Source organism: Streptomyces atroolivaceus (assembly GCF_000717025.1).
In the GTDB taxonomy this organism is placed as follows: Bacteria; Actinomycetota; Actinomycetes; order Streptomycetales; family Streptomycetaceae; genus Streptomyces; species Streptomyces atroolivaceus.
Genome location: NZ_JNXG01000020.1, coordinates 115344 through 161304, shown reverse-complemented (window position 1 = coordinate 161304; position 45961 = coordinate 115344). Strand labels below are relative to the sequence as shown.

17 protein-coding genes and 1 pseudogene (1 of these 18 running past the window's edge) are annotated in these 45961 nt (G+C 72.4%); 6 read left to right on the top strand and 12 right to left on the bottom strand.

Features of this window, described 5'->3' with window-relative positions; translation table 11 throughout:
* A partial coding sequence (locus OO67_RS31670) for a type I polyketide synthase (protein WP_033305252.1) occupies window positions 1-1815 on the bottom strand: 1815 nt, incomplete at its 3' end.
* Between the two features lie 386 nt (window positions 1816-2201).
* Between OO67_RS31670 and OO67_RS31665 the strand changes: the two genes are divergently transcribed.
* Window positions 2202-2978, top strand: a complete 777-nt coding sequence (locus OO67_RS31665; RefSeq protein WP_033305243.1) for a thioesterase II family protein — start codon at window positions 2202-2204, stop codon at window positions 2976-2978.
* Window positions 2979-3149: 171 nt separating this feature from the next.
* Here the strand turns inward: OO67_RS31665 and OO67_RS31660 are convergent, their stop codons facing one another.
* Together OO67_RS31660 and OO67_RS31655 are read right to left on the bottom strand one after the other, a co-directional pair.
* Window positions 3150-3947: an ABC transporter permease gene (locus OO67_RS31660; protein WP_033305242.1), complete on the bottom strand. Its 798-nt coding sequence runs from the start codon at window positions 3945-3947 to the stop codon at window positions 3150-3152.
* Window positions 3944-4954: a daunorubicin resistance protein DrrA family ABC transporter ATP-binding protein gene (locus OO67_RS31655; protein WP_033305241.1), complete on the bottom strand. Its 1011-nt coding sequence runs from the start codon at window positions 4952-4954 to the stop codon at window positions 3944-3946. The genes OO67_RS31660 and OO67_RS31655 overlap by 4 nt, the downstream gene beginning before the upstream one ends.
* Before the next feature lie 97 nt (window positions 4955-5051).
* On the opposite strand from OO67_RS31655, the gene OO67_RS31650 reads away from it, so the two are divergent.
* The gene (locus OO67_RS31650) at window positions 5052-5819 is read left to right on the top strand and encodes a TetR/AcrR family transcriptional regulator (protein WP_033305240.1); all 768 of its coding nucleotides are present in this window, start codon (window positions 5052-5054) and stop codon (window positions 5817-5819) included.
* Between the two features lie 20 nt (window positions 5820-5839).
* Here OO67_RS31650 and OO67_RS31645 read toward each other — a convergent pair whose 3' ends face one another.
* The 7 genes and pseudogenes from OO67_RS31645 to OO67_RS31615 all read right to left on the bottom strand — a co-directional run.
* A complete protein-coding gene (locus OO67_RS31645) occupies window positions 5840-16582 on the bottom strand; it encodes a type I polyketide synthase (RefSeq protein ID WP_033305239.1) in 10743 nt (3580 codons plus the stop codon).
* Between the two features lie 53 nt (window positions 16583-16635).
* Window positions 16636-21540, bottom strand: a complete 4905-nt coding sequence (locus OO67_RS31640; protein WP_359416465.1) for a type I polyketide synthase — start codon at window positions 21538-21540, stop codon at window positions 16636-16638.
* Window positions 21541-21574: 34 nt separating this feature from the next.
* A complete protein-coding gene (locus OO67_RS31635; protein WP_033305237.1) occupies window positions 21575-22597 on the bottom strand; it encodes a nucleotide disphospho-sugar-binding domain-containing protein in 1023 nt (340 codons plus the stop codon).
* 64 nt (window positions 22598-22661) lie between these two features.
* Window positions 22662-23522, bottom strand: a complete 861-nt coding sequence (locus tag OO67_RS31630; protein WP_033305236.1) for a 3-hydroxybutyryl-CoA dehydrogenase — start codon at window positions 23520-23522, stop codon at window positions 22662-22664.
* Entirely contained in the window at window positions 23519-24529 is a 1011-nt protein-coding gene (locus tag OO67_RS31625; protein ID WP_033305235.1) for a 3-oxoacyl-ACP synthase III family protein, read from the bottom strand. Before OO67_RS31625 ends, OO67_RS31630 begins: the two co-directional genes overlap by 4 nt.
* Complete coding sequence (gene ccrA / locus OO67_RS31620) at window positions 24526-25860, bottom strand: crotonyl-CoA carboxylase/reductase (RefSeq protein WP_033305234.1); 1335 nt, start codon at window positions 25858-25860, stop codon at window positions 24526-24528. Before ccrA ends, OO67_RS31625 begins: the two co-directional genes overlap by 4 nt.
* Before the next feature lie 33 nt (window positions 25861-25893).
* Window positions 25894-37383, bottom strand: a pseudogene (locus OO67_RS31615) (type I polyketide synthase); the annotation flags it as partial.
* Between the two features lie 299 nt (window positions 37384-37682).
* Between OO67_RS31615 and OO67_RS31610 the strand changes: the two are divergent.
* The 4 genes from OO67_RS31610 to OO67_RS31595 all read left to right on the top strand — a co-directional run bounded on the left by OO67_RS31610 (window position 37683) and on the right by OO67_RS31595 (window position 44354).
* Window positions 37683-38363 carry a PIG-L deacetylase family protein gene (locus tag OO67_RS31610; protein WP_244300373.1) on the top strand — a complete coding sequence of 227 codons (681 nt, stop codon included), beginning with the start codon at window positions 37683-37685 and terminating at the stop codon, window positions 38361-38363.
* A gap of 109 nt (window positions 38364-38472) precedes the next feature.
* Window positions 38473-39768 carry a nucleotide sugar dehydrogenase gene (locus OO67_RS31605; RefSeq protein WP_051710059.1) on the top strand — a complete coding sequence of 432 codons (1296 nt, stop codon included), beginning with the start codon at window positions 38473-38475 and terminating at the stop codon, window positions 39766-39768.
* A gap of 22 nt (window positions 39769-39790) precedes the next feature.
* Entirely contained in the window at window positions 39791-40777 is a 987-nt protein-coding gene (locus tag OO67_RS31600; protein WP_033305232.1) for an NAD-dependent epimerase/dehydratase family protein, read from the top strand.
* A gap of 673 nt (window positions 40778-41450) precedes the next feature.
* Entirely contained in the window at window positions 41451-44354 is a 2904-nt protein-coding gene (locus tag OO67_RS31595) for a helix-turn-helix transcriptional regulator (protein ID WP_033305231.1), read from the top strand.
* A gap of 398 nt (window positions 44355-44752) precedes the next feature.
* On the opposite strand, the gene OO67_RS31590 is transcribed toward OO67_RS31595, so the two are convergent.
* A complete protein-coding gene (locus tag OO67_RS31590; protein WP_033305230.1) occupies window positions 44753-45403 on the bottom strand; it encodes a thymidine kinase in 651 nt (216 codons plus the stop codon).
* A 42-nt stretch (window positions 45404-45445) separates the two neighbouring features.
* A protein-coding gene (locus tag OO67_RS31585; protein ID WP_033305229.1) for an alkaline phosphatase family protein crosses the window boundary here: on the bottom strand, window positions 45446-45961 show its end. 672 nt of this gene lie beyond the right edge of the window; only the last 516 of its 1188 coding nucleotides appear in the window; its start codon lies off the right edge, out of view; its stop codon occupies window positions 45446-45448.

Sequence of the window (45961 nt, the reverse complement as noted above, 5' to 3'; positions counted from 1 at the left end):
CAAAGGCGCCAACGCCTCCGCACACTCCCCCAACCGCGCCGCGAAAACAGAACTCTCCCGCGCCAACCGCGCACCCATCCCCACCCACTGCGTCCCCTGCCCAGGAAACACGAACGCGACCTTGCCCCCGGCCGTCGACGCGTTCCGCGCCGGCGACTCACCGCGGGCGAGTGCGGCCAGCCCGTCGCACAGCTCCTCCCGGTCGCGGCCCACCACGACGGCACGGCGGCTGAGCGCGGTGCGTCCCTGGGCGAGGGAGAGCCCGATGTCGGCCGGGTCCGGGGCTGCGCCGTCCTGCGCCAGCAGGCGGAGCGCCGCGGCGTGGTCGCGCAGCGCGCCGTCGGTGGCGGCCGACACGGGCCACGCCATGGCGCTCCACGTGCCGCGTTCCGGCGCGGCGTCACCGGCGGAGTCGTCCGCCGCCGGAGCGGGGGCCTGTTCGAGGATCAGGTGGGCGTTGGTTCCGCTGAGGCCGAAGGAGGAGACGCCGGCGCGCCGCGGCCGTCCGTCAGGGGTGTCCCAGGTCTGCGTCCCGGTGAGCAGCTCGACGGCGCCCGCGTTCCAGTCGACGTGCGTCGAGGGGGCGTCGACGTGCAGGGTCTTCGGCAGCACGCCGTGCCTCATGGCCTGCACCATCTTGATCACACCGGCGACACCGGCCGCAGCCTGCGTGTGACCGATGTTCGACTTGACGGAGCCGAGCCACAACGGCCGTTCCTCCGTGCGCTCCTCGCCGTACGTCGCGAGCAGTGCCTGCGCCTCGATCGGGTCGCCGAGCCTCGTCCCCGTACCGTGCGCCTCGACCGCGTCGACCTCGGCGGCCGACAGCCCGGCGTCCGCCAGCGCGGCCCTGATGACCCGCTGCTGCGAGGGGCCGCTGGGTGCCGTCATGCCGCTGGACGCGCCGTCCTGGTTGACGGCGGAGCCGCGGATCACGCCGAGCACCTGGTGTCCGTTGCTCCGTGCGTCGTCCAGCCGCTCCAGCAGGAGCATGGCGGCGCCCTCGCCCCAGCCGGTGCCGTCGGCGGACGCGGAGAACGCCTTGCACCGGCCGTCGGAGGCGAGGCCGCGCTGGAGGCTGAACTCGACGAAGGTGTCAGGGGTCGACATCACGGTCACGCCGCCCGCCAGGGCCAGCGAGCACTCGCCGGAGCGCAGGGCGCGCATCGCGGAGTGCATGGCGACCAGGGAGGAGGAGCAGGCCGTGTCGATGGTCATGGCGGGCCCCTCGAGGCCCAGCGTGTAGGCGATGCGTCCGGAGAGGATGCTGCCGGCGGTGCCGTTGCCGAGGTATCCCGCGAGCTCCTCGGGGATGTCGCGCACCCAGGACCCGTAGTCGTGGTACATGACTCCGGCGAAGACGCCGGTCGGTGTGCCGCGTACCGACGTCAGGTCGATGCCCGCACGCTCGAACGCCTCCCAGGACACCTCCAGCAGCAGCCGCTGCTGGGGGTCCATGGCGAGCGCCTCGCGCGGTGAGATCCCGAAGAAGCCGGCGTCGAAGTCGGCCGCGTCGTAGAGGAATCCGCCTTCACGCACGTACGACTTGCCCGGCTTGCCGGGCTCGGGATCGTAGAGCCCGTCGACGTCCCAGTCCCGGTCCGTGGGAAACCCGGAGATGCCGTCGACGCCCTCGGAGACGAGCTGCCACAGGTCTTCCGGCGACCGCACCCCGCCCGGATAGCGGCAGGCCATCCCCACGATGGCCACCGGAGCGTGCTGTTGCGCCTCCACCTCGCTCAGCTTCCGCCGCGCCTCGCGGAGGTCAGCGGTCGCGCGCTTGAGGTAGTTGAGCAGCTTCTCTTCGTTCCCCACCGACGTCACCCATCGCTCCGGTCGATCCCGGCCCGGGGTGGTGTCGCGGACTTTCGCTCAGCGCCGGAATTCGTCTGTCACAAAGGAATTCGAAGGCACATCACTGCTTTCCATGCACGGCCGGCCCCGGGCTTTCGCTTCCTCTAGATCCTTCTGCACGCTACCGGCGGGATATCGGACGAACCACCCCTAGCCTGCCGCGGTGCGGCTCCCCGGGCCGGAGGGGGGCGCCGGAGCTTAGGGGGTGCCCTCGGCGTCGCGCCCGCAGGGCGGCGCACGCAACCCCTAGGGGTTGCGCGGCCCGCGGGACGCTGACACATTCGCGGGATAATTAACTGACCGTTGTGTGTTCAGGGGAACGCGCGAGAATAGGGTTGCATCTACAGATGACTTCTGCATCCGGTGAACCGAGCCCGTGGATACGTCGCTTTCACGCTGCCGACTCCGCACGGACACGTCTGGTGTGTCTGCCGCACGCGGGAGGTTCCGCCTCCTACTTCTTCCCCGTGTCCAGGGCGCTGACGCCCGGCATCGAGGTACTGGCCGTCCAGTATCCCGGGCGGCAGGACCGGCGTGCGGAGAAGTGCATCGAGGACGTGCACGAACTGGCCGACCACGTGGCGCGTGAGCTCGAGGTGTGGGCGGACAAGCCGTTGACGCTCTTCGGGCACAGCATGGGCTCGGTGCTCGCCTACGAGGTGGCGCGACGGCTGCGGGGTACGGAGATCGAACTGCTGGGGGTGCTCGCCTCGGGCCGGGGCGCGCCCTCCCGCGCTCGCGTCCACGACGTGCACCTGATGCACGACGACAACCTCCTCCGCGAAGTCCGTGCGCTGAGCGGAACGGAGGACAAGGTCTTCGAGGACGACGACATCGTGCGTATGGTGCTCCCGGCGCTCCGCAGCGACTACAAGGCCGTGGAGACCTACCGCTACGACCCGGACGACAGGCTCTCCTGCCCGGTGGTCGCCCTGCTGGGCGACGACGACCCGCGGGTCACCGAGGACGAGGCGCGGGCCTGGGGCGAGCACACCGACGGGGAGTTCGGGATGCGCGTCTTCCCCGGCGGTCACTTCTATCTGAACGAGCAGGCGGGCGCGGTCCTGTCCGCCGTCACCGAGCACGTCGCGAAGTGGTCGGCGGTCGGAGGGCGGGCCCGCTGAAAAGCGGCCGGCACCGCGACGGCCTCGACCGTGTGGCCCGCGTACCGCTTTCGCGATCGTGAGGGACGGGTGCGGAGCGACCGGCCGGTCTGCACCGTGAGGGACGGGTGCAGAACGACCGGCCGGTCTGCACCCTGACGTCGGGCGTCCGGTGGGTGCCGGACGCCGCCCTCACTTACCCGTGTGCCGCCGGAAGTACCTGACCGTGAAGGCCATGGTGAGCACGAGCACCGGCACCCACCAGACGACGGACAGCCAGACACTGTTGCCGGTCGGCGTGCCGATCAGCAGCCCGCGGACCGCGTTGACGATGGGCGTGAACGGCTGGTTCTCCACGAAGGCGCGCAGGACCGAGGGCATGCTCTCGGAGGGCACCAGGGCGCTGCTCGCGTAGGGGAAGAAGACGAGGATCATCGCGTATCCGCTCGCGGCCTCGACACCGCCCGCCAGCAGGCCGAGCAGGGTGGCCAGCCACGAGATCGCGGTGATGAACAGCAGCAGGAGGCCGCACGCGACGAGCCAGTCGCCGAGGCTCGCCGAGGGGCGGAAGCCGACGAGAAGGCCGACGAGGACGACCAGCGTCACCGCGAGAACGTTCCGCAGCACGGCGGAGACGACGTGCCCGACGAGCATGGCCGAGCTGAACATCGGCATGGTCCGGAACCGTTCGACGATCCCGTTCTGGAGGTCGTTGGCCACGCCGACCGCCGTGGCGGAGGCGCTGAAGGCGATGCTGACGACGAGGACGCCGGCGATCACGTAGTTCACGTAGCTGGGCCCTCCCGTCTGGATCGCGCCGCCGAAGAGGTAGCGGAACAGCAGCAGGAGCATGATCGGCAGGACTACGGACTGGATGACCTCGTCCATGTTCCTGGTGAGGTGCCGCAAGCTCCTGCGGATGAGCACGAGGCAGTCGCCGGCGGCGAGGACGAACTCCGGGCGGGCCTTGGGTGCGACGGCCTGGTTCATGCGGTTTCTCCCGTGGTGGCACCGGCTCCTACGGCGGCCCCGGCTCCGGTGGCGGCGCCATCGGTGTCGGCGGCGGTGGTGGCTCCCGTCCGGGGACCGGCGCCGGTCAGCGTGCGGAACACGTCGTCGAGGGTGGGCTCGTGCAGCGCGAAGCCCTTCACGTCCAGATTCTGGGAGGCGGCGCGGTTCAGCAGGTCGCGCACGTCCGAGGGGCCTTCGATCGGCATGCTGAGGGTCTGCATGCCGACGTGCTCGCCGTCGAACAGCGCGCGGGCCCTGGCCAGGTCCGCCTCGCCGAACGTCAGCTCGACCCGCTCGGAGCCGACCTTGCGCTTCAGCTCGTCGGCCGTGCCCTCCGCGACGACACGGCCGCCGTCGATGACGGCGACGCGGTCGGCCAGCTGGTCGGCCTCCTCCAGGTACTGCGTGGTCAGCAGCACCGTGGTCCCCGCTGCCATCAGCCTGCGGATGGTCTCCCACATGGCCATGCGGCTCGTGGGGTCCAGGCCCGTCGTCGGCTCGTCGAGGAAGAGCACGGGCGGCGAGTTGATCAGGCTGACGGCGAGGTCGAGCCTGCGTCGCATGCCGCCGGAGTAGGTCTTCACGGGTCGGCGGGCAGCGTCGGTGAGGCCGAACTGGTCGAGCAGCTCGACCGCGCGCTTCTGCGAGGCGGAGCGCCCCAGGCGGTAGAGCTGGCCCATCATCACCAGGTTCTCCTCCCCGGTGAGCAGCTCGTCCACGGCGGTGTCCTGCCCGGTGAGACCGATCACCCTGCGCACGGCGCGGGGCTCCTTCATCACGTCGTGGCCGGCGATCGTGGCGGTGCCGCCGTCGGCACCGAGCAGGGTGCTGAGAATGCGGACGCACGTGGTCTTCCCCGCGCCGTTCGGACCCAGCACACCGAGCATGGTGCCGCTTTCGACCCGCAGGTCGACCGAGTCGAGAACGGTCAGGTCGCCGAACGCTTTACGGAGTCCGCGAGCCTCAATCGCATAGTTACCCGTCACCAACCACACTTCCCTTAACAAATTGTGTACCTTATATACTTGGCTTAAGTCATACACAGTTTTAGGGTGGGCGTCAAGCGCCGAACATTGGAGACACATGACGCCTGAGCGAAAGGCGAGAGCACCCCAGCCGACCAGCGTCGAGCTGCTCTGGGGGGCCAAGAACAAACCGACCCGGGGCCCGCGGCCGGGACTGTCGCTCGAGATCATCGCCGCGACCGCCATCGAGATCGCCGACGAGGTGGGCCTCGAAGGCCTCTCGATGCAAGCCGTCGCCAGCAGGCTCGACTACACGGCGATGTCGCTGTACCGCTATGTACCGGGCAAGGAACAGCTCGTCGACGTCATCTACGACACCGCACTCGGCCTGCCGCGCCCCGCCACCGGCTCGGAGGACTGGCGCGCGGGTGTCCACGGCTGGGTGTGGGCGATGCTCGGTGTCTACAAGGAACACCCGTGGCTGCTGCGGATCACCACGAACTCGCCTCCCCTCGGGCCCAACCAGCTCGCCTGGTTCGAGGCCCTGCTGCACCACGTCTCCGGTATCGGTCTGGACGAGGAGGAGGTGGTCCACCTCGTCATCTTCGTGACCTGTGCCGTACGGGATCTCGCCAGGACCTCCAGCGACCTGGCGCAGGGCCCGCAGCAGTCGGGCGTGCCCGTCGAGGAGATGGCGCAGGAATACGCCCTGGCGATGAAGCACCTCGTGGGCGAGGACCATTTCCCCGCCCTGTCCAAGATGGTCGCGGCCGGCACGTTCGAGCCCGACGAGACGCAGTACAACGACATCATGCCCAGCCTCGAGTTCGGCCTGCAGCGCCTGCTCGACGGGGTCGACGGTTACATCAGCGCCCGCGGGCGCTGATGTGACCGCCGCCCCTCCGTTCAGTCCCCGGCACCGCCGATCGCCATGTTGATCAGCGCCTCGCTGTCCATCGTGTCGATCGACGGCGTGCCGCCGTCCCCTTCCGTGGCGCCCTCCGCCGCCCGTCCGGACCCGGTGTCCGCGAGTTCCAGCAGGCTCGCCAGCAGTCCCGCCTCGCGCAGCCGGGACACGGGGATCGACGCGAGCAGGTCGCGCACCTCGTGTTCGGCGAAGCCCCCGGTACCCTCGGCGCCGCCCGACGGGGCCCCGGCCTCCGGCTCGGGAGCCAGGGACTCACCGAGGTACGCCGCGAGGGCGCGCGGGTTCGGGTAGTCGAAGATCATCCCGGCCGGGAGCTTCAGCCCGGTGACGAGGGTGAGCTTGTTCCGGAAGCCCATCGCGGACAACGAGTCGAAGCCCGCCTCGTTGAACGGTCTGTCCAGATCGATCTCCTCGACCCCGGAGTAGCCCAGGATCCCGGCGGCGTGGGTGCGTACGAGTTTCAGCAGTGCGGGCATCCTCTGGTGCTCGGGCATCCCGGCGAGACGCTCGCGCAGCGTGCCGGTCTCCAGCGGCGACTCCTGGGCGGTACGCCGGGCAGGGGCCCCGACCAGGCCGCGGAAGAGCGGGGGCAGTTCGTCCGCGTCCGTCTCCGCCAGCACCTCCGTGTCCACCCGGATCGGCAGGAGCAGCGCGTCGTCGAGCAGCCGGGAGGCGTCGAGCAGGGCGAGGCCCTCCTCGGTGGAGAGCGAGCCGATCCCGCTGCCGGCGAGGCGTGCCTCGTCGGCGGCGCTCAGCGTGTCCGCCATGCCGTCGTGCGTCCCGGTCACCCACCTGCCCCACGCCAGGGAGGTGCCCGCGAGCCCGGCGGCCCGGCGGCGTGCCGCCAGCGCGTCGAGGAACGCGTTGCCCGCCGCGTAGCTCCCCTGTCCCGGCGAGCCGAGCACACCGGCGGCCGAGGAGAACAGCACGAACGCCGCAAGGTCCATGCCCTCGGTCAGCTCGTGCAGGTGCAGTGCCCCCTCGACCTTCGGGCGCAGCACGGCGTCCACACGTTCCGGTGTGAGCGCGGAGAGCACGCCGTCGTCGAGCACGCCGGCGGTGTGCACGACACCCCGCAGCGGCCTGTCCTCCGGGACGGCCGCCAGCAGCTCCGCCACGGCCTCCCTGTCGGCGACGTCGCAGGCGACCACCGAGACCTCGGCTCCGAGTGCCTCCAGGTCGCTCCGCAGCTCGTCGGAGCCCGGTGCGTCCGCGCCCCGCCTGCCGGCCAGCAGAAGGTGCCTGACGCCGTGCTCGCCCGCCAGGTGCCGGGCGACGGCGCCGCCGAGCGCGCCGCCGGCTCCCGTGATCAGGACGGTCCCCTCGGAGTCCCACATGACGTCGCCCGTGGACGCTCCCGCGACGCGGGCCATCCGGGGCGCGAGGACCGCACCGCGGCGCAGCGCCACCTGCGGCTCGCCGGACGCCACCGCGGCGGGCAGTGCCCGCAGGGACGCCTCGTCGCCCTCGCCGGCCGGGAGGTCCACGAGGAGGATGCGGTCCGGATGTTCCGCCTGCGCCGAACGCACCAGTCCGGACACCGCGGCGCCCGCCAGGTCGCACGGCGCCTCCCCGCTCTCGCAGGAGATGGCTCCCCTGGTGACGACGACGAGTCTGCCGTCCGCGAACCGCTCGTCGGCCAGCCATGCCTGGAGCACCCCGAGCACGCGGCCCACCTCACGGTGCGTCGCCCCGGGGGTCCCGTCCTCGCCCCCGGAGGGCACGAGCAGCACCCCGCCGTCGCCGGCCGCGGCCAGGCCGTCCACGGGGGCGGCCCCGAAGGCCTCCGCCAGTTCCGGGTGCCCGTCCCCGAGCACGCTCCATCCCTTGGTGTCCTCGGCCGGTTCCGCCGGGGTCCGCCGCCACTCGATCCTGAACAGCGCGTCGGCCGCCCGCGGTGGCGCCGCGGCCCGCGCGGTCGCCGCCGACAACGGGCGCAGCAGCAGCGTTCCGACCGACAGCACCGGCTGCCCGGAGGTGTCGGCCACGTCGAGGGAGACGGAACCGCTGCCCACGGGCCGTACGTGGACGCGTACGGACGTGGTCCCGACCGCGTACAGGTCGACGGCGTCCCAGGCGAACGGCAGCACCGGCTCGTCACTGGCCGCGCCGCTGAACCCGATCGCGTGCAGCACGGCGTCGAGCAGCGCGGGGTGGACGCCGAACCGGTCGACGTCGGACTGCTCCCCGTGCGCCAGGCTCACCTCGGCGAACGCCTCGTCGCCCCGCTTCCAGACGGCGCGCAGCCCCTGGAAGGCGGGGCCGTACGCCATGCCCTGCTCCGCGAGGTCCGCGTACAGCCCGTCGAGCGGCACCTGTTCGGCGCGCGCGGGCGGCCACGCCGTGAGGTCGAAGGCGGCCCGCGGGCTGCCCGGCATCAGCGCGCCGGTGGCGTGCCGGGTCCACGGTGCGCTGCCGTCGGCGTCCTCGGGGCGCGCGTGCACGGTGAACCGCCGGGTTCCGGTGCCGTCGGGCGCCGCCACGGACAGCTGGACGCGGACCCCTGCCTTCCCGGGCACCACGAGCGGTGCCTCGATGGTCAGTTCGTCCAGTCGCCGGCAGCCGGTCCGGTCGCCCGCGTGGATCGCCATCTCCACGAAGCCGGTGCCGGGGAACAGCACGGCTCCGCCGACGACGTGATCGGCGAGCCACGGATGCGTGCCCAGCGATACGCGCCCGGTGAGCAGCAACCCCTCGGTGTCGGCGAGTTCCGTCGCCGCACCGAGCAGCGGGTGTTCCTCGGGGCCCGAGCCGGCGGCCGTCTCCACCCAGTACCGCTGCCGCTGGAAGGGGTACGTGGGCAGCTCGACGAGGTTCCGGCGGCCGAAGACCGCATGCCAGTCGACGGCCGCACCGCTGTTGTGCAGTGTCCCCAGCGCGGTCAGCACCGCCGTGGGCTCCGCCTGGTCCTTCCGCAGCAGCGGGGTCACCACGGCGTCCTCGACCCGCTCGTCCAGCGTCTCCCGGGCGAGCGCGGCGAGCGTGCCTCCCGGGCCCAGCTCCACGAAACGGGTCACGCCCAGTGACTCCATGCCGAGCACGGCGTCGTGGAAGCGGACGGGGCTGCGCACCTGCCGCACCCAGTAGTCCGGGGAGCGCAGCTCGTCACCGGCACGTTCGCCCGTCACCGTCGACACGACAGGGATGCGCGCCTCCCCGTACGTCAGCTCCCGCGCGACCGCGGCGAACTCCTCCAGCATCGGCTCCATGAGGGCCGAGTGGAACGCGTGCGACACCCGCAGCCGTTTCGTCCGGCCGAAACGCGCGGCGACGGCGGCCACCTCGGTGGAGCCGCCGGAGATCACCACGGCTTCCGGTCCGTTCACGGCGGCGATGTCCACGCCGTCCACCAGTGCCGCGCGCACCCGCTCCTCGGAGGCGGCGACCGCGATCATGCTGCCGCCCTCGGGGAGCGCCTGCATGAGCCTGCCCCGCGCGACGACGAGGGCGCACGCGTCGACCAGGGTCAGCACCCCGGCGACGTGCGCGGCGGCCAGCTCGCCGACGGAGTGCCCGGCGACGAAGTCGGGGCCGACACCCCAGGACTCCAGCAGCCGGAACAGGGCCACGCCGACGGCGAAGAGTCCCGGCTGTGTGTAGCCCGTGCCGTCCAGCAGCTCCGCCTCCGGCGTACCCGGCTCCGCCCACATCACTTCGTACAGCGGCCGGTCGAGTCCCTTGTCCAGCTCCGCGCACACGGCGTCCAGCGCGTTCGCGAACGCCGGGAAGGCGTCGTGGAGTTCACGGCCCATGCCCGCCCACTGCGAGCCCTGGCCCGAGAAGAGGAACCCGGTACGCCCGCGGCTGCGCGTGAGGCCCTCGGTCACACCCGGCGCTTCCTCGCCGTCGACCAGCGCCATCAGGCCGCGCAGGAATTCGGGGTGGCGACGGCCCACGACCACCGCGCGGCACTCCAGCGCGGCACGCGAGGTCGCGAGCGAGAAACCGATGTCGGCGAGGTCACGGTCGGGGTCGTCGTCGAGGTACGACAGCAGCCGCTCGGCCTGTGCCCCGAGCGCCGCCCGGTTCCGTCCGGACAGGAGCCACGGGACGGCCTGGCCGCCGGCGTCGGACCGCTCGGACCCGTCGGCCGGGGACACCTGTACGTCCTCCGGCGGCTCCTCGATGACGAGGTGGGCGTTGGTGCCGCTCACACCGAACGACGAGATCCCGGCCCGGCGCGGACGGCCGTTCGGCCGCCACGGCACGGACTCGGTCAGCAGCCGCACGTTCCCCGCGGACCAGTCGACCTCGGACGACGGCTCGGTGACGTGCAGCGTCTTCGGCAGCTCCCCGTGCCGCAGGGCCATCACCATCTTGATGATGCCGGCCGCGCCCGCGGCCGCCTGGGTGTGCCCGATGTTGGACTTCACGGAGCCGACGAGGAGCGGCCGGTCCTCCGGCAGCTCCTGCCCGTAGGTCGCTATCAGCGCCTGTGCCTCGATCGGGTCACCGAGCTTCGTCCCCGTGCCGTGCGCCTCGACGGCGTCGACGTCCGCGGGCGTCAGACCGGCGTCGGCCAGCGCCTCCCGGATGACGCGCTGCTGCGCGGGGCCGTTGGGGGCGGTCAGCCCGTTCGACGCGCCGTCCTGGTTCACGGCGCTGCCGCGCAGGACGGCGAGCACCGGGTGACCGGCCGCGCGCGCGTCGGAGAGGCGTTCCAGGACGATCAGGCCCACACCCTCCGACCAGGCCGTGCCGTCCGCGTCGGCGGAGAAGGCCTTGCACCGGCCGTCGGGAGCGAGGCCCTGCTGACGGCTGAACTCGACGAACGAGTCGGGCGTGGCCATCACGGCGGCTCCGCCCGCGAGCGCGAGCGAGCACTCGCCCGCCCGCAGCGCGCGGGCCGCGAGGTGCAGAGCCACCAGGGACGAGGAGCAGGCGGTGTCCACGCTGACGGCCGGGCCGGCGAGCCCCAGGCTGTAGGCGACGCGTCCGGTGACCATCGAGCCGGAGCTGCTGGCACCCGCGTAGTCGTGGTACTGCACGCCGACGTACACACCCGTACGGCTGCCCTTCAGCGACCGGGGGTCGATCCCCGACCGCTCCAGCGCCTCGTACGCCGTCTCCAGCAGGAGCCGCTGCTGCGGGTCGATCATCGGCGCCTCCTTGGGCGCGATGCCGAAGAATCCGGGGTCGAAGTCGCCCGCGTCGTAGAGGAAGCCGCCCTCACGCACGTAGCTGGATCCGGGCCTGCCGCCCCTCGGGTCGTACAGCCCGTCGACGTCCCAGCCGCGGTCGGCGGGGAAGTCACCGATGCCGGTGCCCTCTTCGGTGAGCAGGCGCCACAGGTCGTCCGGCGAGGTAACGCCGCCGGGGAGGCGGCACGCCAGGCCGACGAGGGCGATGGGATCGTCGTCGCCACCTCGGCCGGCCGTGGGCGTGAACGTCGCGGCCCTGGTGCCGGAGAGCGCGTCCAGGAGGTGGCTCGCGAGCTCCGTCGGGGTGGGGTGGTCGAAGATCAGGGTGGCGGGGAGCCGCAGTCCTGTCGCCGAGTCGAGGGCGTTGCGCAGCTCGATCGCGGTGAGTGAGTCGAAGCCGAGCCGGTTGAATTCCAGGGCCGGTTCGACGTCGTCCGCCGACGCGTAGTCCAGTACGGCGGCGGTGTGCACGCGTACCAGGTCGACCACGGCGGAGTACCGCTCGTCCTCGGGTGTGCCCGCGAGCCGCTCGGCGAACGTGGAGGCGGCCCCGCCCTGCCCCGCCGGCCCCACGGCCGGCCGGCGCACGCCGCCCACGAGGCCGCGCAGCGCCGCCGGGACATCCGCGCCGGAGGCGCGCAACGCGTCGAGGTCGAGCCTGACGGCGACGTCTGCGGGCGCTGCCGTACGGACCGACGCGTCGAACAGGGCGAGTCCCTGCGCCGTGGTCAGGGGCAGCAGGCCACCGCGGGCGTGCCGGGACATGTCGGCGCCCTCCAGCTTGCCTCCCATGCCGTCCACCTGGCCCCAGAGGCCCCACGCCATCGACTTGGCCGTGAGGCCGCGCGCGGCACGGTGTGCGGCGAGCGTGTCGAGGAAGGCGTTCGCGGCCGCGTAGTTGGCCTGGCCGGGTGCGCCGAGGACCCCGGAGACCGAGGAGAACAGCACGAACGCCGCGAGGTCCATGCCCTCGGTCAGCTCGTGCAGGTGGAGCGCTCCCTCGACCTTCGGGCGCAGTACGGCGTCGACGCGTTCGGGCGTCAGCGACGTCACCAGCGCGTCGTCCAGCACACCGGCCGCGTGCACCACGGCCGTCAGCGGGTGCCCCTCAGGAATCCGAGTGAGCACTTCGGCGAGCGCGGCACGGTCGGCGACGTCACAGGCGGGTGCCTGGACGTGCGCGCCCAGACCGGTCAGCTCCGCCGTGAGCGCGGCGACGGACTCCTCGCCACCCCTGCTCAGCAACAGCAGGTGCCGTACGCCGTGTTCGGAGACCAGGTGCCGCGCGAGCACACCGCCGAGCGCGCCGGAGGCGCCGGTGAGCAGCACCGTGCCCGTGCCGTCCACGCCGCCGAGCGGCCTGTCCACGGCGTCGGTCGCGGGCGGGGTACGCACCAGCCGCCCGGCGTGAGGTACGCCGTCGCGCAGCACGAGCTGCGGCTCACCGCCCGAGAGGGCGGCAGCGAGAAGGGCCGGGGAGAGCTCGGCGGGCACCGGGTTCGTGCCCGCCTCCCCACTCGCTTCCTCGTCCAGCAGCACGAAGCGGCCCGGGTGTTCGGCCTGCGCCGAGCGGACCAGCCCCCACACGGCGGCGCCCGCCAGGTCCGCCACCGGCTCGTCACCCACGGCGACGGCGCCGCGGGTGACCACGGCCAGCGTGGAGCCTGCCGTGCCGTCGGACGCCAGCCACGCCTGCAGTGCCTCCAGCGCACGGTGCGTGGCGGCCCGAACCGCGTCGGCGCCTGTGCCCGGTCCGCAGCGCAGCACCACGGCCCCGGGCACGGCCGGTCCCGAGAGGTCCACCTCGTCGAACGCGGCACTGGAAAGGGGCCGTCCGGCGCCCGGCGCCTCAGACAGGGGCCGCCATTCCAGCCGGTACAGCGGGTGCCGCGCGGCGGCGGGGACCGCCCCGGACGGCTCGAAGGGCCGGAAGGCGTTCGCCTCGACGGTGGCGACGGGCCCGCCCGCCGCGTCCGCGATGGTCACCTGGAAGGTCCGGGGCGCGGTGGGCGTGAACCGTACGCGCAGTGCCGTGGCCCCGCTCGCGTGCAGCTCGACACCCGACCAGGAGAACGGCACGAGCCCGGCACCGCCCGCTTCCGCGTCGCCGCCCGCCGCGCGCAGTGCGTGCGTCGCCGCGTCCAGCGCCGCCGGGTGCAGCCCGAACCGCTCGGCCCCGTGCGCCGCGTCCTCCGGCAGTCGCACCTCCGCGTAGACCACGTCGCCCTGACGCCACGCCGCGTGCAACGAACGGAACACCGGCCCGTACGTCAGCCCGGTCCCGGCGAAGTCCTCGTACAGCCCGTCCAGCGGCACCGGTTCGGCATCCTCGGGCGGCCACACCACCAGGCCCGCCGCGTCCTCCGTGCGGGTCCCGGCGGGCACGACGGTGCCGGACGCGTGCTGGATCCACTCTTCTTCGAGCGCGTCCGCGCCGGCGGGGTCGGCAAGGGAGTGCACGGTGAAGCTCCGGCGCCCGGAGCCGTCGTCCTCGCCGACGGCCACCTGCACGCGGACGGCCCCGCCGGGGGGCAGTGCGAGCGGACCGCTCAGCGTCAGTTCCTCGATCCGGCCGCAGCCGACCTGGTCGCCCGCCTGAACGGCCAGTTCCACGAAGGCCGTTCCGGGCAGGAGCACCGTCCCTCCGACGACGTGGTCGGTGAGCCACGGTTGCTGGGCGGCGGACAGCCGCCCCGTCAGCACCGCACCGTCGGTGCCGGCGACGGTGACGGCGGCGCCGAGCAGCGGGTGCCCGAAGGCGCGCAGCCCGGCCGAGGCCAGGACGTCCACCGAGGTGCGCCCGTCGAGCCAGTAGCGCCGGTGCTGGAACGCGTACGTCGGGAGAGCGACGCGCCGAGCGCCGCTCGCGGCGAACACCGCGGCCCAGTCCGGGTCGACGCCGCTGACGTGCAGCCGCGCGAGAGCGCCGAGCAGCGCCTCGGCTTCGGGCCTGTCCTTGCGCAGCAGCGGCACCGCGACGGCGGTGCCCCCACCCTCCGCCAGGCACTCGCGGGCCGTCGCGGTGAGCGTGCTGTCGGGGCCGACCTCCACGAAGCGGGTGACGCCCGCGGCCTCCAGGCTCCGCACACCGTCCCTGAAGCGGACGGCCTCGCGCACGTGCCGCACCCAGTAGTCCGGGTCGCACAGCTCCTCGGCCGTGGCGGTCTCCCCGGTCACGTCGGAGACGAGCGGGATGACGGGCGCCGAGTAGGCGAGGCCGCGTGCCACGGCTGCGAACTCCTCCAGCATCCCGTCCATGTGGGCCGAGTGGAAGGCGTGCGAGACCCGCAGCCGCTTCGTCCTGCGCCCTTGGGACTCGAAGTGCGCGGCGACGGCCAGCACCTCGTCGACGTCGCCGGAGACCACCACGGAGGACGGGCCGTTGACGGCGGCGAGGCCGACCCGGCCGGTCAGCAGCGGGCTTACCTCCTCCTCCGTGGCCTCGACGGCGACCATCGCGCCGCCCTCGGGCAGGGCCTCCATGAGCCTGCCGCGCGCGGCCACGAGCACGCAGGCGTCGTCCAGCGACAGCACCCCGGCGACGTGCGCGGCGACCAGTTCGCCGATGGAGTGGCCGAGCAGCAGATCGGGGGTGATGCCCCAGGATCCGAGCAGCCGGACCAGCGCGACCTCGACGGCGAACAGCGCGGGCTGGGTCCATCCGGTCCGGTCGAGCAGCTCCGGCTCGCCGAAGATCACATCGCGCAGCGCGCGGTCCCGGCCCTGGCCGTCGAAGACGGCGCACACCTCGTCCAGCGCCCGGGCGAACACGGGGAAGCGGCCGTACAGTTCGCGGCCCATCCCGGCCCGCTGGGCCCCCTGCCCGGAGAACAGGAAGGCGGTCTGGCCGTGCTGTACGGCGCCGACGTGCACGCCGGGTGCCGTACCGCCCTCGGCGAGCGCGCCGAGGGCGCGCACGGCCGAGCCGGCGTCGTCGGCGAGGACCACCGCGCGGTGCTGGAGCGGCGAACGCGTCGTCGCGAGCGAGAACCCGAGGTCGAGCGCGCTGTGCCCGCCCTCCGCCACCGGCACGAGCCGCGCGGCCTGCGCGCGCAGCGCGGACGCGTTCAGGCCGGACACGGGCAGCGGTACGGGGAGCCCGGCGGGCCACGCGGGCGTGTCCGGGAGGGCGGCCTCCCGCTCCGCCGGGGCACCCTCGGGCACGTCCGGCGCGGTCTGCGGTCCGGGCGTCTCCTCCGCCTCTTCGAGGATCACGTGCGCGTTCGTCCCGCTGACTCCGAACGAGGACACCCCGGCGCGGCGCGGGCCGTCACCGCGCGCCCATTCCCGGGACTCCTCCAGCAGCCGCACCCCGCCGGCGGCCCAGTCGACCTCGTCGGTCGGCTTCGACACGTGGAGCGTCTTCGGCAGCAGCCCGTGCCGCATCGCGTGGACCATCTTGATGACGCCGCTGACACCGGCCGCGGCCTGGGCGTGCCCGATGTTCGACTTGACGGAGCCGAGCCACAAAGGCCGTTCCTCCGTGCGGCCCACGCCGTACGTGGCGAGCAGCGCCTGCGCCTCGATCGGGTCGCCGAGGGTGGTCCCGGTGCCGTGGCCCTCCACCGCGTCGATGTCGGACGGGGAGAGCCCCGCGTTCGTCAGCGCCTGGCGTATCACGCGCTGCTGCGAGAGGCCGTTGGGCGCGGTGAGGCCGTTGGAGGCACCGTCGGAGTTGATGGCGGAACCCCGGATGACGGCCAGTACGGGGTGGCCGTTCCGGCGTGCGTCGGACAGCCGCTCGAGGAGCAGCAACCCCGCCCCCTCGGACCAGCCGGTGCCGTCCGCGTCGTCGGAGAACGCCTTGCAGCGGCCGTCGGGCGCGAGCCCGCGCTGCCTGCTGAACGCCTGGAACGGCGACGGCGTGGACATCACCATGACGCCGCCGGCCAGCGCGAGCGAGCAGTCCAGGTTCCGCAGGGCCTGGGCCGCGAGGTGGAGCGCGACCAGTGACGACGAACAGGCGGTGTCGACCGTGACGGCCGGGCCCTCGAGGCCGAGCGCGTAGGCGATCCTCCCGGAGATGACGGAGCCCGCGGTGCCGGTGCTCAGGTAGTCGTCGGCGACGTCGGCCATCCGCGCGGGCGCGACGCCGTCGTAGTAGTCCTGGCTTCCGCTGCCGACGAACACTCCGACGGGCGTCCGCTTGAGGGAGTGCGGCGCGATGCCCGCCCGTTCGACTGTCTCCCAGGCGAGTTCGAGCGCGAGTCGCTGCTGCGGGTCGAGCGCCAGGGCCTCACGCGGCGAGATGCCGAAGAACGCGGCGTCGAAGTCGCCGGCCCCGTCGAGGAACCCGCCTTCGGTCACCTGCCCCGAGGACGGGTCGTCGGGGTCGGCCTCGAAGGACACCTCGTCCCAGTCGCGGTCGCCGGGGAACGGGCCGATCGCGTCTCCGCCACCGGACACCAGCCTCCACAGGTCCTCGGGTGTACGGACGTCCCCGGGGTAGCGGCAGCCCATCGACACGATCGCGATGGGCTCCTGCTCGGCCGTCTCCAGCTCGCGCAGCCGTTGGCGGGTCTCGTGCAGGGTCGCCGTCACCCGCTTGAGATAGTCGACGAGTTTCTCTTCGTTAGCCATCTGCGCCTCGTGTCCGTCCGTGTGCTCGTTCGTGCCGCGTGGTCAGTGCCCGGTCATGCCGCGCCGAGTTCGTTGTCGATCAGGTCGAAGAGATCGTCGGCCGTCGCCGTCTCCAGCCGGTTGCGCACGCCGGTGTCCTGGCCGCCGGCGAGCGTCTCCGTCAGTTTCGCCACCAGGGTCTGGAGCCGTGTGGTGACCCGGGAGCGTTCGATCTCGTCCCGCGTCAGTGCCGCGACCCTGGCCTCCAGCCGGTCGAGTTCCACGGCGAGCGGCTGGGCGGCGAGTGCCCCGCCCTCCCCCTGGCACAGCAGCGTCCACAGATGCCCGGCGAGCGCCTCCGGGCTGACGTGGTCGAAGACGACCGTCGTGGGGAGCCGTACGCCGCACGCCGAGCCGAGCCTGTTGCGCAGGTCGACGGCGGTGACCGAGTCGAAGCCGACCTCCTTGAAGGCGCGGGCCGGTTCGACGGCCGCGGTGCTGTCGTGTCCCAGTACGACGGCCACGTGGGTGCGCACCAGGTCCAGCAGCCGCCGGCGCTGCTCGGGTTCGGTGAGCCCGGCGAGCCCTTCCGCCAGTCCGCCCTCGCCCGGCAGGCCTTCCGTGTCCTGGTCGCTGTCGCTCTGCGCGCCCGACGCCCGCCGTGCCTCGGGGAGATCCCGCAGGAGCGGGCGGCTGCGCGCGAGCGTGTAGACGGGGACGAACTTCTCCCAGTCGATGTCGGCGACCACGAGGTGGCTCTCGTCGCGGTCCAGCGCGAGCGCGAGAGCCCGCACCGCGCGTGCCGGGTCCATCTCGGCCAGCCCGAGACGGCGCAGGTGCGCGGCACTGTCCTCGCCGACCATGCCCCCGCCGCCCCAGGAGCCCCAGGCCACCGATGTCGCCGCCATGCCGCGGGCGCGGCGCCGCTGCGCGACGCCGTCGAGGCAGGCGTTCGCCGCGGCGTACGCCGGCTGCCGCGAGCTGCCCCATACCGCGGCACCGGACGAGAACAGCACGAAGGCGTCCAGTTTCCGTCCGTCGAGCGCGGCGTCGAGAGCTGCCGCGCCCGCCGCCTTGGCACGGACGGCGTCGGCGAACGCCTCCGGCGTCACGTCCAGCAGCGGCGGTTCCTCCGTGAGGACGCCCGCCGCGTGCAGCACGGCCGTCAGCGGCCTGTCGCCGGGCAGCGCGTCGACGCGTTCGACCAGTGCCCGTACGGCCTCGCCGTCGGACACGTCGCAGACCTCGATCAGCACCTCGGTTCCCAGCGCCGCGAGTTCTGCCCGCAACTCCTCGGCGCCGGGCGCGGCGGCTCCCCTGCGGCTGGTGAGGACGAGGCGTTCGGCGCCCTCGCGGGCGAGCCAGCGCGCGGCGTGCGCGCCCACGGCGCCGGTGCCTCCGGTGATGAGCACGGTCCCGCGCGGGCGCCACGAGCCGCCCGGCCCGGCGCCCAGCGGAGCGCGTACCAGCCGCTTCGCGAACGCTCCCGAACGGCGCACCGCGACCTGGTCCTCGTCCTCGGCCCCGGAGAGGACGCGGCACAGCCGCTCCCGCGCGGCGGCGTCCTCGGCGTCGGCCAGGTCGACCATGCCGCCCCAGGCCTCGGGATGGTCCAGCGCGAGGACGGTTCCCATGCCCCAGAGGGAGGCCGCACCCGGGTCGACGTCCTCCGCACCGCTGACGGCTACGGCGCCCGACGTCACGCACCACAGCGGGGCCTCGACCCCCGCGTCCTGGAGCGCCTGGAAGAGGACGAGCGTGGGCCCGGCGTACGGGAGTACCGGATTGCCGGCGTCCCCGCGTCCCCCGTCGGCCAGCAGCGACAGGACGCCCGCGGGGCGTCCGCCGTCGAGCGTGGCGCGCAGCAGGCCCTCCAGCTCCGCTCTGTCCGCACCGTCGGTCTCCACGGTGACGACGGCGGCTCCGTGGACGGTCAGCGCCTGTACGACCGCGTCGGCGCGGGGCGCGTCCGGCGGAGTCACGACGATCCACGTCCCGGTGAGGCCGGTGAACGGACCGCCCGCCAGCGGCGCCCAGGACACGCGGTAGCGCCAGGAGTCCACGGCGGAGTCCGTGAGCCGGTCGCGGCGCCACGCCGCGAGGGCGGGGACGACCTCGCGCAGCCGCTCGGCGCCGACGTCCAGCCGGGCGGCGAGGGCCTCGGCGTCGTCGCGCTCGACGTCCGCCCAGAAGCCGCCGTCGTCCGCCACGGCCCCCGGCACCGCCGCGGCCGTGCGCGGGTCCGTTTCCGGGCGTTCCCAGTAACGGCCGCGCTGGAAGGGGTAGGTGGGTACGTCGACGAGGCGGGCGTCCGGGTAGCACGCCGTCCAGTCACCGGCGTTGCCGCGCACGTACTGCTCGGCGAGGGACCGCAGGAAACGTTCGGTGCCACCCTCGCCGCGGCGCAGCGTCCCCGTGACGACGGCGGCCCCGTCCAGGTCCTCGACGGTCTCCTGGATGCTCATGGTGAGGACGGGGTGCGGGCTGATCTCCACGAACGCGGTGTGTCCCGAGGTGGCCAGCGTCCCGACGACGGGTGCGAAGCGCACCCTGTGCCGCAGGTTCCGAAACCAGTACGCGGCGTCCAGCTCCGTGCCCGCCACCCACTCGCCCGTGGCGGTCGACATCATCGGCACCTCGCCCGCGCGGGGGGTGACCGGCGCCAGGTCACGCAGCAGCCGCTCGCGCAGCGCGTCGACGTGCGGCGAGTGCGAGGCGTAGTTCACGGGGACCCGCTTGGCGCGCACGCCCTCGCCCCGCAGTTCCCCGCCCAGCGCGTCCAGCGCGTCGCCGTCGCCGGAGAGGACCGAGGAACCCGCGCCGTTGTCGGCGGCGACGGATATCCGGCCGTCCCACCGGGCCGCGTACTCGGCCGCCCGGTCCGCCGGCAGCCCCACGGCCATCATCCCGCCCCGGCTGTCGAGGTCCTCGGCGATGGCCTTGCTGCGCAGCGCCACGACGCGCGCGCCGTCGTCCAGTGACAGCGCGCCGGCGACGCACGCCGCGGCTATCTCGCCCTGCGAGTGCCCGATCACCACGTCCGGTTCGACGCCGTGCGCGCGCCACACCGCTGCCAGCGACACCATCACGGCCCACAGCGTCGACTGCACCACGTCCACCCGGTCGGCCGGCGGCGCACCCTCCACGCCGCGCAGCACGTCGGTGACCCGCCAGTCCGTGAAGGCGCTCAGCGCCTGCTCGCACTCGGCCAGCCGCCGTGCGAACACCTCGGACTGGCCCAGCAGTTCGGTGGCCATGCCCGCCCACTGCGAGCCCTGCCCGGGGAAGACGAAGACGGTCCTGCCGTGCAGGTCCGCGCGGCCGGTCACCACGCCGGGCGCCGACTCGCCCCGGGCCAGGGCGCGGAGCGCGTCCGTGAGTCCAGCGGGGTCACCGTCGTCGCCGATCACGACCGCCCGGTGCTCGAACGACGAGCGGGAGGCGACCAGCGAGTACCCGATGTCGGCGGGCCGGCCGCCGGCCGGGGCCGTCTCGGTGCGGGCGGCGAGCCGTCGGGCCGAGGCGCGGAGCGCGTCCTCGGTCTTCGCGGAGAGCACCAGCGGTACGGCGCCGGGTGCGGGACGCACGTCCCCGTCCGCCGCCGCGTCCTGCTCCGCTTCGGACGGCGGCTCCTCCAGCACGATGTGCGCGTTCGTGCCGCTGAGGCCGAACGCGGAGATCGCGGCGCGGCGCGTGCGCCCGCCTGGCTTCCAGTCGACGGGTCCGGTCAGCAGCCTGACGGCGCCCGACGACCAGTCCACGTGCCGGGTGGGCTCGCTGACGTGCAGGGTCGGGGGAAGCTGTCCGTGCCGCATCGCGAGCAGCAGCTTGACGATGCCCGCGATACCGGCGGCGGCCTGCGGATGGCCCATGTTGGACTTGATCGAGCCGAGCCACAGCGGCCGTTCCGCGTCGCGCGCCGCCCCGTAGGTGGCGAGCAGCGCCTGCGCCTCGATGGGGTCGCCCAGGGTCGTGCCGGTGCCGTGCGCCTCGACCGCGTCGACGTCGGACGGGAGGAGACCCGCGTCGGCGAGGGCGCGCTTGATCACCTTCACCTGGGCCGGCCCGTTGGGCGCGGTCATGCCGTTGCTGGCCCCGTCCTGATTGACGGCTGAGCCGCGCACGACACCGAGCACGCGGTGCCCCAGGCGCCGTGCGTCGGACAGCCGTTCCAGCACCAGGACGCCGACCCCCTCGGCCCAGGAGGTCCCGTCGGCGTCGTCGGAGAACGGCTTGCACCTGCCGTCGGGAGCGAGTCCGCGCCGCCTGCTGAAGTCGACGAATATCTCCGGGGTGCTCATCACGGCGACGCCGCCCGCCAGTGCCAGCGTGCAGTCGCCGCGCCGCAGCGCCTGTGCGGCGAGGTGCACGGCGACGAGCGAGGAGGAGCACGCCGTGTCGACGGACACGGCGGGCCCCTCCAGCCCGAGGTTGTACGCGACCTGGCCGGAGACGAGGCTGCCGCCCGGCGCGCCCGCGTCGTAGTCGTGGTACATCACTCCGGCGAAGACGCCGGTGAGGCTGCCGCGGAGCGACTCCGGGGCCATGCCGGCGCGTTCCACGGCCTCCCAGGAGGCTTCGAGGAGGATGCGCTGCTGCGGGTCCGTCCCGCGTGCGTCGCGCGGGCTGATCCCGAAGAACGCGGCGTCGAACTCGGCCGCGTCGTAGAGGAACCCGCCGTTGCGCACGTAGGTCTTGCCCGGATGCTCGGGCTCCGGGTGGTAGATGTCGTCGAGGTCCCAGCCCCGGTCCGCCGGGAAGTCCCCGATGGCGTCCCGGCCTTCGGCGACCAGGTCCCACAGGTCCTCGGGCGAGCTGACGCCACCGGGGTAGCGGCAGCTCATCCCGATGATCGCGATCGGTTCGCGGCTCCGCTCCTCGGCCTCGCGGAGTTGCGCTCTCGCCTGCTGCAGGTCGGCGGTCGCGCGCTTGAGATATGCGCGCAGCTTGTCCTCGTTCGCCATCACGGCCCCGTTCACGATATGTCTGTGTCAGTCGTGCGGCACGCTGTCGTCAGCGGCGTGCCGCGATGGTCACCAGTTCGGGAACGATCTCGCGGGGGCTCGGCATGGCGGTGATCTCCTCCCGCAGTTCCGTCGCCCTCGTGGCCAGTTCGGGATCTCCGACCAGCCGCTCCAGCATGGCCGCCGTCACCTCTCCGGGTGCGACGAGCAGCCCCGCGCCGCGCTCCGCCAGCCGCGCCGCGGGACCCGTGCCGCCCGTGTCCCCGACCGCCAGCTGGGGCAGCCCGTCGACGAGCGCCGCCATGACGTCCGGCGTGCCACCGCCGTGCACCACGGCGGTGCAGGAGGGGAGCAACGCGTGCAGCGGCACGGAGTCGAAGAGGCGTGTGTGGGAGGGCAGTACGGTGCCCGCCGGGATACGCCCCTCCTCGAGTTCGCAGACCATCTCGACGTCCACGCCTCCGGCAGCGCCGAGCACCCCCGCGAGCGCGGCGTCCGGCACCCCGGCCGCCAGGTGGACCCGGCGCCTGCGGGGCTTCCTGCGCAGCCAGGGGGGCAGAACCGCGGAGCCGCCGTACGGCACGTAGCGCACGCCGAGCGGGTCGGAGCCGTCCGGCTCGCGCAGGGACGGCGGCAGGCAGTCCAGCGTGGCGTGACAGTACGCGGCCGCACCGGACCCGCCCGCGGGCCCGGTGCGCCGGTCGTGCGGGCCCTTCAGACGTACGCTCGCCGCCCCGACGGCACGTGCGGCCTCGGCCCCGGCGGGCGCCATGGTGTCCCAGACGATCAGCTCGGGCCGCCAGGCGGACGCGTAGGCCACCAGGCTCTCCACATCGGAGGGCGCCGAGAGTTCCGGTCCGCCCCCGTCGGCCGGGGAGGACGGGCCGTCCGGGCCGGGAGGCCCGTCCACGCCGACGGGGACGGCGACGAACCCGGTCATGGTGATGGCCTCGGTACACGCGGCCTTGCCCGCGATCTGCACCTCGTGCCCTCCGGTGCGCAGGGCCCACCCGAGTGGCACCAGGCTGTGCAGTCGTGCGTCCGAAGGCGGCGCGACGAGCAGTACGCGCATGAAAGCCCCTCCAGGGGATCGGGTGATGGGGTGCGGAACAGGCGGTGGTGTGTCGGAGCCGGCTTCAGTCGTACCGGTAGAAGCCGCGGCCCGACTTCTTGCCGAGCAGCCCGCCCTCCACCATCCGGGACAGCAACGGCGGCGCGGCGTACAGGGGTTCCTTGAACTCCGCGTAGAGTCCGCCCGCGACCGCCTCCAGGGTGTCGAGACCGATCAGGTCGGCCAGTCTCAGCGGCCCCATCGGATGGGCGCATCCCTGCGTCATCCCGCGGTCGATGTCCTCGGGCGAGGCGAAGCCCGACTCCGCCATCCGCATCGCGGACAGCAGATAGGGGACGAGCAGCGCGTTCACCACGAAGCCCGCGCGGTCGGGCGATCGCACGACCTCCTTGCCCAGTGTCTTCGTCAGGAAGGTCTCGACCCGCTCGACGCTCTCGGGTGAGGTGAGCAGCGAGCGCGTCACCTCGACGAGCGGCATCACGGGTACCGGGTTGAAGAAGTGCGTCCCCACGACGCGCTCGGGACGCGACATGACCCGGGCGAGCTTCATGACGGGCAGCGACGAGGTGTTCGTGGTGAAGACCGCGTCCGGGTCCTCGACGTCCTTGTCGAGCCGCGAGAAGAGGTCGAGCTTGGCCGACTCGTCCTCGGTGATGGCCTCGATGATGAGCTGTCTGCCGGCGAGGCCGCCGAGATCCCGCGTGAAGGCGATGCGCCCCAGGGCGGCGTCCCGGTCCGCCGGGCCGATGCCGCCCTTGGACACGGCCCGTTCCAGCGAGCGCTCCACACGGCGCCTGCCGTTCTCCTCCGACCGCGCCGAGGAGACGGCGACCAGCACGTCCAGCCCCTTCCTCGCGCAGACCTCGGCGATTCCCGATCCCATGAGGCCGCAGCCGACGACCCCCACACCGTCCGTCCCGCTCACGTCTCCACCCTCCCGGTGCTCCTCCAGCGCAGCAGCGACGCTCCGAGAGCCATGCCTCCGCCGAATCCGACGAGCAGCACGAGTTCGCCGTCGCGCAGCAGGCCCGCCCTGTTGGCGTCGTCGAGTGTGACCGCCATCGAGGCGGCCCCCGAGTTGCCGTACTCCTCGACCGTGAGATGCGTGTGCGCGTTCTCGAAGCCGATCTGGTCGGCGAGTCTGCGCAGCAGCACGCCGTTGGCCTGGTGCGGGACGAAGTGCGCGACGTCCTCGCGTGGCACACCGGCCTTGGCCAGCAGTTCCTTGACGGCCTGGGGGACCTTGCCCAGCACGAAGTCGCTGACCTCGCGCCCACGCATCCGCAGGTAGTGCCCGCCTTCGTCGACGGTCGCGTGCGAGGCGGGTCTCCTGCTGCCTCCCGCCTCGATCACCAGGAGCGAGGACTCCTCGCCGTGGGAGACCAGGTCGGTCCCGAGAATGCCGTAGGGGTCCGGCACGGCACCGACGACGGCGGCGCCGGCGGCGTCCGACAGGAGCGCGGCCGTCCCACGGTCCCCGAAGTCCACGAACCGTGACCAGAGGTCGGCGGCCACGACCAGGGCGTGCGATCCCGGGTTCTGCGCCACCAGCCCCTGTGCGACGGCGAGTCCGTGGACGAAGCCGCTGCACGCGATGTTGAGGTCGAAGGCGGAGGCGCGGTGCGCGCCCAGCGCCGCCTGGACGAGGCATGCCGTCGGGGGGAGGGGCGCGTCCCCGGTCGACGTCGCCACGATGAGGTAGTCGATGCGGTCGGCGGTCATGCCGGCCTGGTCGAGCGCCCTGGTGGCCGCGCCGACGGCCATCTCCGACGTGGCCTCGGACGGGTCCGCCCAACGCCGCGCGCGGATACCCGTCTTGCGCTCGATCCACTCGGCGGTCACCCCGATGCGCGGCGCGAGCTCCTCGTTGCCGACCACACGCTCGGGGACGTACGCCCCCGTCGACAGGATGCCGACCGTCCGGCCACTCATGCGCCCGTCCCCAACGGGTTCAGCCGACGCTCACCGATGGCGTCCCGCTTCGTCCGGTCGGTGACACCGAGGCCGCGTTCGGGTGCCAGGCACAGCACGCCGATCTTGCCCATGTGGCCGTTGGTCTGGACGAGCCGGGCGGCGTCGCCGATCTCCTCGAGCGGGTAGACGGTGGACAGGATCGGCATGATCCGGCCCATGTCGATCAGCCGGTTGCTCTCCCACTGCTCGGCGAGGTTCGCCGCGTGGCTGCCGACGATCCTCTTGAGCTTCATCCAGAGGTAGCGGTTGTCGTACTGGTGCTGGTAGCCGCTGCTCGATCCGCACGTCACCACCACCCCGCCGCGCCGCACCACGAACATGGAGATGCCGAACGTCGCGCGCCCGACGTACTCGAAGACGATGTTGGGGTCCTCGCCGATCTCGCGCCGGATGATCCGGCCGAGCCGCTTGCCCGCTTCGATCACCTTCTCCGGGTCGCTGCCGTCGTCGTCGCCGATGCCCAGCTCCCGGCGGTTGATCACGAGGTCGCAGCCGAGGTCCCGCAGGGCCTGGGCCTTCTCCTCGGAGCCGACCACACCGACCGCGATGCCTCCGCCGTGCTTGACGAGCTGGACGGCGTACGCGCCCAGTCCGCCGGCCGCACCCCAGATCAGCACGACGTCGCCCTGCTTCATCCTGGCGCCCCGCTCGCTGACGAGCATGCGGTAGGCGGTCCCGGCACACGCGGGGGTGCTGGCGGCCTCCTCCCAGGTGAGGTGCCCGGGCTTGGGGATGAGCTGGCTGGCGCGCACCACCGCGTAGTGCGCGAGCCCGCCGAAGTTCGTCTCGTAACCCCAGGCCTTCTGGCCTTCGCCGAGCATCCCGTCCGAGTGGGTCATCGCCTCCTGGTCGTCCACCTGGATCGGGCTGGCGAGCACGTGGTCACCCACCCGCCAGCGGCGTACGCCCACGCCCACACGGACGATGACGCCCGCCGCGTCCGAACCCAGCACGTGGTACGGCTGGTCGTGCCGGCGCTCCCAGCCGCCCAGCTTCCCGTACGCCTTGAGGAAGCTGAAGGTCGGCACCGGCTCGAAGGTGCCCGACCACACCGTGTTGTAGTTCACGGAGCTGGCCATCACCGCGACCAGGACCTCGTCCGGCGCCAGCTCCGGCATCGGCACGTTGCCGACGCGCAGGGACTTGCGTACGTCCTTGTCCTCGACACCGTCGAACATCGCGATGTCCTCGACCCTGGTGTGCGCGGCCAGGTACTCCTCCGGCACCGGCAGGCCGGACAACTCCTCGGGCCCGGCGCCCGCCCGTACCGCCTCGGTCAACGCTTCCATTCCACACCTTCCTTGTTGAACACGCGGGGGGACTCAGGCAAGTGAGCCGAGCCAGTTCTCGACGACTGCGGCCGTTGTCTCCGCACCCTGCTCGATGAGACTGAAGTGATCGCCGGGGACCGTCGTCACCGTGTTCGCCAGCGACCAGGTCGTCTGCCAGTCCTCCGAGGAGGACTCGTCGACCGCAGCCGCCCCGGCGTCGGCCGCAGCCGTCCCGGCGCCGGCCGCTGCCCCGTCCTCGGCGGCCTCGTCACCCACGGTGAACCGCTCGGCCGCCTTCACCAGGAGCGTCGGTGTCGCGAGCTCCTTGAGTTCGATGTCCGGGATCAGCGTCACGTACTGCGCCATGGCGCTCAGCGAGGTGGTGTTGCCGAGCTGGCCGTACGAGATCTCGCGGGTCAGGGCCCCGACCGCGACCTCGGCCGCGAAGTCCTGGAAGTCGGCGGACTGCTCGACCACGTAGGTGTCCAGCAGGGCGACTCCCACCGGCGGCCGCCCCTGCTCCTCGAGGAGTCCGGCGGTGGCGTAGGCGAGCAGCCCGCCGCCGGAGTGACCGAGCAGCGCGAACGGCTCGTCGCCGGCGATGTCCTTCACGGTCGCCGCGAGCACGTCGAGCACGGCGGGGACGGAGGCGGGCAACTGCTCGCCGGGGCCGAAGCCCGGCATCGGCAGGACCGTGATCGTCCGTGCCCCCTTGAAGGCGGAGACGAGCTTCGCGTACTGGTACGCGCCGCCCATCGCGGCCGGGGTGCACAGGCACACCAGGTGCGGCGCCTCGTCCCCCTCGGCCATCCGCACGGAGACCGGTGACCGCTCGATGTCCGCACTGGAGGTGAACTGCGAACGGGTTCTGGCCACCCAGCTCAGCAGCCCGAGCCCGTCCTGCACCTGTCCGGCACGCACCATGGCGCGGAACAGCTCCGGCACGGACTCGCCGGTACCCGGCGCGGACCCCTGCTCCCCGGCCTCCCCGGCGCTCCCGGAGGTCCGCGCAGCCCCGTCGGCCTGCCCGGCGTTCCGCGGGACGGCGCCGATCTCCGCCGCCATGTGCCGGGCGAGACCACCAGGCGTCTGGTGGTCGAAGGCGACCGTCGCCGACAGCCGCAGCCCGGTGGCCGAGTTGAGCCCGTTGCGCAGCTCCACCGCGGTCAGCGAGTCGAAGCCCGACTCCAGGAAGTGCCGCTCCGGATCGATCGTCTCGTTGTCGCCGTAGCCGAGCAGCGCGCCCGCGTGTTCGAGGACGAGCTCCTCCAGCGCCTTGTCCAGCTGCTCCGGCGTGAGACCCGTCAGGCGCCTTCGCAGGGCGTCGGCGTCGGACACCGTCGTACGCGAAGCAGCGCGCCGCACGGGCGCCACCAGTGAGCGGAACACGTGCGGCACGCCTTCCGTGCCGTTCGTCCCCGTTCCCGTCGCTCCGGCCCTCATCGGCACGAGCAGCGGCTCCTGCCGGGCGATAGCCGCGTCGAACAGCTCCGCGCCCTCCGCGTCGGACAGCGCCGCCATACCCTCCTGCGCGAGCTGCGCCTCGTCGGGCGTCGCGCCGGAGCCGCTCCCGCTGCCCGTCGCCGCCCACAGCCCCCAGGCGAGCGACTGCGCGGGCAGCCCCGCCGCGCGACGGTGTGCCGCGAGAGCGTCGAGGAAGGCGTTGGCAGCCGCGTAGTTGCCCTGGCCCATGTTGCCGAGCAGTCCGGCGACCGAGGAGAAGAGCACGAAGGCCGTCAGTTCGCGGTCCGCCGTCAGCTCGTGCAGATTCCAGGCCGCGTCCACCTTCGGCCGCAGCGCGGCGGTCACCTTCTCCTCGGTGAGCGAGGCGAGCGTCCCGTCGTCGACGACGGCGGCCAGGTGTACGACGGAGGTCAGCGGGTGCTCCGCCGGTACCGTGCCGAGCACGGCGGAGAGCGCCTCACGGTCGGCCGCGTCGCACGCGGCCAGCGTGACCTCGGCACCGAGGCCGGTCAGTTCCTCGACCAGCTCGGGCGCCTCGCCGCCGCGGCTGAGCAGCAGCAGACGCCGCACCCCGTGCGCCGTCACCAGGTGCCGGGTGAGCACCCGTCCGACCGCGCCCGTGGCGCCGGTGACCAGGGTGGTGCCTTCGGGGCCGAAGGCACCGCTGGGCTCACCTCCGTCGGCCGGGGGCCGGACGAGCCTGCCGCCGCGCACGGTGCCCCCGCGGATGACGGCCTGCGGCTCGCCCGAGGCGAGCAGCGCGGTGAGCGCCTCGTGCGAGGCGCCGCTCCCGTCGGTGTCCACGAGCACGAACCTGCCGGGATTCTCCGCCTGCGCCGAGCGCACGAGACCCCACACGGCGGCGCCCACGAGGTCGGTGACGTCCTCGCCGGGGAGCGCGACGGCGCCCCTGGTCATGACGGCCAGCGTGGAGCCGGCGAGGGCCTCCGCCCCCAGCCACGAGGTGAGCAGGTCCAGGGTGTCCCGGACGCCCGCACGTACGGCGTCCGGTCCCTGCGCGGTGGGGAGCGACGAGCAGTCGAACACGACGACGCCGGCCGTCGGCCGCCGCTCGCACAGGCCGTCCAGCCCGGTGTGCGCGGTGACGTCGAACCCCGCGGCACCGAGGCCCGCCGCGAGCGGGCCCGGCTCGGTGCCGAGGACCGCCCACTGTGCCCGCTGTCCCGCGGCCGTTCCGGATGCCGCCGCCGGCAGCCTGACCCAGTCCCAGCCGTACAGGGACTCGTGTCCCGCGGACACCACGGCGCCGATGTCGGGCACGGGACGCAGCACCAGGGACTCCACGGAGGCGACCGGCTGCCCCGCCTGATCGGTCAGCAGCACCGAGGCGGCGTCCGAACGGATGGGGGTCACCCGCACCCTGAGCTTGGTGGCGCCCGTGGCGTAGAGGTCGATGCCCGACCAGGAGTACGGCATGCCGGACTCGACCTCGATGCCCTCGCTGAGGGCGATCGTCTGAAGCGCGGCGTCCAGTGCCGCCGGGTGCAGTCCGAACTGCTCGGCGCTCTGGCTCGTCTCGGGGCCGAGACGTATCTCGGAGAACACCTCGTCGCCGAGGCGCCACGCGGCGCGCAGGCCACGGAAGGCCGGTCCGTAGCGGAACCCGGACTCCGCGAAGCCCTCGTACAGCCCTTCGACGTCGATGGGTTCGGCGCCGGGCGGGGGCCACTCGGTCAGCCCGGCCGGCTCCGGGGCGCTCTCCGGGACGAGCACACCGCTCGCGTGCCGGGTCCAGGGCGCGGCACCCGCGCCGGGCGAGGTGCGGTTCGGCCGCGCGTGCACGGTCACGGCCCGCGCACCCGCCCCGTCCGCCGGGCCGACCACCAACTGCACCTGTACCTTGCCCTGTCCGGGCAGCACCAACGGTGCCTCGATGGTGAGCTCGTCCAGCCGGGGGCATCCGGCCTCGTCGCCCGCGCTGATCGCCAGTTCGGCGAATCCCGCACCGGGGAAGAGGACCGTGTCGCCGTACGCGTGGTCGGCGAGCCACCTCTGGCTGTCGACCGATATCTGGCCGCTGAGCACCAGCTCTCCCGAGTCGGCGACTTCCACGGCCGCACCGAGCAAGGGGTGGTCGGTGACGTCCATGCCGGTCGGTCCCATGCCGCCCGACGCCCTGACGGCCGCCATGTCCACATCGGGCCAGTAGCGCCTGCGGCGGAAGGTGTACGGCGGCAGTTCGACCCGCCGTGCGCCCCGGGCCGCGAAGAGCCTGGGGGCCTCGACGCCCGAACCGTCGGCGTAGAGCTGTCCCGACGCGAGCCCCGCGGCCGTGACCTCCGGCGTGCCCTTGCGCTGCACCGGGACGACCACGGCACCGTCGACCGCTTCGGTCAGACAGGCCGAGGCCATGGCGGCCAGGGCGCCCTCGGTACCGAGGTCCACGTAGTGCGTGACGCCCTCGGCCTCCAGGCTGCGCACCCCGTCCATGAAGCGGACCCCGCGGCGGCAGTTGGCGATCCAGTGGTCGGGGTCGGCCAGGGTCTCGCCGTCGGCGAGCGCGCCCGTCACCGTCGAGACGAGTTTCGTGCGCGGCTCCGAGAACGTCAGCTCCTCGGCCACGTCGCGCAGGTCGTCGAGGAACTCCTCGGTCAGCGGCGAGTGCCCCGGGGCGGCGATGGGCAGGACCTTCGTCCTGCGGCCCATGCCCTTCCAGTGCTCGGCTATGACCCGTACCTGCTCGCTGTCGCCCGACACGACGAGGGACCTCGGGCTGTTGACGGCCGCGATGTCGGTTCCCTCGGTGAGCATCGGGCGGACCTCGGCCTCTTCGGCCTCGATGCCGACCATCACGCCGCTCGGCATGTCCTGGATCAGCTCGCTGCGGTTCGAGGTGAACTTGACGGCGTCCTGCAACGTGAGGACACCGGCGAAGTGGGCCGCGGCGATCTCGCCGCCGGAGTGGCCCAGCAGGAAGTCCGGACGCAGCTTCCAGAACTCCAGCAGCCGGGCGAGCGAGACCGCCATCGTGAACTGCGCGGCCTGCCCGAAGGCGACCTGCCCCAGCAACTGCGCGTTCACCGAGCCCGGTTCGGAGAACATCACGTCCCGCAACGGGCGGTCGAGATACGAGTCGAAGCACGCGCACAACTCGTCGAGGGCCTGCGCGAACGCCGGGAAGGCGGCGTACAGTTCACGCCCCATCCCGGGCCGCTGTGTGCCGTGCCCGGGGAAGAGGAACGCGATCTTCGCGCCGGACTTCGCCGTGCCCGTCACCACGCGCGAGGAGTCCTCCTCGGCGGCGAGCGCCGCGAGCGCCGCGAGCTGCTCCTCCCTGGTGTCGCCGACGACGGCGGCGCGGTGGGCGAACTGGGGCTGGCGCAGTGCCAGTGAGTATCCGATGTCGTCGGCGCCCAGCCCGGGGTTCTCCGCCAGGTGTGCGAGCAGCCGTCCGGCCTGCGCGGGCAGCGCCTCGGCCGTACGCGCGGTCAGCAGCCACGGCAGCACGCCCGCGGGCTCCGTCCCGGACTCGGCGCCGGCTCCGGCCTCCGGCCCGGACGCGGGGGCCGGCTCCGGCTCGGCACCGGGTCCCTGTTCGAGGATGGCGTGGGCGTTGGTGCCGCTGTAGCCGAACGAGGAGACGCCCACACGGCGGGGGCGGTCGTTCTGGGGCCACGGGATGGTCTCGCTGAGCAGCCGGACGTTGCCCGTCGTCCAGTCGACGTGCGGTGTCGGCTCGTCGGCGAAGCGGCTCATCGGCACTTCGCCGTGCCGCATCGCCTGGACCATCTTGATGACGCCCGCGACACCGGCCGCCGCCTGGGTGTGTCCCATGTTCGTCTTGACCGAGCCCAGCCACAGCGGCCTGTCCTCGGGGCGGTCCTGGCCGTACGTCGCGAGCAGCGCGTTGGCCTCGATGGGGTCGCCCAGGGTGGTACCCGTCCCGTGGCCCTCGACCGCGTCGACCTCGTGCGGCTGCAGCCCCGCGACGTCGAGTGCCTTGCGTATGACCCGTTCCTGCGAGGGGCCGTTCGGCGCCGTGGGCCCGTTGGAGGCGCCGTCGGAGTTGACCGCCGTGGCACGTACGAAGGCGAGGACCGGGTGGCCGTTGCGCTGCGCGTCGGAGAGACGTTCGAGGACGACCATGCCGACGCCCTCGCCCCAGCCGACACCGTCGGCGGAGGCGGAGTACGCCTTGCAGCGCCCGTCGGCGGCTATGCCGCCGCCGTACTGCGCGAAGGGCTCCAGCGAGGAGAGGGCCGTGACGCCGCCGGCGAGCGCGAGGTCGCAGTCACCGTTGCGCAGCGCCTGGCGGGCGAGGTGCAGCGCCACGAGGGACGAGGAGCACGCGGTGTCGACGGAGACCGCGGGGCCCTCGAAGCCGAAGGAGTACGCGATCCTTCCGGAGATCATGCTGCCGTGCCAGCCGGTGCCGATGTACTGGCTGTACTGCTCCAGCTCGCCCAGCGGTCCCGGGTCGTAGCCGCCGCCGCCCATCATTCCGGCGAAGACCCCGGTGGCGCTCTCCTTCAGCGACAGCGGGTTGATCCCCGCCGACTCCAGCGCCTCCCAGCAGATCTCCAGGAGCATCCGCTGCTCCGGGGCCATCATGATCGCCTCGTTCGGGCTGATCCCGAAGAACGCGGCGTCGAAGTCCGTGGCGTTCCCCACGAAGCCGCCCCGCGGGACGGTCCCGGCCCCGGCGAGCAGGCTGTGCCAGTAGTCCAGGTCCCAGGACCTGTCGGTGGGGAGCGGCGACGTCGCGTCGCGGCCCTCCGACACCAGCTGCCAGAGCTCCTCGGGGCTGTTGACGTCCCCGGGGTAGCGGCACGCCATGCTGACGATCACGATCGGGTCGTCGTCCGCCGCGGCCGTCACCGCGCGGGGCTGGTCCGGGTCGGCGTCGGCCCGCCCGAACAGCGTGTCGTGCAGGTGCGCCGCGAGTTCGGCCACCGTCGGGTAGTCGAAGACGACGGTGCTCGCGAGCTGCGCGCCCGTCGCGCCGCCCAGCTTGTTGCGCAGCTCGACCGCGGTGAGCGAGTCGAAGCCGAAGTCCCTGAACGCGCGGTCGGTGTCGATCAGTTCCGTCGAGCTGTGGCCCAGCACCTCCATCACGCTGCCGAGCACCACCTCCAGCAGCGCGGCGCGCCGTTCGCCCGCCGGGAGCTGCGCGAGGGCGCCGGGCACGGCGCCACCACTGCCCTCCGGCGTGCTCGCGGCCCGGCGTACGGACGGAACGACCCCCCGCAGCACGTCGGCCACCCTGTCGGGGGTCGCCCGCAGCGCCGTGATGTCCAGCTTCAGCGGCACGAGCACGGCCTCCTGCGCGGCGGTCGCCGCGTCCAGGAGTTCGAGGCCCTCCGCCACGGACAACGCGGGAAGACCCGACCTCATCGCGGAGGTCCCGGCGCCCGGCGCGCTGAGCGCCGCCGCCATCCCCTCGGACTGTGCCCACTGGCCCCAGGCGAGCGACTGGGCGGGCAGCCCGTGCGCGCGACGGTGCTGGGCGAGTGCGTCGAGGAAGGCGTTGGCCGCCGCGTAGTTCGCCTGGCCGGGCGCGCCGAGCACACCGGCCGCGGAGGAGAACAGCACGAAGGCCGTCAGCTCCGTGTCCTTCGTCAGTTCGTGCAGGTTCCACGCCGCGTCGGCCTTCGGGCGCAGCACGTTGTCCAGCCGCTCGGGCGTCAGCGAGGCGAACACGCCGTCGTCGAGCACACCGGCCGAGTGCACCACGGCGGTCACGGGGCGCGTCTCCAGCAGTTCGCGAGCCGCCTCGCGGTCCGCGAGGTCGCACGCCACCACCTCGGTCTCGGCGCCCAGTTCCGCCAGTTCGGCGACGAGCTCCGCGACCCCTTCGGCCTGCGGGCCGCGCCTGCTGACCAGCAGCAGCCGGCGTACGCCGTGCGCCCCGGCGAGGTGCCGTGCGACGACCCGGCCGAGCGCCCCGGTGCCGCCGGTCACGAGCACGTAGGCGTCCGCCTGCCGGTCCGCCGCGTCACCCGTGCCCTCGGCCCGGCCCGCCCGCGCGAGCCGCGGCAGCAGCGCCGTACCGCCGCGCACGGCGACGGACGACTCGTTCAGGCCCACGATGCGGGGCAGCAGGTCGAGCGCGTCGAGCTCCGCGTCGCCGTCGACCAGCAGGAGGCGTCCCGGTTCCTCGGACTGTGCCGATCGGATCAGGCCGTGCACGGCCGCGGCGCCGAGGTCGGCCACGTCCTCACCGGGCAGCGCCACGGCGCCGCTGGTGAGCACGACGAGCCGCGAGGTGCGGCAGCGCTCGTCGCGCAGCCAGCTCTGGACGTCGGCGAGCACACGGTGCGTCGCGAGCCGCGCCGCTTCCGCGTCGGTCCCGCCCGCGACCCGCAGTACGACGACGTCGGGTGCGGGGCCGGAGGCGTCGGCGCCTTCGAGCGACGCGAAGTCGACGACGTCGAGCCCTTCCGCCGGCTCGGGGAGCGCGGCGGGTGTCCACTCGACGCCGAACAGCGCGTCAGCGGCCACACCGGTCACCGGCCGTACCGCCGCGGCGAGCTGCTCCTCGGCGATCTCACGCAGCGTCAGCGCGGCCACGGAGGCGACCGGCTGCCCGGTCACGTCGGCGATGTCCAGGGCGACGTTCCTGCCGACCGGGCCGCCCCCGGCGGGCCGGACCCGGACGCGTACGGCGGAGGCCCCGGCGGCGAAGAACTCCACACCGGACCAGGCGTACGGGAGGGCCATCCCCTCGTCCTCGGTGGCCGCGAGCCCGATGGCGTGCAACGCGGCGTCGAACACCGCGGGATGCAGACCGAAGTCCTCGGCGGTGGCACGTGCGTTCTCGGGGAGGCTGACCTCCGCGTAGATCTCGTCACCGCTGCGCCAGGCCGCGCGCAGCCCCTGGAACATCGGCCCGTATCCGGAGCCGCGTGCTGCCAGCTCCTCGTACATCCCGTCGGTGTCCAGGCTCTCCGCACCCGCGGGCGGCCACACGGTCAGCACGGCGGGCGCCACAGCGCCCGCACGCCCCAGGAGGCCGGTGGCGTGCTGCGTCCACGGTGTGCCGTCGCCCCCTTCCTCCACCCGCGAGTACACGCTGACGGAGTGCGTGCCCGACGCGTCGGCCGGGCCGACCAGCACCTGGACGCGTACGGCACCCTGTTCGGGCAGGACGAGCGGTGCGTGCAGGGCCAGGTCGCGCAGGCCCGGGCTGCCGATCCGGCTGCCGGCGTGGACCGCCAGTTCGACGAAGGCGGTGCCCGGCAGCAGCACGGCGCCACCCACGGCGTGGTCACGCAGCCAGGAGTGCGTCGCGAGGGACAGCCGGCCCGAGAGCAGCAGCCCCTCGGAGTCGGCCAGTACGGTCGCGGCGCCCAGGAGCGGGTGACTGACCGGTTCCAGGCCGAGCGAGGACGGGTCCCCCCCGGCGGAGGAGGCCTCGAGCCAGTACCTCTCGCGCTGGAAGGCGTACGTCGGCAGTTCCACGGGCCGGGCCCCGCGGTTCTCGAACCACGTCTTCCAGTCCGGCGACGTGCCCCGGACGTGCAGCTGCGCCACCGCGGTGGCGCAGGACAGCTCCTCGGGCCTGTCCTTGCGCAGCAGCGGCACCACCAGGAGGTTGCTGTCGGAGGAGTCGGCCAGGCACTCCTGTGCCATGGCGGCGAGCACACCGCCGGGGCCGAGCTCCACGAAGCGGGTCGCGCCCTCGGCGCGCAACCCCTCGACCGCGTCACGGAACCGCACCGTCTGACGCATGTGCCGCACCCAGTAGTCCGGCGAACACAGGTCGTCGCCCGTGGCGAGCTCGCCGGTGACGGTGGAGACGACGGGGATGCGCGGCTGCTGGAAGTCCAGCCCGGCCGCGACCTCGCGGAACTCCGCGAGGACGGGCTCCATCAGCGGCGAGTGCGCGGCGTGGCTCACCCGGATCCGCTTGGTGCGGACACCCCTGCCGGCGAACACCTCGGCCACCGCGTTCACCTGGTCGGTCTCGCCCGAGACGACCACGGAACCGGGGCTGTTGACGGCCGCGATCCCCACGCCGTCGGTCAGCAGCGGACGTACCTCGTCCTCGGTCGCGTTGATCCCGACCATCGCCCCGCCCTCGGGCAGCCCCTGCATCAGCCGGCCGCGGGCGGCGACCAGCCTGGCCGCGTCGGGCAGGGACAGGACACCGGCGACGTGTGCCGCCGCCAGTTCGCCCGTGGAGTGCCCGGCGAGGAAGTCGGCGCGCAGGCCCATGGACTCCGCGAGCCGGAAGAGCGCGACCTCGATGGCGAACAGCGCGGCCTGCGCGTAGCCCACCCTGTCGAGCGCCTCGGCGTCGCCGTCGATCATCGCGCGCAGCGGCCGGTCCAGGTGCTTGTCCAGCTCGGCGCACACCTCGTCGTACGCGGCGGCGAAGGCGGGGTGCACGGCGGACAGTTCGCGGCCCATACCGAGGCGCTGCGCCCCACCACCGGGGAAGAGGAACGCGGTGGTCGACTCCCCTCTGGCCAGGCCGAGTTCGACGTTGGGCGCGTGCTCGCCCTCCGCGAGGGCGCGCAGTCCGCGCATCAGCTCGTCGCGGTCCGTGCCCGTGACGACGGCCCGGTGCTCCAGCGGCGAGCGGGTGGTGGCCAGCGCGCAGGCCACATCGAGCGGACGGTCCTGGGGCCGGTCCCTCAGGTACTCCGCGAGCCGCCCTGCCTGCGCGCGGAGGGCGTCACGGCTGCGGCCCGACAGTATCCAGGGCACGGGGCCCGCGGGCACGACCTCGCGGTCCGGCGCCCCGTCGGCGCCGTCCGGGAGCGCAGGGCTCCGGGGCGCCTCCTCGAGGATCACGTGCGCGTTGGTGCCGCTCAGGCCGAACGAGGAGACGCCCGCGCGGCGCGGGCGCCCGTTCGCCTTCCAGTCGACGGGCTCGGTCAGCAGCCTGACGGCGCCCTCCGACCAGTCGACGTGCCGGCTGGGCCGGTCCACGTACAGCGTCTTCGGCAGCAGGTCGTTGCGCATCGCCAGGACCATCTTCATGACGCCCGCCACGCCGGCGGCGCCCTGCGTGTGCCCCAGGTTGGACTTCACAGAGCCGAGCCACTGCGGCCGGTCCTCGGGGCGCTCCTTGCCGTACGTCGCGAGCAGCGCGTCGGCCTCGATGGGGTCGCCGAGTTCCGTGGAGGAGCCGTGGGCCTCGACCACGTCGATCTGTTCGGCGGAGAGGCGTGCGTTCTCGAGCGCCTGCCGGATGACGCGCTGCTGGGCGGGGCCGTTGGGCGCGGCGATGCCGTTGGAGGCGCCGTCCTGGTTGACGGCGCTGCCCCGGACGACGGCGAGCACGGGGTGACCGTTGCGGCGCGCGTCGGAGAGCCGTTCGAGCAGCAGCATGCCCGCGCCCTCGGACCAGGCGGTGCCGTCGGCGGACTCCGCGAAGGGGCGGCACCTGCCGTCGCGGGACAGGTTCCCGTCGATGCTGAACTCGACGAAGGTACGCGGCGAGGACATGACGGACACACCGCCGGCGAGCGCCAGCGGGCACTCGCCCTGGCGCAGTGCCTGGGCGGCGAGGTGCAGCGTCACGAGGGACGAGGAGCAGGCGGTGTCGACGGTGACGGCGGGGCCCTCGATCCCCAGGTGGTACGAGAGCCTGCCGGACAGCGGGCCCGAAGAGCCGTAACTGCCGGGGTAGTTGTGGTACATCGCTCCGGCGAAGACGCCGACGGGGGTGCCCTTGACCGAGTGGGGCGGCACACCGGCGCGTTCCAGCGCCTCCCAGGCGGTCTCCAGCAGCAGGCGCTGCTGGGGGTCCATGAGCAGCGCGTCACGGGGGCTGATGCCGAAGAAGTCGGCGTCGAAGTCGCCGGCGTCGTAGAGGAACCCGCCCTCGCGGACGTACGTCGCTCCGGGGCGCTCGCCCGTCGGGTCGTAGAGCCGCTCCAGGTCCCAGCCACGGTCGGTGGGGAACTCGCCGATGCCGTCCTCACCGGCGGCGAGCATGCGCCACAGGTCCTCGGGCGTCGCCACCCCGCCCGGGAAACGGCACGCCATTCCGATGATCGCGATCGGCTCCCGGCCGGCGTCCATGAGCCGCTTGTTCTGCTCGCGCAGCCGGTCGGTCTCCTTCAGTGACGCACGCAGCGCGCCGACCAGCCTGTCTTCAGACATACTCACTTAACCCTCACGTGTGTGCCGTCGCGCCGGAATCAAAGAGACTTTGCTGCCGCACCCATAGCGCAAGTTGGATTGCCGAGCCTGGCGTCACTTTACGAGCGGGGGAACGACGGGGGGAATGGTGACCCCACCCCTAACAAGCCCCGCAATATTCCGCGGGCCCCGTGCAGCACGAAGCGACTTCGCCCGTCGCGGCCCGGCCGATAGGGGTTGCCCCTCCATCTCGGGCGCTGGCACATTCGTGCCTTTCCAGTGGGCGGCCCACCGGGCTGCCGTCGAAGGCAGGGATCCCGATGGACAGAATGCCCGGCAAACTACTGATAGTGGTCGCACACGGCGATGACGAGACGCTCGGCGCCGGAGGGACGACAGCGAAGCTGACCGAGGCGGGAGTGCAGGTCAGCCTGCTGGTCCTGACGAACGACGACGGCTCGCGGTCCCAGCTGGGGCAGGGTGTCACAAATCGCGTTTCCGCGATCGAGAAGGCGGCGAAGATTCTCGGAATCGAGCGGCTGAGTATCCGGGAGTTCGGTGACAACAGGCTCGACGCCGAGAGCCAGCTCGAGCTGAACCGCATTGTGGAGCGCGAGGTGCGGGACTTCGGCCCTGACACCGTGTTCACGACAAGCATGAGCGACCTGAGCATGGACCACCAGCTCGTGAGCAGGGCTGTTCGTATCGCCGGCCGTCCTGGCAGGTCAGGGGTCCGTGAGATCCGCTGCTTCGAGACGCGGTCGGCTACCGACTGCGGAGAGGCCTCGGGCCTGCCGACGTTCGCTCCCAATTGCTGGGAGACGCTGGACGCCTCCCACCTCGAGCGCAAGATCGAGGCGCTGCGGGAGTACGGACAAGAGGTGGAGAACTGGCCGAGCCCGCGCAGCGAGCGGGGTGTGAGGGCGCTCGCCGAGTACCGGGGGTCCCAGGTCACGGTGGAGTTCGCGGAGGCCTTCGAGTTGATCAGGACCGTGCGATGACCAGGCCCGACAGCCGGGGCCAGTAGGGGCGGATAGGGGTAGGAAGCGACATGCCGCAGCTCGTAAGATCACCCATCAAAACATTCCGGCCAACGAAGTCGAGTAGATAATGGCGAAGCTGCTTACCGCAGGGGACGTCCCATTCAGCTCAGCGCGGCTTTCTTCTGTCGCAGTAATCGGCATGGGATATGTGGGACTGCCGACCGCACTCGGGTTGCACGCGGACGGAATCACAGTCCTCGGTATCGACCACGATCCCCATCGTCTCGAAGCGATCAGGAATCAGAATGTCGACCTGATCGAACCGGACCGCGAGCGCCTCGCCACGTCTTTGGGCCAGGACACTTTCGAGCTCACGACCGATGTCGCCAGGCTGGCCGAGGCGGACGCCGTCATGGTCTGCGTGCCCACCCCGGTCGACAGCCGTCTGCTGCCCGACCTCGGGCCGCTGAGCGACGCCTGCGAGAAGCTGGTGCAGTACGCACGCGCCGGCCAGACCTTCATCCTCACTTCGACGAGCTTCATCGGGACGACGGCCACCATGCTGGTCGAGCCGCTGACCGACCGTGGACTCACCGTCGGTACCGACGTCTTCGTCGCCTCCAGCCCCGAGCGCATCGACCCCGGCAACGTCCGCCACACGCAGCAGGAGACCCCGAGGGTGCTCGGCGGGGTCACGCCGCGGTGCACCGAGATGGCCGCCCGTGTGATCGAGGTGCTGGCCCTGAGGGCCCACCGGGTGGGATCGCCCGAGGTCGCGGAGATGACCAAGCTGTACGAGAACACCTTCCGGGCGGTCAACATAGCCCTCGCGAACGAGTTCGCCGACATCTGCGCGGACCTCACGCTCGACCCGATGGAGGTCATCGACGCGGCGAGCACCAAGCCGTACGGCTTCATGCCCTTCCATCCGGGGCCCGGCGTGGGCGGACACTGCATTCCCTGCGATCCGCACTACCTGCTGTGGCAGTTGCGCGAGACGCGCACCGCGGCACCGCTGGTGCGGCAGGCGATGAACGCGATCGCCGAGCGGCCCCGGAGGGTCGTGGAACGTGTCCAGGGCGTCCTGTCCGACAACGGCAGGGGAATGGCCGGCAGCAGGATCCTCGTCGTCGGCGTGGGCTACAAGCCCGGTGTGCAGGACGTGCGCTCCTCGCCCGCGCTGGAGATCATCGAGTTGTTCACACAGCGCGGCGCCAAGGTCGACTACTACGACCCGTTGATCCAACGCGTCGCGCTCGCAGACGGCACCGTCATGGAGAGCGCCGTGCACCCGGAGGGGTCCGACTGGGATGTGGCCCTCCTGCACACGGTGCAGCCGGACCACGACTACGCCTGGGTCATGGAGTGCCCCATGACCGTCGACGCCACCTACCGTTTCGACCCCGGTCCCGCACCGCGCTGACCGTCCGGGAAAGGACCCCCTCTTGCGCTGCCTGATCACCGGAGGTGCGGGCTTCATCGGCTCACACCTCACCGAGCACCTGCTGGGCCTGGGACACGAGGTCGTCGTCCTGGACGACTTCAGCACCGGGAGCGACCGCAACCTCGCGCCGTTCTCCGGCCACCCGGGGCTGCTGCGAGTCGTCCGGGGCTCCGTCTGCGACCGGGAGACGGTCGAGAGCTGCATGGAGGGCGTCGACGCGATCTACCATCTGGCCGCGGCGGTGGGTGTGTTCACCATCCTCGGCAACACGCTGGACTGTCTGCGCACCAACCTCCACGGCACCGAGACGGTGCTGGAGACGGCACGCGCGCACGGAGTCCCGATCCTGGTCGCCTCGACCAGCGAGATCTACGGGAAGAACACCGCCGACGGCCTCGCCGAGGACGCCGACCGTGTGCTCGGTTCTCCGCTCAAGAACCGCTGGTCGTACGCCGAGGCGAAGGCGCTGGACGAGACGCTCGCCTATCTCTACGGCGTGGAGTACGGCGTGAGCACGGTGATCGTCCGGCTGTTCAACACGGTGGGGCCCCGGCAGAGCGGGCAGTACGGCATGGTGGTTCCCCGCTTCGTGGGACAGGCCCTCGCCGGCGACCCGATCACCGTCTTCGGCGACGGCCAGCAGGTGCGGTGCTTCTGCCACGTCCACGACATCGTCCCCGCACTCGTCACGCTCCTCGAGGACGCGGACACCCACGGCACGGTCTACAACCTCGGCAACTCCGAACAGATCAGCATCATGTCGCTGGCGCACAAGGTCATCGAGGCGACGGGGTCGAGCAGTCAGGTGGTCAAGGTCCCCTACGAGCAGGCGTACGGGCCCGGCTTCGAGGACATGCAACGGCGCATCCCCGACTGCACCAAGGCGAGGGAGCGCATCGGATTCCGTCCGCGACGCACTCTCGACGACATCATCGCCGCGGTGGCCGCCGACATGACGCAACGGGGAAGCGAACAGCAGGCCACATGACGGCCACGCAGGACTGAACCGCGTCACTCGCGCCGGCCCGGCCGCGGTGTCCGCGCACACGCTCCGTCGCCGGCGCGCGCCCGGCCGCACCCCGGTGACCGGGCGACCGCGGGGCGTGTGCGGTGACAAGCCCCGGACGGGCGGCGCGCTTCCCGGCGGTCCACGGCGGCGGGCGGGGCACCGTTCAAGATGTGCAGCTGCACTACGCGCTCGTCGCCCACCACTGACCGGCCGGGGCGCGGCTTCCTCCCGGCCGATCCCCCGCGGCCGTGCGGCAGGCCGCGCCCCGGCCCCTTCCGCCGGCCGCCGCCCTCACGTCCGTGTGCCCTGACGCCCGTCACCCGTCGCGCCGCTTCTGCCGGCCCCTCCACATACACGAGCTTCCCCTTTCCGGAACAGCGGATTAACTGCGGGAAGCCCGCCTGCGCCGCCTTCCGCTTATCCCGAATCCGCGGCTTCCCGCCGTGGCCGTTCGACGTCCCGGCACCTGGAAGGACGCGGCCTCACAGTGCGTCACATGCCTCGGGTACAACCCCTCGCACCCCATCCGAATCATCTCCCAACTGGAGCACCACAGCGGCAGTCGGTCTGGTACCGTACCTGCGTGATTGAAGGTCACGAAACATTAAAATTCGTGATCCATCGTTCAATGCATGTACGGGGGTAGGTGTACATGAGACCCTTCGACGGTCGAAGACGACTGCTTGAACCAGAGGGCGCAGGATCGTTTTTGTGGAAGAGTTTCGAAGCCAGCGCAGCCGGAGCTGGGCGCCTGGTTGTCATAAGCGGTGGAGTCGGCAGCGGTAAGACGACACTGCAGAGCGAACTTCTCCACAACGCCGCTGGTGCGGGCGCCCTGACGCTGAGTGCGACTGCCGCACCGGACGAGCAAGAAATCAATGCCGCTGTACTCGATCAGCTCCTGGCCAATTCACCTTTGCCCATCGACATACCCAGTGGTCTCGGTACGGTTCCCTCGACGCAGTCGGCTTTCGAGCGGAATAGCGACTGGACTGCGGTTTCGAGATATACGCAGGCGGACACCCGAATCCCACGCGGTTTCTGCGACGCGTTCCTGGGCCTCGCGCGTGAACGCCCGCTCGTCATCACGGTCGACGATCTTCACTACGCCGACGACCTGTCACTGAAGCTGATCCTGCAGCTCCAGCTGAGAATCAGGTTCACCAGGATGATGGTGATCCTCAGTCAGCCGGACTGGCTCCCCCAGACCGCGAACATGCGGCTCAGCGCACGCTTCGCGCGCCAGCCGCACTTCCACTTCGTCCAGTTGCAGCCCATGTCCAGGCGGGCCATCGGCTCCGCGCTGAGCGAGTCGCTGGACGGTGCGCCCAGTCACGACCTCCCGGCGCAGCTCCACGCACTGGGCGGGGGCAATCCCCTGCTCACCACCGCACTCATCGACGACTACCTCGCCGGCGAACGCGACGGCCGCCCGGCGGTGGGCCCGGCATACGCCCGCGCCGTGCACGCGTTCCTCGACCGGCCCGACATCAAGCTCCTGGAAACGGCTTCCGCCGTGGCTGTGCTCGGCGACTACGGCGGCACCGAGATGGTGGCCAAGCTCACCGGGATCGACCCCGACGCGGTCCAGGGCATGATGGACGCGCTCGACCTCGCCGGACTGCTCGTCAGGGGAAAGGTCCAGCACCCCAGCACCAGGGCGGCGATCCTCGGCAGCCTCGCACCCGGGGCCCGCTCGACACTGCACAGCAAGGCCGCAGAGCTGAAGTACTGGAACGCCGCCACGCCGAACGAGGTGGCGTCACACCTCGTCGCCGCGGGTGAGACGCCCGCGGCGTGGGCGATCCCCGTCCTGCGCCATGCCGCGGGACAGGCCATGCTCAGCGACGACGTCCAGTTCGCCACCCAGTGCCTGGAGTTGGCGCTCTCCGGCTCGACGGACGAGGACGAACAGCGGGCCATCCGCCAGTCGCTCGTACACAACACCTGGCGGGTCAACCCCTCGGCCGTCTCGGCGTACGGCTCCTCGCTGCGCGAGGCCGCGTACGAGGGGACACTGGACGGGCCCGGTTGCTTCGCGCTGATGCGGCACGCCCTGTGGCACGGCGACCGGAAGACCTTCGTCCGCACCCACCAGGTGTTGAGCGCCCTGCCGACGTCCATCGACCCGCAGACCGAGGCGGAGCTGCACCTCGCGTACCAGTGGCACTTCGGCCCGGTCGTCGGCAAGGCGGAGCGCGGCGACTCCGGGACCCACGCCGGTTCCGCACTGTGGGACCGCACCGCGGCCGGGCTCATGCAGATCTGGCGCCGTGGCGGGGACAGGACCACCGATGCCAGCGCCGAGCGGATACTGCAGAACTGCCGTCTCAGTGACACCTCGCTGGAGGCTCTCGCCATGGCCATCATGGCACTGGCACGCAGTGGCAACAGCGAGCGCGCCGAGCGCTGGTGCCGGCAGCTCATCAGGGAGGCCGACCAGCGCGGCGCCGTGACCTGGCACGCGATGCTCGACGGCCTCAGGGCCAGCATCCTGCTGCAACGGGGCGAAGTGGCCGCCGCGGCCGAGCGGGCCCGCGCGTCCCTCGACATGCTCGGGGAGCACAACTGGGGCGTCTCGATCGCGCAGCCGCTCACCGTCCTGCTGCTTGCGGACATCGCCCGGGGCTCGTACGACGAGGCGGCCAAGGTGCTGCGCCGCCCCGTGCCCGAGGCGATGCTGGAAACGGTCGGCGGGCTCGGCTATCTACGCGCGTGCGGCCACTTCTACCTGGCGACGAAACGACCGCTCGCCGCGGTCAGCCAGTTCCAGAAGTGCCAGCAGCTGGTGCGGAAGTGGGACGCGACGGCGGCCTCCCTGGTGCCTTGGCGCAGCGACCTCGCGGAGGCGAACCTGCACCTCGGCAACACCGCGATGGCCCGCGACCTGGCGAAACAGCAGATCGATCTGTCCACCGACCACGACCCCTACGGCAGCGGTCTCGCCTTACGCGTACTCGCGCAGGCGAGCCCGCCCGCCGAGCGCTCCGCTCTGTTCGGCAGGGCGGCCGAGTGCTTCCAGTCCCTGGGCGACCAGCTGGAGTTGGACAGGACGGTCCGCATGGCCGACAAGGCGCTGCGGACCGGCACCGTCCCCCGGGGTGGCAGACACACCGACCAGCACTGGCTGCCTGAGCAACGGGGCCTGGCCGAGCAGCAGAAGCTGTCCGCCCGGGGCATTCCGGCGCAGGCTGTCGGCGTCGGTCAGGTGCAGGCCCAGTCCGTCCCCGCCCCGGCCCGGGGCTCGGCGGTCACACGCGCCGAACGGGCCGCGGTGCCCAGCGCCAAGCAGACGGAGGCACACGACGCAACGGTTCTCAGCGAGGCGGAGCAGCGGGTCGCGCAGCTCGCGGCACTCGACCACACCAACCGGCAGATCAGCAGCAGGCTGTTCATCACCGTCAGCACGGTCGAGCAGCATCTGACCCGCGCGTACAAGAAGCTGGGTATAAGCGGCCGGGGCACCCTGTCCAAGGAACTGTGGACGCGCTATCCGCAGCTCATGGCCAGTAACGGGAGTTCCCGCAGCGACCCCGGCGTCGGTAACGTCGCGTAGTCACCGCACCGCCGCCGTCCTGGACCCGCACGGCGCTCACCACGCGTACGGCGGGTGCGGAACCGCCCGTCCGTGAACCGCACCGCCGGCGTCGCTGCCGCTCCGGCCGGGAGCCACCCGGAGGAGACCGGCAGCACGTCCGGCGACAGTGCACCCGCACCCGCGTGTGCCGCGGCGCTCGTCGTGCGGCGGCGGTGGCGACGCCGGCACAGGACCTCGTAGCCGATGTCCGCAGCAGGCCGGTCGACATCGCCGACCACGACCTGCTCCCCCCTCGACCACCATCAGCGCCGGCAGCTCATCGTCGATGATTCACGGTCGCGTACCCGGCCCCTCACGAACGGACGAATCGTCCCGCCGTCCCACTCCGGCAGGACCGGTGTGACGGGGTCCGGGCCTCAGGCCGGGGCGACCGGCAGGACGTCCGGAGAGAGGATGCCGGCATGCGCAGCGGCGCTCGTCATGCGACGGCGGTGGTGACGCCGGCACAGCACCTCGTACCCGACCTCTGCGGCAGGGCCGTTCACATCACCGACGACGACCTGCTCACCTTCCACCACCATCTCACCACCCACCGTGCGGGCGTTGTGCGTGGCGCGCGCCCCGCACCAGCACATCGCCTCCACCTGGAGCGCCTCTATCCGGTCCGCCAACTCGATCAGCCGCTGCGAGCCCGGAAAGAGCCTGGCCCGGAAGTCGGTCGTGATACCGAAGGCGAAAACGTCGAGATTCAGGTCGTCCACGACCCGCGCCAACTGGTCGACCTGCTCCGACGCCAGGAACTGCGCCTCGTCCACGATCAGGTAGTCGACCCTGTCGCCCTGCGTCATTCGACCCACGACATAGGCGTACAGATCCATCCCGGGCGCCGCCTCGACAGCGTCCGTCACGAGACCGAGCCGGGAGGAGAGCTTTCCCTCTCCCGCCCGGTCGTCGCGCGTGAAGATCACGCCCTGTAGACCCCTTGCGGACCGATTGTGGATCCGCTGGAGAGCAAGTGTGCTCTTCCCGCAATCCATCGTCCCGGAGAAGAACACGAGCTCGGGCATGAGAAGAGGGGCGCCTTTCGGTGTGCGGTGGGGAAGCGGGGACTACGAACGTACTTCGAGGAGCGGGACCAGCTGTTCCACGGAGGTCAGCGATCCGTGCATCCCCACCATGGCGGACTCGTGCGGCTCCTTGGCCGAGGCGGTGATCACCACGTCGTCGTGAGCTGCCGCCACCACGTCGCCGATCCTGCCGTACACCCGCTCGTCGATGCGCGGGCCGAACCAGCCCGCCGCGACGGCCTCGTCCCGGCTCGCCACCCAGAACTGCTCGCCGAGCACCTCGCGCCAGACGGTCAGCACGTCGGCCTGGGCCCCGGGCACCGCGTACACATGGCGGGCACGGCCCTCACCGCCCAGCAGGGCGACCCCGGCGCTCAGCTCCCAGTCCTCGTCGAAGTCGATCCGGGACTGCTCGTCGAACGGGATGTCGATCATGCCGTGGTCGGCGGTGATGTACAGCGCCGACCGGGGCGGCAGCTGCTCGGCGAGGCGCCGGGCGAGCCCGTCGACGTACATCAGCTGGCCCCGCCAGGCGTCGGAATCGACGCCGAAACGGTG

Bases quoted from the DNA above. Each gene is read 5' to 3' on its own strand.
- OO67_RS31665 (WP_033305243.1), top strand. From the start codon at position 2,202: ATGACTTCTGCATCCGGTGAACCGAGCCCGTGGATACGTCGCTTTCAC.
- OO67_RS31660 (WP_033305242.1), bottom strand. From the start codon at position 3,947: ATGAACCAGGCCGTCGCACCCAAGGCCCGCCCGGAGTTCGTCCTCGCC.
- OO67_RS31650 (WP_033305240.1), top strand. From the start codon at position 5,052: ATGACGCCTGAGCGAAAGGCGAGAGCACCCCAGCCGACCAGCGTCGAG.
- OO67_RS31645 (WP_033305239.1), bottom strand. From the start codon at position 16,582: ATGGCTAACGAAGAGAAACTCGTCGACTATCTCAAGCGGGTGACGGCG.
- OO67_RS31635 (WP_033305237.1), bottom strand. From the start codon at position 22,597: ATGCGCGTACTGCTCGTCGCGCCGCCTTCGGACGCACGACTGCACAGC.
- OO67_RS31625 (WP_033305235.1), bottom strand. From the start codon at position 24,529: ATGAGTGGCCGGACGGTCGGCATCCTGTCGACGGGGGCGTACGTCCCC.
- ccrA (WP_033305234.1), bottom strand. From the start codon at position 25,860: ATGGAAGCGTTGACCGAGGCGGTACGGGCGGGCGCCGGGCCCGAGGAG.
- OO67_RS31610 (WP_244300373.1), top strand. From the start codon at position 37,683: ATGGACAGAATGCCCGGCAAACTACTGATAGTGGTCGCACACGGCGAT.
- OO67_RS31605 (WP_051710059.1), top strand. From the start codon at position 38,473: ATGGCGAAGCTGCTTACCGCAGGGGACGTCCCATTCAGCTCAGCGCGG.
- OO67_RS31595 (WP_033305231.1), top strand. From the start codon at position 41,451: ATGAGACCCTTCGACGGTCGAAGACGACTGCTTGAACCAGAGGGCGCA.
- OO67_RS31590 (WP_033305230.1), bottom strand. From the start codon at position 45,403: ATGCCCGAGCTCGTGTTCTTCTCCGGGACGATGGATTGCGGGAAGAGC.